The organism is Colwellia psychrerythraea, assembly GCF_000764225.1.
Classification (GTDB): domain Bacteria; phylum Pseudomonadota; class Gammaproteobacteria; order Enterobacterales; family Alteromonadaceae; genus Colwellia; species Colwellia psychrerythraea_D.
On the sequence record NZ_JQED01000053.1, the window covers coordinates 1 to 57,671 of the forward strand.

48 protein-coding genes and 1 pseudogene are annotated in these 57,671 nt (G+C 37.8%); 32 read left to right on the forward strand and 17 right to left on the reverse strand.

The genetic code is table 11. The annotated features are described in order from the left end of the window. Positions 1-97: 97 nt before the first annotated feature. Entirely contained in the window at positions 98-337 is a 240-nt protein-coding gene (locus tag ND2E_RS23645; RefSeq protein ID WP_081962097.1) for a LysR family transcriptional regulator, read from the reverse strand. 108 nt (positions 338-445) lie between these two features. On the opposite strand from ND2E_RS23645, the gene ND2E_RS04125 reads away from it, so the two are divergent. The 9 genes and pseudogenes from ND2E_RS04125 (at position 446) to ND2E_RS04095 (ending at position 7,972) form a co-directional block, all read left to right on the forward strand. Further along, positions 446-994: a cytochrome b gene (locus ND2E_RS04125; RefSeq protein WP_033095248.1), complete on the forward strand. Its 549-nt coding sequence runs from the start codon at positions 446-448 to the stop codon at positions 992-994. Positions 995-1,193: 199 nt separating this feature from the next. Next, positions 1,194-1,528 (forward strand): annotated as a pseudogene (locus tag ND2E_RS22805) (IS3 family transposase); the annotation flags it as partial. A gap of 126 nt (positions 1,529-1,654) precedes the next feature. Further along, positions 1,655-2,119, forward strand: a complete 465-nt coding sequence (locus ND2E_RS04120) for a GNAT family N-acetyltransferase (protein WP_033095249.1) — start codon at positions 1,655-1,657, stop codon at positions 2,117-2,119. A gap of 126 nt (positions 2,120-2,245) precedes the next feature. Beyond that, positions 2,246-2,695, forward strand: a complete 450-nt coding sequence (locus ND2E_RS04115) for a DUF6174 domain-containing protein (RefSeq protein WP_033095250.1) — start codon at positions 2,246-2,248, stop codon at positions 2,693-2,695. A gap of 105 nt (positions 2,696-2,800) precedes the next feature. Further along, a complete protein-coding gene (locus ND2E_RS04110) occupies positions 2,801-3,304 on the forward strand; it encodes a GNAT family N-acetyltransferase (RefSeq protein WP_033095251.1) in 504 nt (167 codons plus the stop codon). Positions 3,305-3,517: 213 nt separating this feature from the next. Next, on the forward strand, positions 3,518-5,041 hold the full coding sequence (locus tag ND2E_RS04105) for a DUF1214 domain-containing protein (protein WP_033095252.1): 1,524 nt from the start codon (positions 3,518-3,520) through the stop codon (positions 5,039-5,041). Between the two features lie 471 nt (positions 5,042-5,512). After that, complete coding sequence (locus tag ND2E_RS0121910; RefSeq protein WP_033095253.1) at positions 5,513-5,752, forward strand: hypothetical protein; 240 nt, start codon at positions 5,513-5,515, stop codon at positions 5,750-5,752. A 103-nt stretch (positions 5,753-5,855) separates the two neighbouring features. After that, positions 5,856-6,917 (forward strand): hypothetical protein, encoded by a 1,062-nt coding sequence (locus ND2E_RS04100; RefSeq protein WP_033095254.1) that lies wholly within the window; start codon positions 5,856-5,858, stop codon positions 6,915-6,917. A gap of 284 nt (positions 6,918-7,201) precedes the next feature. Continuing rightward, entirely contained in the window at positions 7,202-7,972 is a 771-nt protein-coding gene (locus ND2E_RS04095; RefSeq protein ID WP_033095255.1) for a hypothetical protein, read from the forward strand. Positions 7,973-8,178: 206 nt separating this feature from the next. Here ND2E_RS04095 and ND2E_RS04090 read toward each other — a convergent pair whose 3' ends face one another. The 3 genes from ND2E_RS04090 to ND2E_RS04080 form a co-directional block, all read right to left on the reverse strand. Continuing rightward, entirely contained in the window at positions 8,179-8,553 is a 375-nt protein-coding gene (locus tag ND2E_RS04090; RefSeq protein ID WP_033095256.1) for a hypothetical protein, read from the reverse strand. A 273-nt stretch (positions 8,554-8,826) separates the two neighbouring features. Further along, on the reverse strand, positions 8,827-9,237 hold the full coding sequence (cueR, locus tag ND2E_RS04085; protein WP_033095257.1) for a Cu(I)-responsive transcriptional regulator: 411 nt from the start codon (positions 9,235-9,237) through the stop codon (positions 8,827-8,829). 1 nt (position 9,238) lies between these two features. After that, positions 9,239-11,614, reverse strand: a complete 2,376-nt coding sequence (locus tag ND2E_RS04080) for a heavy metal translocating P-type ATPase (protein WP_081962098.1) — start codon at positions 11,612-11,614, stop codon at positions 9,239-9,241. A 337-nt stretch (positions 11,615-11,951) separates the two neighbouring features. Between ND2E_RS04080 and ND2E_RS04075 the strand changes: the two genes are divergently transcribed. From ND2E_RS04075 to ND2E_RS04030, 10 genes are all read left to right on the forward strand, one after another. Then, positions 11,952-12,653: a glutathione S-transferase family protein gene (locus ND2E_RS04075; RefSeq protein ID WP_033095259.1), complete on the forward strand. Its 702-nt coding sequence runs from the start codon at positions 11,952-11,954 to the stop codon at positions 12,651-12,653. Between the two features lie 77 nt (positions 12,654-12,730). Continuing rightward, positions 12,731-13,273 (forward strand): RNA polymerase sigma factor SigZ, encoded by a 543-nt coding sequence (gene sigZ, locus ND2E_RS04070; RefSeq protein ID WP_033095260.1) that lies wholly within the window; start codon positions 12,731-12,733, stop codon positions 13,271-13,273. Positions 13,274-13,556: 283 nt separating this feature from the next. After that, positions 13,557-15,896, forward strand: a complete 2,340-nt coding sequence (locus ND2E_RS04065) for a TonB-dependent receptor (RefSeq protein WP_033095261.1) — start codon at positions 13,557-13,559, stop codon at positions 15,894-15,896. Between the two features lie 209 nt (positions 15,897-16,105). Next, positions 16,106-18,181 (forward strand): TonB-dependent receptor, encoded by a 2,076-nt coding sequence (locus ND2E_RS04060; RefSeq protein ID WP_223303679.1) that lies wholly within the window; start codon positions 16,106-16,108, stop codon positions 18,179-18,181. Between the two features lie 59 nt (positions 18,182-18,240). Next, positions 18,241-19,239 carry an ABC transporter substrate-binding protein gene (locus tag ND2E_RS04055; protein WP_033095263.1) on the forward strand — a complete coding sequence of 333 codons (999 nt, stop codon included), beginning with the start codon at positions 18,241-18,243 and terminating at the stop codon, positions 19,237-19,239. Beyond that, positions 19,236-20,084 carry an ABC transporter permease gene (locus tag ND2E_RS04050; protein ID WP_033095264.1) on the forward strand — a complete coding sequence of 283 codons (849 nt, stop codon included), beginning with the start codon at positions 19,236-19,238 and terminating at the stop codon, positions 20,082-20,084. The genes ND2E_RS04055 and ND2E_RS04050 overlap by 4 nt, the downstream gene beginning before the upstream one ends. Continuing rightward, on the forward strand, positions 20,077-20,835 hold the full coding sequence (locus ND2E_RS04045) for an ABC transporter ATP-binding protein (RefSeq protein ID WP_033095265.1): 759 nt from the start codon (positions 20,077-20,079) through the stop codon (positions 20,833-20,835). Before ND2E_RS04050 ends, ND2E_RS04045 begins: the two co-directional genes overlap by 8 nt. 312 nt (positions 20,836-21,147) lie before the next feature. Further along, positions 21,148-22,329, forward strand: a complete 1,182-nt coding sequence (locus ND2E_RS04040; protein ID WP_033095342.1) for a porin — start codon at positions 21,148-21,150, stop codon at positions 22,327-22,329. 242 nt (positions 22,330-22,571) lie between these two features. After that, positions 22,572-23,231 carry a response regulator transcription factor gene (locus ND2E_RS04035; RefSeq protein ID WP_033095343.1) on the forward strand — a complete coding sequence of 220 codons (660 nt, stop codon included), beginning with the start codon at positions 22,572-22,574 and terminating at the stop codon, positions 23,229-23,231. 417 nt (positions 23,232-23,648) lie between these two features. Further along, complete coding sequence (locus ND2E_RS04030) at positions 23,649-25,727, forward strand: EAL domain-containing protein (RefSeq protein WP_033095266.1); 2,079 nt, start codon at positions 23,649-23,651, stop codon at positions 25,725-25,727. Positions 25,728-25,744: 17 nt separating this feature from the next. Here ND2E_RS04030 and ND2E_RS04025 read toward each other — a convergent pair whose 3' ends face one another. Together ND2E_RS04025 and ND2E_RS04020 are read right to left on the reverse strand one after the other, a co-directional pair. Next, positions 25,745-26,608, reverse strand: a complete 864-nt coding sequence (locus tag ND2E_RS04025; protein ID WP_033095267.1) for a mechanosensitive ion channel family protein — start codon at positions 26,606-26,608, stop codon at positions 25,745-25,747. A gap of 496 nt (positions 26,609-27,104) precedes the next feature. Beyond that, positions 27,105-29,093 carry a methyl-accepting chemotaxis protein gene (locus ND2E_RS04020; protein ID WP_033095268.1) on the reverse strand — a complete coding sequence of 663 codons (1,989 nt, stop codon included), beginning with the start codon at positions 29,091-29,093 and terminating at the stop codon, positions 27,105-27,107. 220 nt (positions 29,094-29,313) lie between these two features. Between ND2E_RS04020 and ND2E_RS04015 the strand changes: the two genes are divergently transcribed. The 4 genes from ND2E_RS04015 to ND2E_RS04005 all read left to right on the forward strand — a co-directional run bounded on the left by ND2E_RS04015 (position 29,314) and on the right by ND2E_RS04005 (position 35,173). Next, the gene (locus tag ND2E_RS04015; protein ID WP_052056895.1) at positions 29,314-29,886 is read left to right on the forward strand and encodes a response regulator; all 573 of its coding nucleotides are present in this window, start codon (positions 29,314-29,316) and stop codon (positions 29,884-29,886) included. A gap of 94 nt (positions 29,887-29,980) precedes the next feature. Beyond that, positions 29,981-30,433: a hypothetical protein gene (locus ND2E_RS04010; RefSeq protein ID WP_033095269.1), complete on the forward strand. Its 453-nt coding sequence runs from the start codon at positions 29,981-29,983 to the stop codon at positions 30,431-30,433. A gap of 104 nt (positions 30,434-30,537) precedes the next feature. After that, positions 30,538-33,990 (forward strand): PAS domain S-box protein, encoded by a 3,453-nt coding sequence (locus ND2E_RS22510; RefSeq protein ID WP_190277863.1) that lies wholly within the window; start codon positions 30,538-30,540, stop codon positions 33,988-33,990. Beyond that, a complete protein-coding gene (locus ND2E_RS04005) occupies positions 33,980-35,173 on the forward strand; it encodes an EAL domain-containing protein (RefSeq protein ID WP_033095270.1) in 1,194 nt (397 codons plus the stop codon). The genes ND2E_RS22510 and ND2E_RS04005 overlap by 11 nt, the downstream gene beginning before the upstream one ends. Positions 35,174-35,300: 127 nt before the next feature. Here ND2E_RS04005 and ND2E_RS04000 read toward each other — a convergent pair whose 3' ends face one another. From ND2E_RS04000 to ND2E_RS03985, 4 genes are read right to left on the reverse strand one after another with little or no spacing between them, the layout of a single operon-like run. Then, a complete protein-coding gene (locus tag ND2E_RS04000; protein WP_033095271.1) occupies positions 35,301-36,020 on the reverse strand; it encodes a cytochrome b/b6 domain-containing protein in 720 nt (239 codons plus the stop codon). Between the two features lie 26 nt (positions 36,021-36,046). Then, a complete protein-coding gene (locus tag ND2E_RS03995) occupies positions 36,047-36,349 on the reverse strand; it encodes a DUF3240 family protein (RefSeq protein WP_033095272.1) in 303 nt (100 codons plus the stop codon). Beyond that, positions 36,342-39,416 carry an efflux RND transporter permease subunit gene (locus ND2E_RS03990; RefSeq protein WP_033095273.1) on the reverse strand — a complete coding sequence of 1,025 codons (3,075 nt, stop codon included), beginning with the start codon at positions 39,414-39,416 and terminating at the stop codon, positions 36,342-36,344. The genes ND2E_RS03995 and ND2E_RS03990 overlap by 8 nt, the downstream gene beginning before the upstream one ends. After that, positions 39,417-40,493 (reverse strand): RND family efflux transporter, encoded by a 1,077-nt coding sequence (locus tag ND2E_RS03985; protein ID WP_033095274.1) that lies wholly within the window; start codon positions 40,491-40,493, stop codon positions 39,417-39,419. A gap of 160 nt (positions 40,494-40,653) precedes the next feature. Here ND2E_RS03985 and ND2E_RS03980 point away from each other — a divergent pair, with 160 nt between their 5' ends. The 3 genes from ND2E_RS03980 (at position 40,654) to ND2E_RS03970 (ending at position 42,523) form a co-directional block, all read left to right on the forward strand. Continuing rightward, the gene (locus ND2E_RS03980) at positions 40,654-41,145 is read left to right on the forward strand and encodes a helix-turn-helix transcriptional regulator (RefSeq protein ID WP_033095275.1); all 492 of its coding nucleotides are present in this window, start codon (positions 40,654-40,656) and stop codon (positions 41,143-41,145) included. Positions 41,146-41,244: 99 nt separating this feature from the next. Continuing rightward, positions 41,245-42,057: an enoyl-CoA hydratase gene (locus ND2E_RS03975; RefSeq protein WP_033095276.1), complete on the forward strand. Its 813-nt coding sequence runs from the start codon at positions 41,245-41,247 to the stop codon at positions 42,055-42,057. A 1-nt stretch (position 42,058) separates the two neighbouring features. Continuing rightward, positions 42,059-42,523: a CoA-binding protein gene (locus tag ND2E_RS03970; RefSeq protein ID WP_190277864.1), complete on the forward strand. Its 465-nt coding sequence runs from the start codon at positions 42,059-42,061 to the stop codon at positions 42,521-42,523. 95 nt (positions 42,524-42,618) lie between these two features. Here the strand turns inward: ND2E_RS03970 and ND2E_RS03965 are convergent, their stop codons facing one another. After that, the gene (locus ND2E_RS03965; protein WP_033095277.1) at positions 42,619-43,872 is read right to left on the reverse strand and encodes a hypothetical protein; all 1,254 of its coding nucleotides are present in this window, start codon (positions 43,870-43,872) and stop codon (positions 42,619-42,621) included. Positions 43,873-43,951: 79 nt separating this feature from the next. Between ND2E_RS03965 and ND2E_RS0121920 the strand changes: the two genes are divergently transcribed. Continuing rightward, the gene (locus tag ND2E_RS0121920) at positions 43,952-44,167 is read left to right on the forward strand and encodes a hypothetical protein (RefSeq protein ID WP_033095278.1); all 216 of its coding nucleotides are present in this window, start codon (positions 43,952-43,954) and stop codon (positions 44,165-44,167) included. A gap of 79 nt (positions 44,168-44,246) precedes the next feature. On the opposite strand, the gene ND2E_RS0121925 is transcribed toward ND2E_RS0121920, so the two are convergent. The 5 genes from ND2E_RS0121925 to ND2E_RS03945 all read right to left on the reverse strand — a co-directional run bounded on the left by ND2E_RS0121925 (position 44,247) and on the right by ND2E_RS03945 (position 49,172). Beyond that, entirely contained in the window at positions 44,247-46,289 is a 2,043-nt protein-coding gene (locus ND2E_RS0121925) for a sensor domain-containing protein (RefSeq protein ID WP_223303680.1), read from the reverse strand. A 532-nt stretch (positions 46,290-46,821) separates the two neighbouring features. Then, the gene (locus tag ND2E_RS03960) at positions 46,822-47,217 is read right to left on the reverse strand and encodes a CBS domain-containing protein (protein ID WP_033095279.1); all 396 of its coding nucleotides are present in this window, start codon (positions 47,215-47,217) and stop codon (positions 46,822-46,824) included. Further along, positions 47,214-47,564, reverse strand: coding sequence for a P-II family nitrogen regulator (locus ND2E_RS03955; protein WP_011042775.1), 351 nt, complete (start codon positions 47,562-47,564; stop codon positions 47,214-47,216). Before ND2E_RS03955 ends, ND2E_RS03960 begins: the two co-directional genes overlap by 4 nt. A 34-nt stretch (positions 47,565-47,598) precedes the next feature. Further along, positions 47,599-48,435, reverse strand: coding sequence for a DUF1538 domain-containing protein (locus tag ND2E_RS03950; protein ID WP_033095280.1), 837 nt, complete (start codon positions 48,433-48,435; stop codon positions 47,599-47,601). Beyond that, positions 48,435-49,172 carry a DUF1538 domain-containing protein gene (locus tag ND2E_RS03945; RefSeq protein WP_033095348.1) on the reverse strand — a complete coding sequence of 246 codons (738 nt, stop codon included), beginning with the start codon at positions 49,170-49,172 and terminating at the stop codon, positions 48,435-48,437. Before ND2E_RS03945 ends, ND2E_RS03950 begins: the two co-directional genes overlap by 1 nt. A gap of 463 nt (positions 49,173-49,635) precedes the next feature. Between ND2E_RS03945 and trpB the strand changes: the two genes are divergently transcribed. Continuing rightward, positions 49,636-50,838 carry a tryptophan synthase subunit beta gene (trpB, locus tag ND2E_RS03940; protein ID WP_033095281.1) on the forward strand — a complete coding sequence of 401 codons (1,203 nt, stop codon included), beginning with the start codon at positions 49,636-49,638 and terminating at the stop codon, positions 50,836-50,838. Between the two features lie 96 nt (positions 50,839-50,934). Here trpB and ND2E_RS03935 read toward each other — a convergent pair whose 3' ends face one another. Continuing rightward, positions 50,935-51,321: a Cd(II)/Pb(II)-responsive transcriptional regulator gene (locus ND2E_RS03935; RefSeq protein WP_033095282.1), complete on the reverse strand. Its 387-nt coding sequence runs from the start codon at positions 51,319-51,321 to the stop codon at positions 50,935-50,937. A gap of 215 nt (positions 51,322-51,536) precedes the next feature. Here ND2E_RS03935 and ND2E_RS03930 point away from each other — a divergent pair, with 215 nt between their 5' ends. From ND2E_RS03930 to ND2E_RS03915, 4 genes are all read left to right on the forward strand, one after another. Beyond that, complete coding sequence (locus tag ND2E_RS03930) at positions 51,537-51,908, forward strand: hypothetical protein (RefSeq protein ID WP_033095283.1); 372 nt, start codon at positions 51,537-51,539, stop codon at positions 51,906-51,908. Positions 51,909-52,026: 118 nt separating this feature from the next. Next, the gene (locus ND2E_RS03925) at positions 52,027-53,397 is read left to right on the forward strand and encodes a TolC family protein (RefSeq protein ID WP_223303681.1); all 1,371 of its coding nucleotides are present in this window, start codon (positions 52,027-52,029) and stop codon (positions 53,395-53,397) included. Between the two features lie 10 nt (positions 53,398-53,407). Next, a complete protein-coding gene (locus tag ND2E_RS03920) occupies positions 53,408-54,412 on the forward strand; it encodes an efflux RND transporter periplasmic adaptor subunit (protein WP_033095284.1) in 1,005 nt (334 codons plus the stop codon). Between the two features lie 10 nt (positions 54,413-54,422). Next, on the forward strand, positions 54,423-57,539 hold the full coding sequence (locus ND2E_RS03915) for an efflux RND transporter permease subunit (protein ID WP_033095285.1): 3,117 nt from the start codon (positions 54,423-54,425) through the stop codon (positions 57,537-57,539). The last annotated feature ends 132 nt before the right edge of the window (positions 57,540-57,671 follow it).

The following is a 57,671-nucleotide window of genomic DNA, read 5'->3' on the forward strand; positions in this document are numbered from 1 at the left end:
AGCCGATCACTCAATACCATTTTGACCGAAAAGTGATCGGCATCGATGGTATTGAGTGATCGCGATGGATGGTATTAGGTGATCGGCTTAGATGGTATTAGGTGATCGCGATGCATGAGAATATGCAGCAATGCTGTAAATACAATTTACCTGCCTCTGTCAGCCTAACTGAACGTGTGGTGCGCTCAAATAATCGAATACCTAAATGGGTTTCAAGCTGACTTATTTTGTTGCTCACCGTAGATTTCTCAATATTTAGCGCATTTGCGGCTTTTGTGAAACTTAAATAATGGGCAACGTGACTAAAAATTTGAATTTGATTGAGGTCATTGTTCATATATAAAAACAATAAATTGATAAATGGGTTAATTATTTATTATGAATGAACACTCATAATTAGCAACATACTTTTATCACTACCTTAGAATTTTATGGAGAATACACTATGTCAACCAATCGAAAGTCATTTGATTTGGGTTATAAAATTATTCATTGGCTTATGGCCACTCTAGTACTACTAATGTTTTTCGGCATTGTTGGTTTTGCTCAAGCCATTACCGATGAAGAACGTACGGTAATGTTGGTAGGGCATTCAAGTCTAGGAACGCTCATTAGTATTTTTGTCACCATACGAATTTATAAACGATTTATCAAAAAAGATGCAGTGCCTGAACAAAATATTAGCAATATACAGCGACGAGCTTCTTTCGCGGTGCAATACGCCATTTATATCTTGCTTGTTGTAATTCCTTTTAGCGGTTATTTAGCGGCAAATTTTCATGAACTTCCAGTATTGGTATTTGGCAATTTTAACATAAACGGTGGCCGAGAATTCAACCAAGCTTTATTTGAAAATTTAAGATCAATCCATCAATTAGGCATATATTCACTAATGGGGTTATTGGTCTTGCACATCGGTGCAGCATTACTTCACGGCATAGTTAGACGTGATGGTGTATTGGGGTCGATGACTAGGTTTAAGAAACCAATATAGCTTTCTAAATAGCAAGGTACATACCTAAATTGTTTAGATTGCCAACCATTGGTTAATTCGTATATTTGTGTTAAGTCAGTTTTATCAAGGAATGCTACTTAATGTAGAAATACCGGAGTTTTCACAGTTAAGATGGGGGAAAGCTCTTTGATTATAAATAAATCCGAGTTCAGTTCTGTTAGTGCATTTTTTATAATAACTACAGCTAGCAATAAAGAAGCGCAAACCTACCCAACCTGTGTTATTTCATACTGACAGAGGCGCTGAGTATCGAGCACATATAGTGCAAAAGTTCTTAGTTAAACATAACATGACGGCCAGTATGAAATGACCCGGTTGTTGTACTGATAATGCAGGAGTTGAACCATTTTTCATTCGCTTAAAGCTGACATATTCAGAGTCAATAAATTTGAATAGATGAATAAATTACTTTCAAAATTAAAAGGTTACTTGAATTACTTTTACAATAGACAACGACTACATTCGAGTTTAGGATATAAAACACCTGCAGAATATGAATTGGCAGTAAATTGAAGTGGAGAATGTCAATTTATCGAGGGAAAATCAACTAAAACAATGTGCCATGTTTCGTTCCTCAACAAGTTTGTCACACCATTTTAGTCCGCTTAATGTGGACGTTAGCAGAATTAGGAGGTATCAGTGCTTACAATCAGAAAGTTTCAAAGTGGTGATGAATCAGCTTTAAGGGATATCTTTTTCAATACAATCCGAAACGTGAATATTAAAGATTATTCTGAAGTGCAGGTTCAAGCTTGGGCTCCAGATGATTATGACCAATCTGACTGGCATGAACGAATTAGCTCTATTAATCCTCTTGTAGCTGTTTTAGATAGCGAAATTGTAGGTTATGCCGATATTCAAGATGATGGTTATATCGACCATTTTTTCTGTCATTGGAATCATCAAGGTAAAGGTATTGGTAAAGCCCTAATACAAGAACTGTTCGCTGTAGGGCAAAAGAAAGGTATGAATCGCTTATATTCTCATGCAAGTATTACTGCAAAACCATTTTTTGAGCATTTCGGTTTTAAAAAGGTTAAAAAGCAACAAGTAAAAATTCGCGGTCAAGTGCTTACTAATTATATAATGGAAAAAGTTGTGTAAATTCAGCTAACAAGCCAATTACGACAGGACTGTTAACCGTTTGCTCGGTTCAGCTACGCTTCACATTTTAGCAAACTATAAAAAGCCCATTAACTAGGGGGATATGTTTTCCAACAAGGATAGAGTATGAATTCAAAGTTTTTAATTTTCTTATGTTTATTTATGATTCAGGGATGCGATGATGATTCATCAGAAAAAGAGCTTCAAACTACGATTAATCTGATTAAAAAAAATAGAAGTATTTGGCTAGCTTCAGGCATTGAGTCTTATACTTTTACGTACTTTTCATCAATGAATGACTGCCCATCAGCCAATCCATTTCCTCCTGTTGAAATCACGGTAGTGAATGGTTCTATCTTATCGATCTATGTTCTTGAATTTGATCAATTTCAAGACGTTGAAAATACCCATTACTCAACTATTAGGCAAATGTTTGAAAATATGCTTGAAAATGTTGGAGATATAAAGGGAACGCCCAGTTTTGATGGCAGTTTTGGTTATCCTAAGAGCTATAATACTGATTTAAGTGATGCAGAATGTGATGGAAACTCTGTGGTCGTTAGCTCTTTCATATAAAAATAGAACAAGGCAATTAAACGGACAATGAAGTCCCGACGTTTTAGTGGACACCTTCTATAGTTAGATTATGTCTATATTTGTTATTGAAATGGAGAGTCTAGAGTGAGTTTTAGTTACCAAACTTCAAGATTACAGATTAACGAAATTCTTAATAGCAACCAAAATTCTGATTTTTTAGTTTCAGTTGTGCAAGTATTAACTCCTAGCGTCGTTGAAAATCTCCCTCCATATTTTCAGAACGTTAATTCGACTCCGTCAGCTCAAGAGTGGTTAAAACAAATAATGTCTGAGGGGCGTTTGTTTATTGTGCAGCTAACAGGCGAAAGTAAGACTCTTGGCTTTGTATTTCTATCAACTGAAAATAGAGGTGATACCCATATAGGCTACTTACTGGGCGAATCCTATTGGGGTCAAGGTTACGCAACTGAATTATTGAAAGGGTTAATTGATTTCATTGATTCTGAAAATGAAATAACTCGTTTAATTGCTGGTGTAGCGACAGACAATGTTGCTTCAATTAAATTACTTCACAAATTGGGTTTCATGCAAAGTTCAAGTGAAGATAAAGGCACAATATTTTTCGAGTATCAGCTTTCACAAACATAATAATACGTAATTGTTTTCATTAGATATTGCTGAGGCTCTCGGTAATATTCTCGCTAACACACTAATCAACTTGAACAACATGCTTAACGTATTGAATATAATTAACTTTACTGCTAGTTTAATTTATAGTCGACTTTGTCGGTGTTGAAAACCATGGCGCTTGTCTTTGCCGTTATTGCTCATTTTCTTTAAATAAATTGTGGGACAAAATCTATGAAAACAAAGCTTAGTTTAATTGCTATCGCTGCTACGTTAATGTCTGCTGCCTCTTTAGCTTTAACGCCTACAGGAAAAAATTTTAACGATACAGGGAATATCCTAGCTCGTTCCAAACAGCACACAAATATCGAGTATGACATTATGGTGCAACGTGCTACTCAGGCCGCTATCTACTACATGCCAGCTGTAGCTCAAGTTGACTTCATTAAAGCGACTAAACGTGCTGGGGGTGACTATGGCACAGTTAATTATGTGACGAAGCCATTTGGCTCAGATAAAGGCTTTTTAACAGCTAACGACACTACAGCATACGCTTGGGGTTCTATCTCTACTAACAAAGGTGCAATGGTTGTTGAAGTACCACCAATGACTTATAAAATTGACTATTTTGGTTCTTTCATTTCTGCTTGGCACGTACCTATGATTGATGTTGGCTCTAAAGGTGCTGACGAAGGTAAGGGCGGAAAATACCTGTTTCTACCACCAAAATATGACGGCAAATACGGTACAGCAACAGCCCTTGAAGCAAAAGGTTATATTATTGTACCCAATATGGATGGTCACGACGCCTCTTATTCTTTCCGTCCAACACTCTTGAACGGTGCAACTCATGTCGATGCGGGTAAACACGCTAAAGGTGTTAAAGTATACTCGCTAGCAGAAGCTATCGAAGGTGACATTGAACCGACCCAATACATGGATCTTACCAACGAGCCGTACGACTGTCTGCCCTATTACAACATGACATTTATCGAAGACATTAATGATGTTGTGCAGAATAACCCAGTACGTGAAAAAGACCGTGCTGTTTACTCTATGCTACAAAGCATAGGTATCAAAAAAGGAAAAGAATTTAATCCAACGCCAAGCCAGAAGAAAGCTGCACTTGAAGGGCTCGAACTTGCTTACTCATATATGCAGAAGAGGTTCACCACTGAGGGTCAAACTGTTGCTCCTTTATGGGTTAAGGATGGAAATAAACTATCAGAGTGGTCATTCTGGAACTTTGGTGAACAGGCTCAGATGGGTTTTCCATTTGAATATGGAGAAGAGGTTCTGGTAGACAAACGTGCAGCGTCATACTTCTACGTAACGTTTCTACCGAGTAAACTTGGTGGTGCTACTTTCTACCTAACAGGTCTACGTGACAGTGATGGTAATCTGCTTAACGGCAATGACACTTATAAATTAAATGTTCCTGCTGATGTACCGGCGAAAGATTTCTGGTCAGCTATCGTGTACAACATGGAAACGAAGAACTTCAATCGTGGTGTAGACCGTGTAGGTGCTTCTACTAAAGACCTAGATAAGATGGTGAAGAACGCAGATGACTCTGTAGATGTATATTATGCTCCTAATCTAGACGAAGTGCCCAAAGGCTTCGAAGCTAACTGGGTGACCACAAAGAGTGCTACAGACGCTAAAGATTGGTTCTTCCTGTTCCGCCTATACCGTCCTGAAACTAAAGAGTGGTTCAAGACTTGGATGCTGAACGACGTTGAGAATATCTCTAAATAGTCACAAATTGAGGTTACCGTTGAAAATAACACAGAAAAAATAAACAAACAGGGATAATGTAGTTCCCCAGTTTTAAAGGCATATCAAGTTTTTTAGATAAGGAGATTAACAATGTTTGGCCAGATATTTATTTTTTTATTGCTATCTTTAGCCTAATTATGGGCTTGCAAGAGGGCAACTATATTTGGGCTTTCTGTGGTCTAATCATGACCCTGTCAGGTGTGCATCATATATATAAATTGAAATCAGGTAAAAACATCTGGGATAAATCAAGCACAAAATAACCCGTTCAGGTGCGACTGCGGACTGAATACTCGGCTGTACTCCACATTTTAGTAAACCATTACTTGCTCCTTCTTGGGGCTGATATAAATGCAACATTCAGGATGAATATTTATGTTTCGAAGGATTATCTATATTGTTTTTTTAACGAGTTTGAGTGGCTGTGTTATTCCGATAGGCTCCAGTTGTATGGATTCACAAAAACATGTAAGCCTCGATGCTAATCATCCATCGAATAACAGTAAATGTGATGCTACCGATGCAGCAGTATATGTAATCGCTGCAACGCTTAAAACGATGGATGGTGAAGATAAAAATAGCTCAGAGAAAGCTAAAGAAGCCGTTAAATGCTCAGATATGGTGGGTAAATCTCAAAAAGAATGTGTTCGCAAGGAAAAAAGGCTATATGACCCTTTAGATGAATTGTGACACTCATTTATAAAATCAGTGCTTCAATTAGAGTAAAAACGGTTGGCTACGTTTTGCTCTTTATTTTAGCAAAAAATTAGTATGTTTTTGTGAGTTAACTATCGTGAAAATAAAGTATACGCTGCCAATACTTTTTCTATTCTGGTGTGCAATAATTATTGCAGCGCCAACTTCAGACTGGAAACAAGTTATTCGCGATACGCCTTATTCTTTTAGTAAAGGGGCGTCTAAAAAATTGGCCGAGTTACGCCGCTGGGTACTACTGTCGAATGGTTATTGTGAACTCCCTAATCGGCATGTGTTTTTTGACCAGCGAGGTCAATTCTTAACCTGGATGGATAATGAAGATACCAGTGAAGCGACACAAGAAAAGTTAAATAAAATTCGTTTGCAATTACACCGAAATAATAAGGTTAATCGCTGGATTGAAGGTAGTGATTCTACCATGGGGTATCCCTTTGCACTAAGTTGTGATCAGCCGTGGGTTGATATTGATGCGTCGATTAATCGAGTAAAAGGTAAAGCGCCAAAGTCGAAAGTATGGGGCACTTGGGATGGTGTTAAGGCCGGAACAGAGTCAAAGCCAATTAGTTTGGAAGCATTGGTTGGTTTAATGTTTCAACACCGACATTCGCAGTTATCGGTGTCTTTAAATACCTTATCATTGAGGTTGTTTGTCGCCCAATTAATTATTGAAAGCGGTGCCAAAAAATATGCCCGTTCAAGTGACAATGCTTTGGGCATGTTGCAGTTAAAACCAGAGGTGCTTAATGATTGTGGTATTGATAAGCGTTTCTATCAACATCGTATGGCGCAAGTAGATTGCGCTGTGCGGTTATACGTGATGCTCAGTAGAAACCTTCAACCGGTATTTACCACAGTCTTTGGCCATCTTGAGAAAACAAAAAAACAAACACTCTTTGATATACTTTTAGTCCAATCTTATCACTCAGGCATTGGCGCTATGACCACATTACTTACTGATGCTGATATGGGCAAAGCTGCCCGTTATTTTGCTGAGCATGAGCAACAGTTCTCTGCAGAAGATATTGCTACAGGCATGATATTTCACAATTTGGGTCGCCAACCTTGGGGTTGGGAGTCACTTTATTATGTTTTGGATATTATGATTGTCTCTAAGTCTTTATCCGCACACGATAGTTAATGCTTGGTTTATGTTAATTCTGCTATTCGCTATTGTATCTTCTGAGATAATTAATTACTCCTATATCACAATAGCTTAACAGCCGTTGCAAGGCATTCATTAGAAATCGTCACCTTTCCTAGCTATTACAATTGCCTGCTTATCGGCACTTTACATGGCTTTTGTTTCATTAATTTACTACGCTTTTTAGACGTTGAGACAATACTATCACTTCGTAATCCTATCCATATTCCATAAAGTTGTTGGCAGTTGTCATGGATAAATAACCAACAAAGGAAGCCCCCATGACTAAAAATATAAAAGTTATATCATTTTATTTTTCGCTGTTCATCTTCCTGATGACTTGTGTATCTGTGCCGGTATATGCAGAAGAAGAAAAGTTAGACAAAATCATCACCACTATGTGGGTGTTTTTTCCTAAAGCGGGGAAAACTGCTGATTTTGAAAAAGCGTTCAAAGAACATGTTGCCTACCGTAAATCAATGGATGACCCTCGTAAATGGTCAGTGTATCAGGCTGATATGGGCCCCAAAATGAATGCCTATTTAGTGCGTGCATGTTGTGATTCTTGGTCAGACCTTGACGATTATCGTCAATGGAATATCAAGTCAAAAGCCTCAGAAAACTGGCAGGAAAATGTCAGTAAATATGTTGCGCACTATGAACGAAGTCGCTCTGAAGCTGATTTTAAAAATAGTCATTGGCCGGCCGATGTGAAATACAAATATGTTGGTGTTAATACTTACCGACTTAAATTAGGCCATAGCGCGGCGCTAGCAAAAGATAAAAAAGCCCTCAGTGATGCGGCTAAAAGTGAAAATTGGCCATATAACTGGTTTTGGGATGAGAGTATTAACGGAAAGATGGAAATGAATTTGGCTATTCCTTATATGAATTATGGAGCTATGGCACCACCAGAAGTTAAATTTAGTCAAATGTTAGCTAAACATTTAGGTGACAAAGAAAAGGCTAAAGAATTACTAAGCAGGTGGTCATCGCACTTCAAATCAGTTTCTTATAATGTTTACGTAAAACGTGAAGATTTGTCGATGTAAATTATTCAGCAAGTATCAGCTCTCATTAAAATGGCAACCATAGGTTGCCATTTTAAATTTTAAGGAGTAATGGTACTGTGTTTTGTTCTATATATTATCTGTACAAGATGAGCGTGAGCGTAAAACTATGATGCGGAAAACTCTATCAAATGCTTTTGCTGTTTAGCTGAGCTAGAATCTTCCCAGTAAAAAATGATTACTTCAAACTACCTTAATTGTAATCCAGACCAAGAACGTGTCAGCGCCCAAACGGCTATGACAATAAATATGGTATGGACAAAGGTAAAATAGGTAATGACATAAACCCATGTCCAAGCAGAATGAAAGCCCCCTAAGACTACCATCAAGGCTGAAACAATACCGAGTGCAATAAAAGCAATAATATTAAGTTTTATGCCTAATTTTGCGTGATAATAACCGATGCCGTTGGCAGGCATATTCTTGATAGTGAGTATCAACCAAATAAAGGCAATACCAGGCAAAAAAGTAAGGTTTAACAGTGAAGCTAGTGCGGCATTAGATGCTTGTTTAGTTTGCTGTTTATCAACTGATATTTTCGTATCCGTTTGTGTTAATACCATAAGTAATCCCTTTACGTTTATTTGTATAATTAGCAATAACAAAAACTTAGAATAAAACCAAGAGTAAAATAATTACTTTGATTGAAAGTTGTTTAAGAACAATAAATATTCTAGTTTTTAGTTAGGCCTTTTTTAGTGTCTATATTTGATTATAGTTTATATCCGAATGGCTAGAGCTAGGCGACTTAACCTCAACCCCGTTATTTTCATCATTACACGCTTAACGTTAGTTTGAAGTGGCAATATCCGGTTTATTCCTCTAATTTTCCGGCTTTATTCAGATGAAAATTGAGCTAATCCTTCTAAGATAGGGCAGTCAGGGCTATCGTCACCATCACATTTATCAGCGAGTTTTTGTAATACTTCTCTCATTTGCTCTAGCTCCACTATTTTTTCATTTATCTCGTGTAAATGACTCAGTGCTAATTGCTTTACGTCGCGACTTTCTCTATCAGTGTCGAGCCAGAAATTGAGCAGTGACTGAATTTCTGTCATGGAAAAGCCTAAATTTCGCGCACGACGGATAAAGCCCAGTTGTTGCAACTGCCCTTGATTATAAAGTCGATAACCTGAGGCAGTGCGATTAGCTTCTTTCAACACGCCAATTTCTTCATAGTAGCGGATCATTTTGGCTGATACCCCTGTTAAACTAGCGGCTTTGCCAATGGTGACAAGTTTATCCATGTTATTTCTCCTTAAGTGTCCAGCGCTGTAATAACAATGCGTTACTGACTACAAATAAACTACTAAATGCCATCGCTGCACCTGCAATAATAGGGTCAAGATAACCAAAGGCCGCAAGTGGAATTCCCACCGTATTAAAGATAAAGGCCCAAAAAAGGTTTTGCTGTATTTTTCGATAAGTCTGTTTTGCAATGAGCAATGCTGTGGGTACTAAGCTTGGCTTACTACGCATTAGCGTGAAAGAAGCTGCGCTAACTGCAACATCAGTTCCCGATGCCATTGCCATGCCCAAATCTGCTTGTGCTAACGCTGGAGCATCATTAATGCCATCACCAACCATAGCTACCTGATAACCTTGCTCTTGATATTGCAGAATATATTTAGCTTTATCTGCCGGCAGTACCTCAGCCTTAAAATCATCTAACTGCAAAGCTGTCGCTACCGATGTTGCACTAGCTTGGTTGTCACCGGTAAGCATAGCAACCTTGATACCTTGTTGTTGCAATACCCTAACCGCAGGTAGCGCGTCAGGCTTGAGTTTATCGCTAAAACAAAATAGGCCAAGTATTGTTAGCTGATCATTTCGTTGACTTGCTAACCAAGAAACAGAAGCGCCCACTATTTTTATTTGATCGCTTGGTAGTTTTACGCCTAACGTTTGCATCCAATGACTACTGCCCATCAAGAGCAAATTGTCATCGGTCTTACCTTTGACACCATAACCCGCAACAACCTGAAACTCCTCGACAGCGATTGGTAATGTCCCTTTGGCTAATGCTTTTTCAGCCACGGCTTTCCCTAATGGGTGTTCACTGTTTATTTGTAGGGAATAGGCGAACTGTAATACTGCTTCTTCATTGCCATTAATGACCATCATCTCATTTACAACAGGTTTACCTTGGGTCAACGTGCCTGTTTTATCAAAGACCACTAAGTCGATTTGTTTTGCCTGCTCTAAGGCCACAGCGTCTTTAACTAATACGCCTAACCTGGCAGCGGTTCCTGTGCCAGCCATGATGGCTGCAGGGGTTGCCAAGCCAAGTGCGCAAGGGCAGGCAATAACTAACACGGCTACCGCATTAAGAATGCCATTGGTCCAGTCATTAAATACTAAGCCAGTTACTAATAAGGTACTAAGTGCGACGACTAACACCACAGGAATGAAGATATTACTGACTTTATCTACTATGGCTTGTACGGGGGCTTTTGCGCCTTGGGCTTGTTCTACGAGTTCAATGATCTTAAATAAGGTCGATTCGGTGCCAACGCTCGTGGCACGGATCTCCAAAATGCCGTCTAAGTTCAGTGAGCCACCCGTGACCATATCACCTGCTTTTTTACTTACCGGAATTGATTCACCACTGATCAATGCTTCATCCAGATGACTATTTCCTTGCAAAATTTCACCATCAACAGAGACTCTTTCACCTGGCATTATTTTGACTTTTTCACCTGATTGTACTGAAGAAGCAGGTACTTGTTGCCAGTCCCCTAGGCGTTGTACGGTTGCTTCAACAGGTTTTAAATTTTCCAACGCTCTAAGTGCAGCCGTTGTTCGACGTTTAGCTTTGTGCTCTAAATACTTACCTAGCAGCACTAGGGTTATTACTGCGCTACTACTTTCAAAATACAGGTGCGGCATGCCATGAGGGCTATCAAAACTCCACCACAAATATAACGAGAGGCCGTAAGCTGCACTAGTACCGATGGAGACTAGAAGATCCATGTTGCCAATGCCAGCTTTTAATGCCCCCCAGCCGGCACGATAAAAACGAGCGCCAAAATAGAATTGAACAGGTGTAGCAAGCAGCCATTGCCACACAGGTGGTAACATCCATTGTTGAGAAATTAACATGCCTAACATAGGTAACACTAAGGGCAGAGTAAATAGAGCGGCGCCTAATACGGGCCACCAAGCTTTTTCATAAAAAACTTGGTGCTGACTGACTTGCGTTGTCACCTTGTCACTTTTCAAAGTGATAAAGTGGTAACCCGCTTGCGTTACGGCTTGCTCTAGTTGTTCTTCGGAGACAAATAATAAAGTCTTTACTTGTACGTGTTCGGTGGCTAAATTGACAGACGCACTAACCACGCCAGTGATTTTTAGTAATGCCTGTTCGACTCTCTTCACACAAGATGCACAGCTCATTTTTCCAATACCAAATTGCCTTACTTTTACAGGCACTTGATAACCAGTCTCGATAACAGCCTCAATTAATTCATTCTGGCTTGCCGTCCCTTGAATAATTGCGGTATCCGTTGCGAGGTTGACCGATACCTCAGTCACGCCAATAACTTTGTTTAGCGCTTTTTCAACACGACCTACACATGAAGCACAGGTTAAACCGTCAATTTTAAGTTGTGTAGTCGTATTCATAGCCATCTCATTTTAGTTGGTTAGTAGAACTAATCTGAGGTTAAAGCTTACCACGATAGGAAGGTCAATGTTTTTAAGATAAATGGTGTTGAAAGTGAAAATTAATTGTTTGATTGACGTTATTTTATTGGGAGGAGAACAAAACCAAGTAATAAGGGGAGTTAACAATGACACCTATAAATACGGCTAATATACTCGTTAGCTTTGTTTACCTGCTCAATATTAGTAAAGTAAGTCCTTCAATTTTGGTATTTCTCAGTATATTTTTTAAAAATTTTCGTCTTTTTAAGCACTATTGCGTCTTATAGGTAATTCCATTAAAAAAGAAGTCAATAAAATGCTTAAAATAGTTAGTTTTAAAATATGTCCATTTGTTCAACGTGTGACTGCTGCACTGGAAGCAAAAAAAATTCCTTATGAGATTGAGTACATCAACCTTAATGACAAACCACAATGGTTTTTAGATATTTCACCTAACGGCCAAGTACCCATTTTAGTCACTGAAAATGGCAGCACGTTATTTGAGTCAGACGCAATCATAGAATACATAGATGATGAGTTTGGTGATTTAGAGTCCAATTTATCAAATGAAGATAAGGCAATAGACCGAGCCTGGAGTTATCTGGCAGCAAAACACTACTTAACTCAATGTGGAACAATGGGCAGCAAAAGCAAAAGCAAAAGCACTTTTGAAGAGCGTACAGCTAACTTTATAAAATCGTTTGAAAAGGTTGAGCAAAAATTGACGGGTGACACAACTTTTTTCAAATCCGATGAATTAAGTAAAGTTGATATTGCTTGGTTGCCTTTGTTACATCGCGCTGCAATTATTAAAGAGCATAGTGGTTTTGACTTTTTGTGTGGTTTACCTAAAGTACAAGCTTGGCAAAAAGCACTATTGGCAACCGGTCTTGCTGAAAGCTCAGTGGCTAATGACTTTGTTGAACGTTTCAGTGATTTTTATTTGACTAATACCTATCTGGCTGAGAATAAAGATATTGTCGCTAATGCTTGCATTTCAACAAGTTGTTGCGATTAATTACTCGATATAAAATTACCAATTTATCATTGATTATGGATAGGTTGGTTTTTGTTTAATCACCTGGGGGCAATACATTGAATATACAGAATATATGGACAGAGTATCAATCTAGCCTGAAATCTTTTTTGCACAGTAAAGTAGGAAACCCTGATGATGTCGATGATTTGTTACAGGATATTTTAATTAAAACTCACAAAAGTCTTCATTCAATTAAGGACAATGAAAAAATCAAATCCTGGATTTTTCAAATCGCTAATAACACCATAATTGATTTTTATCGTCAAAATAATAAAAGACAAGCGTTAACTGCTGAGGACTTATGGTATCAGCAAGAAGAGCCTCAAATCATCAAGGAGTTGTCCTTATGTGTTTTACCTTTTATTAAAGGTTTACCTAAAGAAGATGCTGATCTTCTTATGGCAATTGAGATAGAAGGACTATCTCAAAAGGATTATGCAGCACGCAATAACATTAACTATTCAACGCTAAAGTCGCGCGTTAAAAAAAGTCGAAATAAACTTTATAGCTTGTTCAGCAACTGTTGTGATTTTTCCATTGATAGTAAAGGAAACCTTAGCCAATTCAAACAAAGAAGTACGAGTTGCAGCCGTTGTTAAAAGAGCTATTCTGACAAGATAGCATGCGTTTTAGTATCATTCGCGACGCTGCGTCTATGTATGACTGGGCATTATTTATCTAGATATTCTTTGGATAAGGGGATAAACATAGGGGAGTAAATTCCTCATACTTTAGCATGATGATGATTAAGTTGTAATTTTTTATCTTGTTGTAATGTATAGTTTTATTTTTATTTTATCGCTTTGTAACGAGTTTCGCTCTGATTGATTTTTAACGAAGACTACACCATTATCAGCGTTAATAATCATCTCAGGAATATTTATGAAACGCGTCCCAGCCTCTATATGTTTTTTTATTACTTTGCCTGTTTTAGGGCAAGATTTACCAGATATTGAAAAAATCAATGTTTACGGTCAAACGCCACTGTCTACCTCTATGGTAAGTGATTACAGTGCCTTTGGTAGTGTACAAACAATCGATTCGCAAGCATTGGTGAAATCACAAGCCATCTCTCTGGCTGAACATATGAAAAACCAGCTGACCAGTTTGCATATAAATGACGTGCAAAATAATCCTTTTCAACCTGATGTTCAATACCGAGGGTTTACCGCTTCACCATTATTGGGCTTACCTCAGGGGATTTCTGTTTATCTAAATGGCGTTCGATTTAATGAACCCTTCGGTGATACCGTTAACTGGGATTTAATTCCTCTTGCCGCGCTAGAAACTGTCGCTTTATACTCTGGTTCAAACCCAGCGTTTGGTCAAAACACCTTAGGTGGCGCACTGGCGCTACAGACAAAAAATGGTTTTAGCTATACACAAAATGAAGTTGAAGCTCGTTTTGGTAGTTTCGGACAACAACAATATACCCTGCAATCTGGCGGTAATAAGGGCCATTGGGGTTATTATGTTATTGCTAATAAGTATCAAGAAGATGGTTGGCGAGATCATTCTGAAAGTGAATTACAGCAGATGCTTGCAACCCTGACTTATGCCAGTGAAGCTCGCACCATAGACTTAATTTTTTCTGCCAATAATAACGAGATGCTTGGTAATGGCGCTGTACCAGAAAAGCTCGCTGGATTAGCGGGTAGGAGTGCCATTTATACCCAACCGGATAAAACAGATACCAGTTTTCAGCAGTTTATTATTAAAGCCGACAATGTGATTAACGAGCAAATGTCATGGCAGGCAAATGCTTATTATCGTCAAAACGAAATCAACAGCTTAAATGGTGATGACAGTGATTATGAAGAGTGTGAGTCAGGTTCGCTTTATAGTTTGTGTGAAGAGGAAGAAGATGACTCTTTAGAACGCGTTCATTTTGTCGGTTATGATGAAGATGTTTGGTTAAGTGAACTAACTGATATTGATGCAGATGATATCGATGGTACCTTAAATACTGGCTTCACGGATAATGAAAGTTATGGTGCTGCGTTGCAATGGGTTGCATTAAGTCACTTTGACGCTTCTGACTCTTTCTACGCTATTGATAATGAATTTATTTTTGGTTTGGGCGTAGATCAAGCGCAAATTAGTTTTAACAGCGATACCCAATTTGGCATACTTCATAATGAAACCGTCGATGATGACAGATCGGTAACCGGCATCGGTTTGTATGATAGTGAATCTCGTGTCTATTTAAAGGTGAGAACGCAACAGCAACACCTTTACTTTTTAAATGCGACGACCTTTGGGGAAAATTTTACCTTTAACCTAGCTGGGCGATACAACTACACTGATGTGAGCATGAGAGATCAAATAGAGACAGGCAAAGGTTCACTTAACGGTGAGCATGTTTTTCATCGTTTTAATCCCGCTATTTCTGTTAACTACCAGCTGAATCAAGAATACACAGTTAAGTTGAGTTACAGTGAATCTTCACGTACACCAAGCCCTGCTGAATTGAGTTGTGCTGATGAAGAAGATCCGTGCAAACTACCCAATGCTTTTGTGGCCGATCCTCCACTTGAGCAAGTTGTTGCCAAAACAACAGAAGCATCTTTACATTACGATAATGAAAGATTTTCAGCGTTAGCCACAGTGTTTTCAACCTTGAGTTTTCAAGACATTATCTTTCAGCAAGCGGGTGAAAGATCAAACGAAGGATATTTTGTCAATATTGATAAAACGCAACGACAAGGAGTAGAGCTTGCTTTTTCTACTCGAGTTGGTGATGTTGATTTTAGTGGGAGTTACAATTATTTAAAAGCGACATTTGAATCACCTTTTGTCTCTTTTAGTCCAGTGAATCCTTTAGGGCCAAACAGACAAGTTAACCCGGGTGATGAAATTCCAGGGCAGCCTCAAAACCAATTTAAATTTCATATAAATTGGTTGGTCAACGAGCAGGTTAATGTCGGCACTGAATTTTTATATGCTTCTTCATCGTATTATCGTGGTGATGAATCAAATGAAAATAAACAAATACCGGGTTATTCGGTTACCAATATTTATTTTAATTATCAAATTAATGAGCAATTGCGTTTATCTGCCAAAGTGGATAATTTATTTGACCGCGAATTTGATACCTTTGGTACCTACGGTGAAGCCGATGAAGTGTTAGGTGAATTATACCCAGATACGGAATTTGATGAATATTTTGTCGGCCCATCAAGACCACGCGCTATCAGCGTAAGTCTAAACTATCAATTTTAACTTATTTGAATTGCTAAAGAACTGCTGCAACGGCACTCACTAAAAGACGAGGGTTGTCATACTAAAGGAGGAAAGCATTGTTGCAGCAGTCAGAATAGGATTAGGGTATGTATTTTATCTCTTGTAAGATTAAATCGATGTATAAACAACCTTATTCTGCCTGCCTTTGTTTCTGCGCTTTGTCACTAACCAGTTATAGTGGAATAACAATGGCAGATGATCAGCAACAAATTGAGCACAGCAATTCATCCCATAATGAAGTTATTGTCATTACTGGCAGTCGACAAGCCTCAGACTTGTTGAGTTTTGCTGGTAATGTTGATCGCATCTCTACAGAAGATATCAATAGCGTTAGCGCTGCTCAGCCAGGTGACATACTCAATCGCGCCACAGGTGTTCATATTCAAAGCAATAATGGTATGGAATCACTGCCTTCGGTGCGATCTCCTGTGTTAACAGGACCAGGTGCTGCAGGTGCTTTTTTATTTCTCGAAGATGGTATTGCCACGCGTTCTGCAGGTTTTGCCAATAATAATGCGCTATCAGAGCTAAACCTTGCTCAAGCAAGTGAAATAGAAGTGATTAGAGGGCCCGCTAGTGCTGTTTATGGCTCTAATGCCGTGCATGGCGTCATTAATGTTTTAACCAAAGCACCTAGTGATGAGGGTGATGTTTCATTATTATTTGGCCCAAATGAGCGCATACAACTGCAAGGCACGCTGGGTCGGGAAATGGATCAGCATGCTGTCAGTGGTAACTTCCAAGCTATTGAAGAAGAGGGCTATCGAGATGATAGTGGTTTTACCTCATTTAAAGTTAATGGCAGACATGACTATGAGCAAGGAGCTGATAAAATTAGCACGCTTATATCAGGCTTTGTACTTGACCAAGATACTGCTGGTTTTATATCTTCACGAGACAACGGTAGCGATTGTTTTAGCTCTGACTATGCAGATGAAAACCTCTATAAAGACCGTGATGCCATGGAAAAAAATTGTGATGATGACGCCTATCGTAAGTGGTCATCGTTGCGAATTGCCACTAACTGGCAACGTTTATTAACCGCTAAAACACACTTTAGTATTACCCCGTACTTTCGGGTAAATCAAATGGAATTTCGCCAGCATTACCTACCATCAAAAGCGATAGAAGAAAATGGCCACTATAGTCTTGGCGTCACCAGTAACTATTATTGGCAAATAGAAGCAAACCTAGCATTCGTTATGGGGATTGATGCTGAATGGACTGAAGGAGAGCTAACCCAAACACAACAAAAGCCCGATAGCTTTAGTTTTGGCAAAGCACGACAACAGGGCATACATTATGATTATGAGGTTGAGGCTTCAACGATAGCGCCTTATATTCAAGGTGATTGGCAAGCGAACGATGTTTTAAAGTTAACCGCGAGCATCCGTTTTGATGCCACTGAGTATCGTTACAATAATTTAATTGCTGACGGCACGAGTAAAGCGGATGGCAGCAGTTGTGTTAATAACTCAGGTGAAGCGGTCCCTTGTTTGTATCTTAGACCGAGTGACAGCGATGATCACTTTGATAATACGAGTACTAAGTTTGGCTTTAATTATCAGTTCGCTGCTGATACCGCATTGTTTGGCACTTGGTCGCAAGGCTTTAGAGCGCCGCAAACGACAGATTTATATCGTTTACAAAATCAGCAAGTGGTCGGGGAAATAGACTCAGAAGAAATTAATAGTACTGAGATTGGTTTACGCGGCATAACTGACAAACTTCAGTATGAAGCTGTTATTTATACTATGACAAAAAATAATTTTTTCTTTCGCGATGCAAACGGCCTTAATGTTACTGACGGTAAAACCTCACACCAAGGGCTTGAGCTAGGTGTTAACTACGATATCACCGATAATGTAAATCTGGCGGTTAATTACAGCTATGGCGATCATGAGTATGAATTTGACCGTCCCAGTAGTGGCGTTGTAAAAGGTAATGAGATTGATACCGCACCTAAACATTTAGCTAATACACGTTTGCGCTGGCTACCAACGACGAGTACAAGCCTTGAACTAGAATGGCTACATATGGGGGATTATTACTTAGACCCAGCAAATGAGCATAAGTATGAGGGGCACGACTTGTGGCAACTACGCGCAGCAATGCAATTAACTAGTCATGTTAACTTGTTTGCCCGCATTGAGAACCTAACCGATGAGAAATATGCTAGTCGTGCTGATTATGCGTTTGGTTCTTATCGCTTCTTTGGTGGCCAACCGCGCGCGATTCATTTTGGGGTAAGCGCCAACTTTTAGCGAAGGTTTAGTTTGCGCGGGACTTGAAATTAAACAGAATAAGTAGAATAGGAAAAAGTATGAGTAAATGGTTTATCGGCTTGTTAGTTTGTATTTTCTTATCTTCTAAAGTTGTTGCGCAACCTGAAGTGCGTGTTGGCGTTTTAAAGTACGGCACGGTTAATTGGGAGATTGATGTCATTAAACATCATCAACTCGACAAAAAGTTTCAGTTCGACTTAAGGGTAACGGCATTAGCCAGCAAAAATGCTTCTGCGGTTGCCCTACAAAGTAAGGCAGTAGATATCATCCTCAGTGATTGGCTTTGGGTGAATCGTCAACGGTTTGAGCAGAGAATGTATACCATGTACCCAACCTCAATGGCGACTGGCGGGCTTTATGTTTCGGCTACTTCTACCGTTAAGTCTTTAGCCGATCTGAAAGGGAAAAAAGTGGGGATTGCCGGCGGAGCAGTTGATAAAAGTTGGTTGTTATTGCAAGCCTATAGTCAACAAAAATTTGGACTTGATTTAAATAAGCAATCTAAGCCTACTTATGCCGTTCCGCCATTATTAAATAGGTTAATGCTGCGTGGAGATTTAGATGCGGCAATTAATTTTTGGCACTATGGTGCTAGACTTAAAGCTGCAGGTTATGAAACCTTAGTGACTGTGCCTGAAATGCTTGCCGAATTTGGTATTGATACTCAAATACCCTTGTTAGGCTGGGTCTTTGAGCAAGCATGGGCTAATGAACATCCCGAGGCGATAACACGGTTTTTGCAAGCGTCACTTGAAGCCAAGCAAATATTATTGTCGTCTGATGACGAATGGCAGCGTATTCGTTCCTTGATCAAAGCTGAAAATACAGAAGTATTTAACAGTTTGAAAAAAGATTATCGTGCAGGGGTGTTACGTGAATTTGGAGACAAGGAGCTAGCCGCTAGTCAGCAGGTTTTTGATATTCTCGCTGAGCAAGGGGGAAGTGCTTTGGTGGGTAAAGCGACGGCGTTAAGCGATGGAACTTTCTGGCGAAACGATAGGCTGGGTAATTCTAGTTCTAGCAAGGGTCTTCAATGAAGCCACTTCCTTGCGATAAGCTTGCGACATCTAAAAGCTATTTAAACAAAATTCCTTTATACAAAGGCGCTTGCACCATGATATTTTCAAGGGAATTGTTTGCATTTCTATTGTTACGGCTCGGCGTTATTATCGCAATCGCTGCATTGTGGCAGGGCTTGGCATGGATTATTGCTAGCCCTGATTTTCCTTCATTATTTGCTGTGATTAACAGCGTACAGTTTCATTTCTACGAAGGTGAGATGGTAACTAATATTGTGCTCACGCTTAGGCGCGTATTACTGAGCTTTATCATAGCGATGCTGCTGGGTGGCATTATTGGCATAATGATGGGGGTTAATGCATGGATTAATAAACTGAGTGATACACTGCTTATTATCATGCTTAATATTCCGGCTTTAGTGACTATCTTACTTTGTTATATTTGGTTCGGTTTAGTTGAGTCTGCAGCCATTGCCGCTGTTGTCATTAATAAGATACCTACGGTCGTTGTGATGATACGAGAAGGAGCTAGAGCGGTCGATAAAGATTTATTAGCAGTTGCAATAATTTACCAATTATCTCCTAGTAAAACCTTTTTTAGAGTATTTTTACCGCAACTATACCCTTTCATCATTGCTGCGGCCCGCTCGGGCTTATCTTTGATTTGGAAAATTGTGCTAGTAGTTGAATTGTTAGGGCGAAGTGATGGTGTTGGCTTTGCATTAAATACTTTATTTCAATTCTTTGATATTGCCGGAATTCTTGCTTATACCTTAGTTTTTGTTGTGATTATTCTACTCATCGAAGCGTTGATTTTTAAACCCTTTGATAAACTTGTTGCCAGAGGAATCCGCTTTGATTGAACTAAGTGTGGCAATTAAAAATAAAGCTTACGCCAATAGTAAACAGACAGTATTGGCGCAGTTGGATTTTACGGTGAAATCAGGAGAGTTTGTTGCCATCATTGGCCCGTCTGGCTGCGGCAAGTCAACTTTACTCAATATGATTAGTGGTCTTGAAACTTGTTCGGGACAACATATTTCTTATAACGAAAGCGCTAATACAGAGGGCAATACAAATAAAGATGCGCTGCAACAACTTGGTTATATTTTTCAGCAGCCAAGGTTAATGCCTTGGCTTACGGTTCGAGAGAATATTGAGCTGATATTGCAAGCTGATCAGTTTGATAAAATAGATGATTTGTTAGCGCAAGTTGGCTTAGCAAATGAAGGGGATTATTTCCCTAGCCAACTCTCTGGTGGCATGCAACGCCGGGTAAGTATTGCGCGGGCTTTTGCTATTAATCCACAGCTGTTGTTATTAGATGAACCCTTTAACTCCCTCGATGCGCCAACTGCAGCTCGACTGCGACAGCTATTAATGGATTTGTGCAAACAAAGGAGCACTACCGTTGTGTTTGTTACTCATGACTTACAAGAAGCTGTTTATTTAGCTGACCGCATTATCTTTTTGAGTGACTCTCCAAGTCGCATAATTCATCAGAGTGTTATAGACCTACCTAGGCCACGCAAAGAGTCAGGCGTGTCTGAATTAGCATGGCAAGCAAAGCTATTGCTTAAATTCCCTGGTTTACTGGCGGGGCGTATTGATTAATAGACGAGTGGATGACATTTATCTACGTCCATTGCTAAACAGTGCAATGAACAAAGTCTAAATAATAAGTCTCGTAAATTCTGTCAACCTTGTTATTACCGCTTATATCTTGTTGAAATATCAATTATTCCTTAGGTTTACCTTTCTAGAATGAGTAACCATTCATTTGTCATCCTTGCTCACACTAAAGTAGTAAGCCTTTTGTATGCGACTAAATAACAAGCTATTTGGGTAAGTTGACTCATTCTATTTATGTTGGATGGTTTTATCATGAATGTACTAAATAATAACGATAAAACAGGAAGCATGAAAATGACTAAACTATTTAAATTAAGCTTAATTACAGCAACATTGACTATGGCAACATTTAACGCAAATGCAGCAGTTGAAATTTACGAAAAAGATGGCATGTCATTTAGCACAGACGGCTTAGTTAATGTCTTCTATTCTAATAGCTCAATTGATTCAACCAATGCTGCTGGCATGGAAGAAGACCGTACTCAATCTCGTGTTCGCACTGGCTTCCTACCAAGTAATATTGGTTTCAATTTTTCCAAGCAATTATCAGATGTGAAAATTGGCATGCGTTCTTCTTTTTGGGTTTCTCTTAGTGATAGCGATAACAATCGTGATGCCTCACCAGCAGATTTGGGCACTGGTTCATTAATCGATGTACGTCAATTCTATGCCACAGTAAGTGGTAGCTGGGGTGAAGTCTTGCTTGGTAAAGATTTCGGTCTTTATAACCGCGCGAATATCTTAGGTGATGAGCTATTACTAGGTTTTGGTCAAACATCTGATTTCTTTGGCTTAGTTGATGGTGGCAATGTATCTTTTGGTAATATCGCTACCGGTTATACTTACCCGATGCCAAAAGCACAAATGACATACCGAACGCCGGATATGAATGGCTTTAAATTAGCGGTTGGTATTATGGATCCTAATAAAACTGCGGGTGACTCATCTGAAGAGTTACCGCGCTTTGAAGCAGAATTAATGTACAACACAAGTTTTAATGAAAATAGTTCAATGAAAGCTTGGGTTAGTGGTGTAGCGCAAACGAGTGAAATAAATGATGTTGAACAGAACCAATCGGGTATTGGTTATGGTGTTAACGTAATGTTTTCAGGGTTATCATTAACCGCTTCTGGTTATAGCTCTAAAGGTTTAGGTCATGTTGCAGGTTTAGATCATATTGTTGGTGTCGATACTATTGAGTCGGATGGTTACTTAGTTCAAGCGGCATATACAATGGGTGATAACCGTGTTGTTTTAACTTATGGTGAATCAGAAACAACGGATGCTGGAAATGTTGAAGTGGTTGGCATAGTTGGAGATGCTGTGCATAGTAATACGGGTATCGCCTACTTTAGAACGATAGTACCTGGTGTTACTGCGGTAGTTGAATACAACAATACCGAAGTTGATGCGACTGACTCCTTAATTGCAGAAGATAATAATACTTTCTCAATTGGCGCAGTGGTAACTTTCTAATACGTTGTCCATCATTCTTCCTCGTTAGTTAAAGGGGAAGATGGTGGAGATTAATTTATACCCAAGCGCTATGATTAAGCTAGATTTATCAACTGACATTTTATCCCTTGGGTGTTTATTGATCTAATATTGGGTAAGTGTTGCACTAAAAGATGAGTTACCTACAACTAACGTAGGGTTAACTAAATATTTGTAACATGTTAAGTTTATATAGTTTACTTAATCGCATGGTAGTTAGCCTTATGTATAAAATTTTAGTCGCAGACGATCATCCGCTGTTTAGAGATGCCATTGTAAATATAATCGGCATAAAATACCCCGGTTCAACCACTTATGAAACTGAAGATGTCGAATCGACTCTTGCTTTCGTCAAAGATAATGATGAAGTTGATCTAATTTTGTTAGACTTGAATATGCCAGGTATGTCAAACCTAAATGGTTTGTTAGATCTTCGTAATCAATGCCCGACAACGCCAGTTGTGATTGTTTCAGCAGAGCAAGAGAAACAAAAAATTCTACAAACGCTTTCTTATGGTGCTGTTGGTTTTATTGCCAAATCGTCGTCGAAAGATGTGATTGGTGAAGCACTAGATAGTATTTTTCAGGGCAATGTCTATTTACCCTCGGATATAATGCGCTCGCAAAATGAAGCAACAGTCACGAGTAATGAGTTTCAAGCGTTACCCGAAAATATTTCTTTGCTAACTCGACGTGAATTGATTGTGTTACAGCATTTAACTAAAGGTGAAGCAAATAAACAGATTGCCTTTAATCTACATATTTCAGAAACAACCGTTAAGTCACATGTTTCTTCTATTCTTAAGAAGTTAGGCGCATCTAATCGAGTGAAAGTCGTTCTTGGATGTAGTGATATTGACTTCAATCAATATTTAAAACGTTAGCCATATGTTTTTATACTCCAATTACTAATCCTTTCAATAAACAGTGCTTTGGTAACTCTACATCGCACTGCTAGCCCAGTACTTAATCTTCAATTAAATTAATCCATTTTTACCACTTTATATGAGCAATGTCGTGAGGTCATTAAGCGGCGACTTTCCTCCCATTTCTATCCGTCTATTATCAAAATAAAGCTATGTTAGAGAGCTTTGAAAAGCACTTTTCTTGACACTGTATAAGGGCTGAACAAAAGTTATTTTAACAGGATTAAGCTTGTTGTAATTTTTTCTTAGAAGAGTGTTTTATTGACTTTGCAGACGACTAATTTAAACAAGGTTAAAAAATAGTCAATATATTTGTGCCAAATTGATTAGGTAAGTCTATTATAAAAGTAAAGGAATTCTTGGATTTAGCTTAATATGAAATCAAGCAATGTTGAAAAAGCACAGACCCACCAATATGTTCTCAATGATTCACTCCATCAATTATTCGATGCCGTTAATATTGTTTCTGTACAGGGGTATGATGAACAACGACGTGTGATTTATTGGAATGTAGGCAGTGAATTGCTTTATGGTTATAGCCCAAAAGAAGCGTTAGGGCAAAAACTGGAAGATTTGATTATTCCTCAAGCTATGCGTGAAATAGTCATTAGTGCGCATAGTGATTGGCTAAACAAGGGAATTGAAATCCCTGCCTCTGAAATTACCTTATGTCATAAAAATGGTAATGATGTAAATGTCTTTTCAAGTCATGCATTGTTTACTAATCAATATAATAAAAAACAAATGTATTGTATTGATGTTAATTTAGCAGATGTTAAACATGCACAATCCGAAGTCCTTTTTAAAGAGCATATGCTCGAGACAATATTTGATGCAATACCCGATTTATTTTTCTTGATAGAGTTAGATGGTACGATTGTTGATTATCACACGGGTGATGAGAAGAATCTTTACGTTTCACCTCACCAGTTTATCGGTCAACGTATGACGGACATATTACCGCCAGAGGTCATCAGTAAGTTTCAATCCCATGTGGATAAAATATCACAGCAAGAGGGGATGAAAACCTTTGAATATGAGGTCATGATGCCGCATGGGTTGGTGCATTTTGAAGCAAGAATGAGTTATTTACCTGAGTATAATCAAATAGTACTCATTATTCGTGATATAAGTGAACAATATAAATCTGCCGAAATAATAAGGCATCAGGCCTATTATGATACGTTAACCTCATTGCCAAATCGTTTCTTATCACTAGACCGTTTATCTCAGTTGCTTACTGAAGCAGAAAGAACAAATGATAAAACGGCGGTTCTTTTTCTTGATTTAGATGACTTTAAGAAAATTAATGATTCTTTAGGACATGAAATAGGCGATAAAGTGCTCATTCAATCGGCTTATAGGTTAAAGCAAGTATTAAGAGAAGGGGATACCGTTGGTCGCTTAGGCGGAGATGAATTTATTGTGCTATTGCGAGGGATTACAGAACATCAGGATGCGATAGTGATCACTGAAAATTTGCTTAATAGTTTTAAAGAACCTTTTTTAATAGATGGGAGAGAATTAATGCTGACCTTAAGTATCGGTGTTGCTATCTCCCCTGAAAATGGTCGTTGTGCTTCTGATTTGTTGCGAAATGCCGATACTGCTATGTATCAAGCAAAAGATTTAGGACGAAATACCTATTCATTTTTCTCTAAAGAAATGAATACTATGATGCTGCGGCGTTTTGAACTTGAAGAGCAGATGCATGGAGCTTTGGAACGTAATGAATTTGAATTATATTACCAACCTCAATTTGATGTTAAAAAACAGAAGATTATGGGGGTGGAGGCTTTATTACGATGGCATAATTCAGCGTTAGGTAATGTAACGCCGGATGAGTTTATTCCAATTGCAGAGCACACAGGGCTGATTATTCCTATCGGTCGATTCGTCATTAAACAGGCACTCATGTTTTTAAATGAATGGCAAAATACTCACCATAGAAAGGTGACAATGGCAGTAAATTTATCCCCTTGTCAATTTAGAGATTCAGAGTTACTGAGTTTTATCAAGAGTTCACTTAAAGAGACCAATGTTAGTGCTGATAATTTGGAGCTAGAGATAACAGAAGGGGTGTTAATGAGTGGTCAATCTCATATTCATGACGCTTTAATTGAAATTAGCGCACTAGGAATAAAATTATCAATGGATGACTTTGGTACAGGGTATTCATCCTTAAGTTATTTAAGGCAATATGCTTTTGATGTATTAAAAATAGATCAGAGTTTTATCAGTGGTATACCGCTAAATAAAGCAGATAGTGAATTAGTAAATACCATCATAGCAATGGCTCATAGTCTAGGTTTGACTGTCGTTGCCGAAGGTGTTGAAACGAAAGAGCAACTCAAGTTATTAGAAGAGTTGGGCTGTGACTTGGTACAAGGATACTATTTTAGTAAACCAATTAAGGCAAGGCACCTAATTGATTTTTCAGTAAATTATATGTGAAACTTCAAAAATTAAGATTAATCTTTATTTTTTATCGTAATCGATCCGTCAAGGTGTACATCTCTTTGTGGGAAGGCAACAACAATATTATGTTGTTCGAATAATTCATCTAATCTGAAACGAATGTTACTTCTCATCACTCTTAAGCCTCCCTCAACACTGGACTTCATCCAAAAATTTACTTCAAATATTAACGCGTTATCGCCAAAATCTTCAAAGGTAACTAGGGGTTTTGGATCGGTTAAAATCTTTGATTGCTCTGTTGTTGCTTGTAAAATAAGCGCTGATACTTTTTTAGCTGATGTGCCATAAGCCACGCCAACTCTTACTGTTGCTCTCATTAAACTATTAACGAGTGTCCAATTAATCACTGTATTTTCAAGTAATTTGCTATTGGGTATTAATAAATGTACGCCATCCACACGCTTTATACGTGTTGATCGCGTGTTAATTTGCTCAACAATACCCTTTGCATCTTCAACTTCAAGGAAATCACCTATGCGAATAGGACGTTCCCACATAAGTATCCAACCACTAATGAAGTTATTAATAATGTTTTGGGCGCCGAAACCAAAACCAATGGCAATGGCCCCTGATAAGAACGCAAATGCAGTAATGGGGACATTGATAACGTCCAGCGTGGTGATGACTATGATCGTTATTGCAACAACATAGAATACGCGTTGCAGTAAATGAATAATATTCGGATCTGTGTTTTTATTGGTTAAGCGGTTAGTAATTACTTTGACCAACCATTTCGTCAATAAGAAACCAATAATTAAAAAAGTTGGCACCAATAAAATGTCGCCAATAGTAATTGGTTGATCTGCAATTGAAGCGACAGAAATGTTTAAAAAGTCGACCAGTTGTTCATATGACATTGATGTTTCCTATAAATAATAAATCAATTGGCTAAATAAAAATTTCAGAGTCTAAACTTACTATGGTTGGTTTCGCACTCAAATCGCAACAAATACTTAAACTACGTCAAACTACAATAAGCAGTTAGGAAATTATTAATTAAAGTCAATATGTAGATATTGAGGGCTCACAGTGCTTGATTCAAAGCTAATAATACTAACGAGTAATAATAGAGTAAGCGTAGCGTTAAATAAGTAAATATTCCAGAAAAACACATGACTAACAATAGCTTAAATATTATATTTATACCTTAGAAGACTTCAATGATATCTTTTAAAGATAACCAAGCATAGCGCAAAGGAATTCTGTCTATAGCAAGATTGGCTAATGAGATTAGCCTAGGTGTTAATCGACAAGTAATTAAATGAGAGATTAAGGCTTGAGTGTTTCAAGCCTTAAACAAAAAGTGCAATATCAATTAATTTACCCAAAAATTTAACTACAAGCTGCAACTTATTAAGATATTTTAAAAATTGTTGATATATCTTGTAAGGTTACTGCTAACATCGCTTGTTCTTTTGCCGTTGTGGTAATTTGCGTTGAGCCTGTTGCTGACTCCATTGATTTATGCTCAATATTGATGACATTTTTAGCAACATCTTGAGTAACCATAGCTTGCTCTTCTACTGCAACAGCAACCTGTTCGGTCATCGCAAAAATGTTACTGACAGACTGGGTGATGCCTGCCAAGGTTTGTTCAACATTTTTTGAATTTTCCACGGCATTTTCTGCCATTTTCTGACTTTTTTCTATCACACTATATGCCGTGTTAGCATCTGATTGCAGTGCTGAAATGAAGCTTTCGATTTCACTGGTCGATTGTTGAGTTCTTTGCGCTAAGGTTCTCACTTCATCTGCCACTACTGCAAAACCACGACCTTGTTCACCCGCTCTAGCGGCTTCAATTGCGGCATTTAAGGCGAGTAAGTTAGTTTGTTCGGCGACGGACTTAATTACATCAACCACACTGGTAATGTTTGTACTACTTTCGTGAAGACTCGTTATTCTTAGTGCAAGATTATTTATTTCCTCAGCGAGGCGTTCAATAGAGTGATAAGAATCTTGCACAACGCTGGCGCCACCTTGTGCTTGATCGTCTGCTTCTTTGGCTGAGTCAGCAGCTAACTGAGTATTGCTTGCTACTTCTTTCACGGTTGCTGACAATTCTTCTATTGCAGCAGCAATAAGGGTGATTTCATCTTGTTGCTCAACTAATGACTGTGAATTATGTTCACATGTTTGTGAAGTCTCTTCTGCAGCGGCGGCAAGCATTGTACTGGACGTTGAAATCTCATTCATCGCGCCTGAAAATTTCTCAAGGGTGGCATTTAATGCAGTAGAAATTCGGCCTAATTCACTCTTACCGGTAAACTTGGCTCTAATGGTTAAATCATTTTCATCACTGACTTTTGACATTACACAAGTTAGATCTACCACTTGGCTATGTAGCTCTTTCAAAATATAAAAGCTAAAAATAGCCACTAAGAATAAGATAACTAATGAAGAAATTAAGTAATAGAGTAAAGAATTAAATGCATTATCTTGGGTGTCCTTGGTGAGCAATAATAATGAACTTGTTAATTCATCTTCAATATTTTTTAATACACCAATTCTTTTAGTGGCCTGTTCAAACCAATGAGTCGCATCTACATTAATATTTTGTGAATTTGCATTTTCAATCGCTATTTTTCTGAGTTGTTCCACTTCTTTGATTGATGGCTCGCTTTGTTTTTGACTATAGAAGCGTTTATTTTCATCACTCGCGAAAGCATTAAAACTATAGAAATAGGTATTTTGTTCAGAAAGAAAACGAATAAATTTTTGATAGACACCTTGATCAAACCTTCCCAAAGCAAAAGTGCCAGTTAATACTGCTCTCTCGATACCCGCTCTTTCTTTACCTTGAAGAAAATTATAATAAGCAACGGTTTCTTTTGTTACTGCGGCATTAGTGGAAATCGTTGAAATAATACTTGATACACTCAATAATAATTCATTGGTTTGGGTATAAAAAGCTATCGCTTCTGACAGGGGGATTGATAAGTTATCAACATTACGTCTAATTTGAACAAGCATTTTTATGCGTTGATTTATATTGTCATGTAATCGTTGAATTTTTTCGTTATCAAATTGATTTTTTTGCCAGTAATCTAAACGTTTCTTCTCAATATTAGAGGTTTTCTCTCTTTGGTTTGGTAACTTATAAGCGAACTTTACGCCTTTAGAGCCTAAGAAGCCTGCTGTCATTCCTCTTTCTTTTTGCAGCTCATGCACAAGTTCGCTATAGACAGAAGAAAGTTTGGTATATCGGTTTAATTGTTCCATTTCATTATTGATTGAAAGGGAACTGACTATAGCGTTTACTCCAATTCCTAAAAAACCTAATAGAGGAAAAAATAATAAAATAAAAATTTTCTTATTGAAGGAAATGTCGATAAGTCTCATTTGAGCCTGCTGTGATTATTTCATGTTATATATGAAGGTAAAGTTTACGTGTTAGAATCATAAAAACAATAAAAATCGCAAAAAACGCAAAAAATAATTGGTGCGTTTGATATGGATCACGTTTAATCAAATAAGCAATAAAAAATGATATAAATGATTAATGGCTTCTTATATGTTAGCGAATAATTATTACGCACCAACTATCATTTAAGTCATCTACATGCCATTGAAAAACTCTGTAAAAAGCTACTTAACACCCAAAGAGGTTGCTGAATTACTTATGGTTTCTACTGCTGCAGTTCGTTTGTGGGCAGAGCAAGGAAACTTAAAAGCAAGAGTCACTGCAGGGGGGCATCGTCGATTTAAACTTGATGATATAAAAGAATTTGCGACTAAAAAGAATATACAACTTAATATTACCGCGAGTGAAAACCCTAAGGTATTGATCGTAGATGATGATATTCATTTTGCTGAATTTTTAAAAGCGTTACTCAAAATCGAGATTAATAATATTGAAGTTGAAATTAGTTTAGATGGTTTTGATGCAGCAAACAAATTGCATGATTTCACCCCTGATATTCTATTATTGGACCTTAAAATGCCAGGTCTCGATGGCTTTCAAGTATGCCAAGTTGTCAAAGAAAACCCTATTCAGAATCACATTAGAGTGATTACAATTTCTGGAAGTACTAGCCAAAGCGATATTGATAAGCTAAAAGGGATCGGCGCAGAAGCGTGTTTGAATAAACCAATAGATGTTGCGGCTTTACTAAAACAATTGGCGTTAAATTAGTCAGCATTAACGTGTAATAGCTTCGAAGTTATAGGATATATACCAGATAAATCAGTACAAGTTTGATGTTTTGAGCAACAGTAAAGGATTACAAGTGAAACAAAAATTAAACATAATTATGTTTGCAAGTATATTTGGCCTTGCTGTGCTTGGTGGAATTTCATACTTACCCTTGTTTGAATTTTTTTTAAGTATTGATGAAGGCTTTATTCCGATGGCCCCGTCAACTTCTGCGCTATTTTTAATAACCTTTTTAGTTTTGTTTGTTTGGGTGAACTGTGCTCGCAAATTCTATCGTTATAAAAAAGCTATCGGCTTAATGTTACTCCTAATCTCTTTGTTTGGTCTGTTTGAAATTGTTGAATATTTTACCGGTGTTGAGCTTAACTTTGAGAGTTCTCTTGTTCCGACTTATGGCGATTTGCAAGGTATTCCTCTTGCGAGAATGTCTCCGGTAACTGGCTTTTGCTTTTTCCTCATAAGTTGCGTTTTATTCATACTATTAAATCATCATAAAAAAAGTGAATGTGGTCATTTTTTGGTCTAATCAAAAATGTTTTTACAACACTTCTCTCTTTTACGTCCTTATTATTTATTGTTACTTATCTTTATCGCTCACCTATTTTTTATAATACACAAGATGTAATACCCATGGCTTTATCTACTAGCTTAGGTTTTTTATGTGTGTCTGGAGTACTCATAGTTAATGATAAAAAAAACTACTTTATGAAAACATTTACCCACTTGTCTCCCTCGACCGCTTTGATTCGATTTATTACCCCTTTTACAGTCTTTAGTATCTTTATAACCGGGCTCGTTCAGCATTATATGTTTGCAGTTAGCTCGGTAAATAACTCTATTTTTTTATCGACTACCATTCTTATATTATTTGCGATTATTTGTGGTTTTATTGCCATGTTGGTTACTCAAAAATTAATGTCATTTCAGGATGAGAGTAATAAATATCTTCACCAATATAAATCGATGGTGACTTTATCTTCAGGCATGCAAGCGTTACTTAATGATAAGTTTGAGTATTTAGCGGTAAATCAAGCCTATGTAGAAAAGCTTAATTTAACTATTGAAGAAGTGGTGGGCAAACATCTCAGTGATATTTTTGGTAAAAAATATTTTGAATCAAAGATTAAAAACCATTGCGAGCGTTGTTTAGCTGGTGAAGTTATTAAACTCGAAAGATGGATGAAGCTTACCGCCGAACATCAGTTATTTATGGAGATTGAACTATCACCATATTACCAAAACGACGGTAAAATCTATGGCATTATGGTGAATGCGCGTGATATTACCCAATTAAAGCAGTATCAAGATAACTTAGAAAAATCAAAGCTCGTTATTGAGAATAGCAGAGTTATTGCTTTTCGCTGGAAACCTGACTGCTCAGTAGAACATGTTTCAAGCAATGTCGATTTATTGGGGATACAGGCTAATGAGCTACTCTCAGGTAAAATTAAATATACCGACTTGGTGCACCCTCAAGATTCAGCACGGGTGATGCAAGAGGTTAGGGGATTTACTGAAAAAGGTGTAAAGCAATTTATCCATGAATACCGTATTGTTTCTCATTCAGGAAAGATGTGCTGGGTTGAAGACAGAACAAACATTGAACGAGATGAAGAGGGTAATGTTGTTTTTTACCAAGGTATTGTTATTGATATTACTGAAAAGAAACAAGTAGAACTCAAACTAAAGCAATCAAATACAATCATACAAAATGTTATTAACTCGACACCTGATTTGATTTTTGCAAAGAATAAAGAACATCAATATATTTTAGCTAATAATGCTTTCGCCCAATCTTTAAAGCAGTCACCGCAGTCATTAATCGGAAAAATGGATCGAGAGTTTGATTATACCGATGAGCAAATAGGTAACTTTAGAGAGCAAGATGAGAAAGTCTTAAATGGCAGGTGTGTTATTACGCCAAGCCGTCGACCCCTTGATGGCAACAAAGTGCTTGAAACTTCAAAGTTTCCTTTAAGAAATGAGGACGGTGAAATTGGTGGCGTGATTGGGATTGGCCACGATGTGACTGAACACATTGCCAACCTTGCCAAAATATCTAAACAGCAAATGGAATTATCTCAAACACTTGATGCTATATTTGATGCCGTTATTACTATTGACGATTCAGGTTTAATACAAAGTTGTAATAGGGCGACAGAGCTCATGTTTGGTTATCACGTTGATGATTTAATTGGCAAAAATGTATGTTTACTGATGCCTGACATGTTGGCCGAAAATCACGATGTTTCCATGAATAGCTTTTTATTATCAAGTGAGATTCAATTAACAGGAAGAGGCCGAGAACTTGTTGGTAAACATAAAGATCAAAAACAATTTCCCTTACATTTAGCTATTGCCGAGCTCCCTAAAAATCAAGATGAACGAAAACGATTCGTCTCGGTTTGTCATGACTTATCAAAAACAAAACAGCATGAAAAATTATTAAATAGAACGCAAAAGATGGAAGCACTAGGGCAACTCACCGGTGGTATTGCTCATGATTATAATAATATGCTGGGTGTTATTATTGGTTATAGTGATATTTTAAAAGCTCAATTAAAAGATCAACCTGGCTTGCTTAATTTTGTTGAACAAATTCATCAAGCGGGTGATAGGGGAGCTCAACTCACCCGTAAATTACTTTCTTTCTCTCGTCAAACGCCAAATGCTAGTCAAGAGTCAGACATTAATCGACTTATTAAAAACAATAAGGATGTACTTCGCAAAACTTTGTTATCGATTGAATTAAGGCTCAACCTTGATGTAACTATTCAGCAAGTTAATATTGATCGAAGTTCTTTTGAGGATGCACTGTTAAATATGGCAATTAATGCGATGCATGCTATGCCCTTTGGCGGTGTTTTGAGCTTATCCACTCGTGAAGTGGAATTATCAAAGGAACAAGCAGTTAACTATAATATTGAGCAAGGGGAATACGTACAATTATCGATTGAAGATAATGGCGAAGGCATGAGTAAAGAGATACAAGATAAAATTTTTGAACCGTTTTTTTCTACAAAAGGAGAGCAAGGATCAGGACTCGGACTAGCCCAAGTGTATGGTTTTATTAAATCCTCCATGGGCGCTATTAATGTGTATTCAGAGTTAGGGTCTGGAACAAGGTTCTCACTTTACCTACCTATACCTAAGGTTGAAAATAAAGTAGAAAATAAAGTGAATAATACTGAAGAACAATGGCGTGTTTTTGGCAGTGAAACAATCCTTGTTGTTGATGATGAGCCGCAACTTCGTGCTTTAGCTCAAACAATTTTAACGACAAAAGGTTATCGAGTTTTAACAGCTTCAAATGGTATCGAGGCATTAGCTGCTTTAGAAGAAAGCCCCATAGACTTAATGTTTTCAGACATTATTATGCCAAAAATGAACGGCTACCTTTTAGTTGAAAAAGCTCAAAAACTGTATCCAGAGTTGAAAATAATACTAGCAAGTGGCTTTCAAGGTAACTTAAGTGACCGTAATATTATGCTGGATGAAGATATCATTGCTAAACCATATGAGAATAATTACTTACTTCGCAGGATCAGGGCTTGTCTAGATAAACAAGATATTAAGACTATTAAAGATAGTCATCAAAAGAATAACCTAAGCACATCAAAAAGCTCAGCAATGAAAAGTATAGTATGGACGAATGACATGAGCATTGATGGCGGCGGAGAGCTCGATGAAGATCATAAATTGATGTTTACTTTACTTAACCGCTGTCAAGAGTCGTTAGAGGAGCAAGGTAACCACCAATCGACTCAAGCCATTATTACTGACCTAGTGCAATACATTCATGAACATTTTGCTAGCGAAGAATTATTAATGAACAATATTAATTATCCTTACACTAAAAATCACTGTGATGTACACCGTATGATCATTGAACAACTAAACCAAAAGTCTCTAGTTTGTTCAGATAAAGAAGTTCTAAAGTGGCTTATTACCGATATGAGTTCTTGGTTAGTTGAGCATATTATGGAAATGGACAAACCTTTGCAAAAGTATATTTTGAAACATAATAAACAAGTTGGTAGTGGTTTAAAAGAAAACACCGAGGACGAAATTCATGATGAATAGAGTGTTTATAGTTGATGATGATACCCTAACGTGCAATTTACTTAACACACTTGTTAAGCCTATTTTTGGCAGTGTTGAAGTATTTCAAAATCCGAGTGACTTTTTATCGTTAAGCTTGAATGAGCAAGACTTTATTATATTAGATTTAATGATGCCCGATATGGATGGTATTGAAGTTATCCGTCACTTAGCAGAGCATAAATGTCCGGCAAGTCTGATTTTAATCAGTGGCTACGATAGCGGTGTATTGCACTCAGCTGAAACATTAGCACTAAGCTGTGGACTGAATGTTATTAATACTTTTACCAAACCTATTAACACAGAAATTTTAACTTGTTTTTTGACCTCTCTGTCGGCTAAGCAGGCACAAAGAGAACTTGTTAAGTGCAGTAACGATAAAGAAAAACAAGGGAGCTTTGATTTCATTCCAACAAAACAAGACTTACAGTATGCTATTGAAAATAAGCAACTAATTTTATATTACCAGCCTCAAATTAATATGAAAACCGGATGTGTTCATGGTGCTGAAGTACTAGTGCGTTGGTTACACCCAGAGTTTGGGTTAATTTTTCCTGATAAATTTATCGCCCTTGCAGAGCAGACGGGCTTGATTGAGCAGCTCTCTGAAGAGGTTATTCATCTAGCAATAATGCAAAGTGTCTATTGGCAAAAACGGAATAAAGCGACTCGATTATCGATAAATATTTCAGCACAAAATATTACTAGCTTGAAGCTCCCTGAGCAACTAAGGATGTTGGTAAAGGAATATGAAATTGACCCTTCCATGATTGTTTTGGAGTTAACAGAGAGTGCATTAATGGATAGTGAGGTAACATCATTAGATATTTTTACACGCTTTAGATTAAAGGGCTTTCAACTATCCATTGATGATTTTGGAACTGGATACTCATCGTTATCACAGTTACATAAAATACCCTTTACTGAATTAAAAATTGACCAATCCTTTGTGACGAATATGAAACAAGAAAAGGAAAGTGCCGCGATTGTTGAAACCTGCATTATGTTAGCGCATAAGCTTAATATGGAAGTGGTTGCTGAAGGTATTGAAGATAAAGCAACATGGGACTTATTATCATCCGAAGATTGCGATATAGCACAAGGTTATTATATCGCAAGGCCTATGCCTGCGGAGCAATTTGATAAGTGGCAATTTAAAGGATAACGCTAACGCTTCAATTTTAATAAGTAGTTATTAATATTGCTTTATTAGTGAATATTTTTTTTGATATGTTTACTACTATAATGCTTTTATTTTGCTAGTGAGCATTGCCAGTCTTTACCTACCATGTCTAGTGAGCATTGGTCTCATCTGTTGGGAGATACTTATAGCCATTGACCATCGCAGATACAATAGCGCTTCGCTCTCGTCTTTCAGCAACAATAACTCCGATAACATGCAAAGGGATCAGTAATAAAAGACAATAAAATGAATACACATGTGCGGTTATAAAGGGTTTTCTAAAAGATCGCATTGCCTGATAAGATAGTTCATCGACATTTTCTTTTGAATAGGGCTTTATCACGTCTAAATTGTCTTTATCTATAGCGATACTTTGGCTGAAATAGTGACCAAATGGGGGGTAATAAATATCAGTACCAGCTATTACAAGCCCTGAAATCATTTGAACACTCATTAATGATAGAAGCGCTAACACCATAAGTTTACCCGCCGGGTTATGTCCTTTATATCTCACTTTTTTGTCTTGGCTGAACTCAATGAGTTCTCTGGTGAAACCTTTGTAAAAAGGTAGTATTTTACCCCACCTTTCATATGTTTTACCGATAAAAGCAATAATTAAACGGAAAATTAAATTTGCTGCAAAAACATAACCAACGATTACGTGTATTGTTTTTAATAGCACTTTTCCATCAGTACTCACGCCAAAAATCTTAGCATTCAAAATGACAACACCTACAACGATCAGTAATAAGATGGTGGTAACATTTAACCAATGAAAGAGTCTAATTTTACCACTCCATACAAAAACCGGTTCTCTTTTGCTATTCATAGTAACCTCTTCTCTTATTTGCAGTGCTAAAAGTGTGCACTCTCTATAACGGGTGTAAGCCAATACTTTAACTTGGCTGGTTGGCAAATAGGATTGAGGCTTGCCTTAAGGTGTTGAACCTCTTTTAAAGCGATGAGTACTTCTATTTGATAAATAGCTCTATATCCCGCAACTTGTTCTGCAATATCAAATTGACTATGTTCTTTGCTGTAACCATTTATCTTTTTTAAATTAAACCCAGTGATACTTGTAAAGGTGATCAAGTTATCAATGACATCATCTTTTAGTTCCGTTGGTACATTTAAGGTAAATATTACTTGTTCAGGCATTTTGCTTCTCCAACCAGCTGTAAAATAGTGGTAATAGATATAGAGTCGTGATGGTGGATGTTATTAAGCCGCCAATAACAACAATAGCTAACGGTTTTTGAATTTCCGCGCCAGGACCCGTTGCAAATACTAAAGGTAATAAACCAAACATAGCTGTGCTAGCTGTCATTAAAATGGGTCTAAGTCGGCGCTTTGCACCGTCAATAATTTGCATGTGCAAACTCTGCGATAGTTGTTTGGTTTGCTCAAAATAACTTATCATCACAATACCGTTTAAAACTGCGATACCAAGCAATGCGATGAATCCAACGCAAGCTGGTACGGATAAATACTCATTGCTGACATATAGCGCAATAACTCCTCCCATTAAGGCAAACGGAATATTGGCAATAATCAGGCATGATTTATAAAGAGAATTAAAGCTGGCAAACAATATGATAAAAATCAAACTAAGCGCAATAGGAATTAATAACAATAGATTTTTGGTCGCACGCTGCTGACTCTCAAACTCTCCACCAAAGGTTAAAGTATAGCCACTAGGAAGTGCTAATTCATTCTGTATTCTTAAATTTAGTTCATCGACAAAACTGACAACGTCTCTGTTTACAACATTGGCACTTACCGAGGAAAATCGGTTGCCTTTTTCTCTTTCAATTAATAGTGGACCATTTTTTATTCTGATATTGGCAACTTTTTCAAGCGGGAGTAAAACGTTATTAGGCATTAAAATTAGTTTTTGTTTGAGTGCATGTATAGATGATATTTCATCCGCAGGAGACATCATGTCTTTTACGTCATTGAAGAGGATAGGAATAGCATGATTCCCATCTAATAAGGATGAAATTTTCAAGCCTTCTAATTGATACTTCAGATAATTGCTTAAGGTTTGAGTGGATAAACCAAATTGGCTTGCTATTTCAGGGATAAGTTTAATATTCACGTATTTCCCTCCTTCAATTAATGCCATTTGTACATCTGAAGCGCCTTGTATTTTGTTAGCTAAGGTGGAAATTTTTTCAGCAAGCGAGGTCAGCGTGGCAATGTCATTACCAAATATTTTAATAGAAATATCCCCAGTTCCACCCGTTAGCATTTCTGATACCCGCATTTGAATTGGCTGAGTGAAACCTATATTCATGCCTGGATAGTTGGCAAGTGTGCTGCGAATATCCTCAATAAGCTCGACTTTAGTGTCAAAGCGCCATGTTGACTTTGGTGCTAACTCCATAAATACATCCGTTTCGTTTAACCCCATTGGGTCGAGGCCAAGTTCATCTGAACCTGTTCGAGCCACAATCTGAATTATTTCAGGCGTATTTTTAAGAAGTGCTTTCTCGATTTGTTCATCAATCTCGACCGATGATACCAAAGAGATACTAGGAGATTTTTCGAGTTGTACTATGATGTCACCTTCATCAAGTACTGGCATAAAGCTCTTGCCGATCCCTTGAAAAAGTATCACGCTAACGATAAAAACACTGAGCAATAACACGACCATGGCTACTGGTTTGTTAATGGTTTTACTAAGTGTTTTTGTATAATAGTGTTGCAAAAAAGTGACTAGTTTAGGTTGTTTAACTTGTTCATTTTTTAAGACGAATGAGGCTAATATGGGAATAACAGTTAAAGATAGAAGTAATGCGCTTAACATCGCAAATACAATGGTCAGGGCGACTGGGGTAAATAACTTACCCTCTAAGCCAGAGAGTATAAGTAAGGGGGAAAAAACAATAATGATAATTATTGTGCCTGAAAATACTGGCGTAGCGACTTCTTTGCAAGCACGATATATGACATGTAATCTAGGTAAGTGTTGATTAGTTGAGAGTCTATTTACAATATTTTCCACTATGACTACAGAAGAGTCGACTAACATGCCTATTGCGATTACTAATCCTCCTAAGCTCATTAAATTAGCAGATAAATCAAACTCTTTCATCAGTATAAAGGTCAGTAACGCTGACATTGGTAAAGACAGTGCAACGACTAACGATGATCTGATATCACCAAGAAAAATAGCTAGTAAGATGATGACCAAAACAACTGCTTGGCTCAATGCCTTGGTGATGGTATTGATTGCTGTATTGATAAGATTAGATCTGTCATAAAAAACGTTGATTTCTGTACCTGTAGGTAAAGATGCTTCAATAGTTTTCAGTTTGCTTTTTACACTATCAACTACCCTAGCGGTGTTACTATTTTTTAACGCAATAATTAAACCTTGGACCGCTTCTTGACCATTTTTAGATACTGCACCGTAGCGAGTTAAACTACCTATTGATATCGTTGCTATATGGTGTAATTTAATGACTTTATTTTCAGTTGTTTTTATCACTGTATTTTTCAATGAATCAAGATTTTCAAATTTACCTTCAGTTCTTAGAATTAAAGTATCATTGCCTTTAACGAGTCGGCCAATACCTCCATTTTGGTTGGTCGTTGTTATAGCCGTTTCTATTTCGTTAAATGAAATCTTGTATTGTTGCATTAACAGTATATCAGGCGTTATTTCATAGGCTTTAACATAACCACCTAAACTATTGACATCTGCTACCCCCGGAATTGTTCGCAATAGTGGACGAATGTGCCAATCTAATAATTCTCTTTTTTGTGTTAGTGATAGGGCTGGGTTTTCTACAGTAAACATAAACACTTCACTTAATGGTGTGCTCATTGGCGCCATACCGCCACTGATCGTTGAAGGTAGAGAAGGGAGTATGTTTACTAAACGTTCATTTACCTGTTGTCTTGCCCAATAAATATCAGTTCCTTCTTCAAAGTCTATTGTGATGTCCGTGATTGCATACTTAGTTGTAGAACGAAGCATTTTTTGTGATGGTATGCCGAGTAACTCTGTTTCAATCACGCGTGTTACTTGCGATTCAATCTCTAAGGCATTCATTCCTGGTAATTTAAGTACAATTTTAACTTGGGTAGGTGATATCTCAGGAAATGCATCAATAGGTATACTTAACCAAGACTTAACACCGGCAAATAGCGTGAGTACAACAAAAATACTTACAAATAAGCGTTGCGTAAGCGAAAATTTAATAAGGAAGTTCAGCATCTACTCAAGCCCCAACGCTAGTAACTTTCCTTGAAGAATACTTACAGAGCGAACAAGTACTTTCGTTTTACTGATATCTTCACTCGCAGAAACGTAATATTCCTTTTGAGTTGCTCCAACAATGAAGACAGGAATTAAAGACAATTTATCTTCGAATTTTATGGCGATATAGTCTTTATCATTAAGCTCAAAAATTGAAGATTTAGGGACTTTATAACCGTCAAACTTGAGTATGGGGCTAAGTTTTATTGATTGACCAAGTGTTAACTGACATTGGTCAGACGTCGGTGAGGCCCATATTGTTTGGTGATACTTATCGACAATACTTTCAACACTGTTAACTTCAAGCTGACAAGTTGATGACACTACAAAATGGGATAGCTTGGCAGCGTAGGAAAGCGGCGTGCGGATCTTTACTTTCACCGAGTCGGTATTAATAACATCAAAAGCAATATCCCCTTTTGACTTTAAACTCTGATAACTAGGTATTTTTACTATGCCATTATGAGGGCTAATAAGCGTAAATTTTTCGTTTTCATCAATATGTAAAAAAGACATTTGATGTTGGAAATGTTCAAAATTTAACTTCGCTTCTAAGTAGCTTTTGGTAATCTCAAGCCATTGGCTGCTTTGTATGGTTTTATTCTCAAAATAAACTTTATTCATTTGAAAGTGATTTTCTGATGCTTCCAATATTATTTTGGCTGATTGATATTCATCGATAAAATGATGGGCATCGTACCCTTCAACAGTAGCAATAGTGTCACCGAGCTCGACATAATTGCCATTTTTTATCCGATAGGTAATTTTTTGAATATCAAACGGAAGTAAAACAGAGTAGTTTTCACCTACCTTGTAGGTGACTTCTCCAATTAAATTTTGACCGACTATTAAGCTTTCTTTTTCTATTTTTGAAAACTTAATTTCAAAATCGCCCAGTGCTGATAGAGCAATATTTTCTTTTATCTCAATAGCGAATACTGTTGGTATTTTACATAGTGCAATAAAAAACAAGGTTAATATTGCAAAGTTAATAGAGAAATCATTGAGTGTTTTTTTTCGCGGTAATAACGGCATATAATAAGTTCAACAGAAATTAAATATTGTCGTGAAATTATTACTAAACTTACCTGTTAGGTCATTGGGCAAAGGTCGTAACCTGATGAAATTAAACTTGTTTAGGTGTATGGTACATATGTCCGTTGATTTTTCAATATTCTGATTTTAAAGGGGTTTTATGAAGGATAAAGTTATACTGTTGGTGTTGATAATAATCATGTTATTAAATCTTTTTGATGTGATCACTGATATATCTTTAGGCGTTCCAACTTGGCATGTTGTCTCAGAAAGCCTCATTGTAATTGTTTCAGGTTTTGGTGCTCTGTTTTTAATTAGGGAGATTCGAGTTAGAACTTTGCATACTATCCAGTTAAAGCAAGAGTTAGCATTTTCAGATAATAAGTTAAGAGACATCTCTGAGGAGATGAAAAATGCTCGCCATGAATATAGTAATGTTATTCATGCACAATTTGAACAATGGGCCTTAACCCCTAGCGAGCAAGATGTTGCCATGTTATTACTAAAAGGACTCAGCTTTAAAGAAATAAGTGGCGTTAGAAATACCAAAGAAAAAACGGTTAGGCAACAAGCTTCTGTTATCTATAGCAAAGCAAATGTAGAAGGGCGACATGAATTTGCCGCTTGGTTTTTAGAAGACTTTATGGGTTAGGTTAAAATTTATATTCTTGGCTTGGTTATACCTTTTAAGTAGTATTAAGGCTGCAGTGTTAAGTAATCAAACGGAATAATTTGCATAAATAGGAATGTTATGACTTTAACTAATGAAAATCAGCCATATGTTTTAGCAAACACTAATAACCATGTTCTTTGGTTATCTATGAATCGTCCACAAGAAAGAAACCCATTATCTTCAGCTATGTTACGCGCTTTATATGCCCATATAAGTGAGGCGAGTGAGAATGATGACATTCGAGTCATTGTGATAACAGGCGAAGGTGGTGTTTTTTCCGCGGGTCATGATTTGAAAGAAATGTCAGGCAGAAAAGAGAATTGTGAGCCTGATAATGCAAAGCGCGTTAAAGGCGTGTTAGATGATTGCAGGCAATTAATGATGTCATTAGTTAAGTCTCCAAAAGCAATTATTGCCTGTGTACAAGGCACCGCAAGTGCTGCAGGCTGTCAGTTAGTGTCTATGTGTGATTTAGCGGTTACTCAAGAGCAGGCTAAATTTTGTGCGCCAGGGGTAAATATAGGCACATTCTGTACTACTCCTCTGGTTGGTATAGGCCGTAATATGCATCGCAAACATGCCATGGAAATAGCCTTAACAGGGGATATGTTCAGCGCAGAAGATGCATTGCGTTTTGGCTTGGTCAATAAAGTCGTTACCATTGAAGACTTAAAAGACGAAACTGAAAAGTTAGCGAACAAGATAGCGCAAAAATCAGCGGTTGGCATTCATTCCGGTAAACTTGCCTTCTATCAGCAAATTGAAGAGACTTTAGAAAGTGCTTATATTTCAGCAAGTCATGCTATGTTGCATGCTATGTTGTCTGATGAATGTGAAGAAGGGGTTAGTGCTTTTTTTGATAAAAGAGCACCACAATGGCAAGGACTTTAATGTGAGTATTGAACTGAATAATGATAGCTATGCTCTTGAAGATCGTAAGATTATTGACACATTAAATAGGGTCAAAACGATTGCCTTAATTGGCGCCAGTGCAAGACCAGATCGAGATAGCTTTAAGGTGATGGCCTTTTTAATCAATGAAGGTTATCAAGTTATTCCTATCAATCCACTGCTCGCGGGAACAACAATTTTGGAACAACAGGTCTTTGCTTCAATAAGCGATATACCATCATCCATTGATATGCTTGATGTATTCCGCCAATCTAAGTATCTGTACGATATAGTTGTTGAAGCTAAAAAAGCTAATATCACCACGATATGGACTCAGCTAGGTGTTACTGATCTAAAGACTGAGCTCTTCGCGCAAGAAAGTGGTATCACCATGATTGTGAACCGTTGCCCTGCGATAGAAATACCTCGATTAGGGCTTAAAAACAATAGTGCACAAATGCTTTGAAAAATCGTCGTAGCTATAGCGCAAGCTATTTCAATCAAGCTGGATATAGCTATGCCTAACATTTTTTATTTTTGTATTTGCCGTTATTTTAGAGGCTAATCGCTAGGTGAATCCATTATTACATCACTAAATTTCAATTTTTCAATCGCTATTAACACATTCAGCCCATCACGGTTATCTTGTAAGTCTTGTACCGTAACTTGACCATTTTCCACCGTAACTTGATACTCAGATGAAGGACCTGAAAATATAGCGGTGTTGATGGCTGAGTTACCAGTAATGTTATTGTCAAATTGGTTGATAACAACATTACTTGCATTTTTACCAGTAAGTGTGATGTCTTTTAAATACTGAGCATGGTTGGTGTATCTCAAGCTGGCGTTATATTTCAAACTGAAATCTCCTGTAAAACTACTGTCAATCCGCGCGTTATAGGTTAGGTAGGGATGGAAAAATTTATTATTCATTATCGCGGCACCTTCAGGATCTTTAGTCGCTAAATCAGCACGAGTTTTTGCAATGTACAAGCCCCACATACCGTATTGGCTATCAAAAGCGCCCCAGAGGCCATAATATGTATCAATTACCGACGCTAAATACTCTTGCGATAAGCTATTCTCAGCAGTCAGTTCCGCTATCCAATCAGCCTGATCTGCTGACCATGCCCACAGGTTACCTGATAGAGCAGTGACTTGTGCAGCACGGATTTCTGTTTGGTATGCAGGGAGTACGCCATTAAAAGTTTCATTTTGATCTACGCCAATACCGTAATCATGAACAAAATGTAAAATTTCTTCGTAAGAAGCATCTCGATGTTGGTAATTTTGATTAATGTACCAATTGCCACCTTCTACTTGCATTTCACCATAATATAAAGGTTGCCCATCAAGCTGTGCAGCAGCATTCGTTCCATCATCTACCCCATTTAATAATAAAAGTACTGCACCGCTAGCGGCTATTTTATTGGCAACAGCGCTTTTATCAGCGCCATATACTGAACCAGGGTAGTTTGTTAAATAGTGTTGTAATATATTTCGGGCTCGAACTATTTGATTATCAGTAACTTCATCTTGAGCCAAAATGTTAATGACACCACCATTCGGTGTATCTATCGAGGTTAAACGATCAAATTTTAACGCCGTGGTATATGTGGCTTTTAAAGAATCAGGAATGGCTGAAATGCCTAATTCATTCACTGAAGCTATCGCTGACGTTGATGTTGAAGTCGTGGTGGTAGCAGCTGTCTCTGTGGGGGTGCTCGAAGATGCTGGCGTTGTGTTAGAGTCACTACCACAAGCTGAAAGAGCGCTTGCTAGCAAGATAACGGTAAAAACATTGTTTAAGTTCATTGAAAAGCCTTAATGATCAAAATAAGTAAAAAACAGTCTATATCAGCACTAGCTTTATGTTTGTAAGGCAAAGTAAGCGGTGTTTGATTTTACCTTGTTTAAATATTTAAATGGCCTGAGAAGAGGTGACGTTGTTGCTGTTTATGTTTTAGGTTGGCTTACAAATGCTTACATAGACTTATTTCCAAGATTTTGTGACGAGTTTAGTTTTAGGCATGGTGTGCATTGGGCACATCCTAGTTTGGCAATGTTAAAAATAAAAAATACCAGTATTTTTAGTCATGTCGCAAACTAAGCCAATATAAAGTTAACTTTATATTGGCGAGAATCAAGTGAATAAATAACCTTGTAGCTAGGAACAAGTAATCTTGTAGCTAGGAACAAGTAACCTTGTCGATATCTTTGTTACTCTGTTTTGTATAGGGTATATCGACGTTATAGAATTGTATATTATTACGGCCTGCTATTTTTGCCTGATATAAAGCAAGATCCGCAGCTTTTAATAATTGAGTTGAAATACAGCCATTTTGTGGTGCCAGACATACTCCTATGCTGCTAGTGATTGAAAAAGTATGTTCTCCTGTGTTAATTGGTTCTGATAGGGTTTGCAGAATATTTTCTGCCACTCGTTGGGCATCAGAATTTTTGCTAACATCTTGCAATAGTATAATAAATTCGTCCCCACCAAATCGAGAGACGGTATCTTCTTTACGAGTTGATATGAGTAATTTACGGGCGACTTCTTTTAAGATTAAATCACCGACGTCATGACCATAGGTATCATTAATATCTTTGAAATGGTCTAGATCTAGCATGATGATCCCAATACCATGTCTCTTTTGGTAGTTGATAATTTGAATCGCTTGGTTCAGGCGGTCATCAAATAAGCGTCGGTTAGCCAAACCGGTTAAGGGGTCTCTTAGGGCTAATTCTTCCATCTTTAAATGTTTAGATTTATGTTCAGTGATATCCTGACTGACACTAACAAACTGACTTATTTCGCCATTTTCATTCATAATTGGGGAGATTGACATCATTGACCAATAAAACTCACCGCTTTTGGTGCAATTATAGGTTTCGCCGTGCCAATCATCACCTGCAAGAATGGTTTGCCACAATTCGGCATGAAGTTCTTTTCGTGTGTTTTTTGTACTGATTAAGCTTGGAGTCTGACCTATCACTTCTTGCGCACTATAACCAGTCACCACACAAAATCGTGGGTTTACGTATTCAATAATGCCATTTTTGTCCGTGATGATTATGGAGCTGGCGCTATGTTTAACGGCACTGGTTAGTGTTTTTAGCTCTACTTCTTTTAACTTACGTTCGGTTATATCAGTGATATAGGTAAAAAATCCGCTACCATCTGTCATTACCGTTGCTTTGTATCTGATAAAAATAGTATGACCACTTTTATGCTTTAAAGTTAACTCTGCGGCGAGGTGTGAGAGTGAATTGGCCATGCTCAGCTGCTGATGCAATTGAATGCGTGACTCAGAGGTAAGAAAGCCTAATACGGACTTCTCTTTTAATTCTGAAAGCGAATAACCTGATAGTTGGCAAATCGCTGTATTAGCGAAGTTAATTTGTAATTTCGACGTAAGGATTAAAAATCCTTCAGAGGTAGTTTCAATAAATGAACGGAATTTTTGTTCGCTTTGTAACAGTGCTCTTTCTGCCTGACGTTGGTCGGTAATATCATGGATGACTGAATAAAGCACTTTGCGCCCAGCCATAAGTAAAGGACCAGAGTAGACACAAACATCCCTAACTTCTCCATTTTTAAGCTGGTGCCTAAACTTAAAATAATCACGTTTTTCGTCTAGCGCTAGCTCAATTTCAGCTTCGATAATATCAACGGGCAGCACATTGATATCACTAATAGCTAAGTGATTAAATTCTTGTTTGTTATAACCGTAGAATTTTTCAGCTGCGCTATTTGCTTTAATGATTTTTTGCGTATTCGGATCTATAAGTAACTCAATTGCCTTATTTTTATCAAATAATTGGAAGTATTTTTCTGGGTTCTCGCGTAATTCTTGCTCTGCTAGTTTACGCTCGGTTATATCAAGCAGGTAACCTTTTACGATAGTTGCTAATCCCGCAGTATCAACCTTTAAGATTGATTTTTCATAGACCCATCTAATATTGCCACTTTTGGTTATGATGCGATAATCTTGTTCAAAGTAAACGATTTCATTCTCTAAGAAAATCATCATTTCATTGATAATTCGTTCCAAGTCGTCAGGGTGGATAATGTCACTATAGAGCAATTCTTTTGACAAAAACTCAACCGGATCATAACCAAATTGTTGAACGTTATTTGTTACTTTTAGTACGGGCCAACCCGGCGTAAGTTGCCAGGTAAATAAAATTACCGGTCCTTGTTCAAATAGATCCTCATCAGAAAATTCCAAAGTATTTCTCCCCTTTAGATACAACAATACTGAACATTATTAGTATGAGATAAGTTCTCTGCTGTCACATTGACCTTGATCAATGGGAAGTTATCAAATTTCATAACTTGCTTACTCTTGGCATTATTTCACTATAGGTATCTCTTCTCTCATCAACAGAATTGTTGGAATAGCGCAGGTAATTAAAGCGGAACGCTTGTGATTAAAAACAGTAAAACCAGCTTAATAAGACGATGACATTTTATAGAGTCATCTACCATTAGAATTTATGGCGAAGGTGAATTGCTTTGTGTGGAGACGATTTTATATATGTGCTTTATCTATAAATAACATTTGAATTGGATTGAACCGCAGCGATGACAACCAAATTTTGACTTTTGATTGCTAATGCTACGTTTCAATTTGCTAAAATACTACATGACTGTGCTGACTACAACAGCGCTAAAATTGCGACAAAATATACTGTTTAGCCCATTCCTTTAGTCAAAGTAAATCGGCATTATAGTCAGGAATAATTCATACTGCGGCGGTATTATTCAGCTTGGCTAAATACCATGTTGGTATAATCAACCATGCCAATAATGTTTTTATTGTCAATAACAGGTGCAAGATGGATACTTAACCGTTCAAATAATCGTGCGCAATATCTTACGTCCATGTCAGGCAATACTATGACCAAGGGTTTTGTCATTATTTCATACAAGTTCACGCGATCTGGAGAACGATCTTTTGCGAGAACTTCTTTAGCAATATCAGCAAGCATGACTAAACCGTACTCATCTTGCTCATTACGCTTATTGATGATTAAGGCACTAACGTTATGCTCTTTGGCTAATTTAATACCTTCAGCAACAGTCATCATACCATCGGCAAACTGATAATTGTTGGTGGTCATTACCTCTTTAACTTGTACTAATTTATGGCTCATAGCTCTTCCTCTATTTTACCTTTTAAGCGCTCTACTTGATGCGCTACGCCTACTGCATCTTCGACATTTAATTGAATAGCAATTCCTTTACCTGGATCTTCGTCAAAACCAGCAATGTTACTAATTCGTTCAAGGATTTTTCTTGCTAAATGTTGTTCAACAACAAAAAGTAATACATCTCTTTGTGTCTCAAGTTGCATGCCAAAAAATGTGCGCTGGCGTTTTACACCTTCGCCTCGGGCATTATTTATTATGGTCGCGCCAGTGGCGCCTGCCATTCTTGCACCTTTCATGACGTCGTCTGTGACAGCGTCGTCAACAAAGGCAACAATTAGTTTGAATTGCATATGATCACCTGTTTATATGTCTTTTTAGTCCCTGTTAAGGAGCCTCATTATTTCTGTTTAAATTACGTTTTTCTTCTTTAATTCTTTTTCTTTTTTCTAACTTTTTAGTTGTGCGATGTGTTCTGGCTTCCGTGAGTTGGGCATAAGCCATTACTGCAATGATTGGACATAAACTAGCAAAAGCAATTAAGCCAAAGCCGTCAATTAATGGGCTACGCCCTGGAATAGTACTAGCTAAGCCTAAACCTAAAGCAGCCACTAAAGGCACTGTTACCGTTGATGTAGTGACACCGCCAGAGTCATACGCCAAAGGCACAATCAGTTTAGGACAAAAAAACGTTTGAACGACCACAACAATGTAACCCGCAATAATATAGTAATGAATCGGGTGACCAACGACGATGCGGTAGCTTCCAAGCGCAATACCAAAAGCAACGCCAATGGCGACTGAAATTCTCAAGCTATTGGCATTAATAGCACCACCAGAAACTTCTTCAGCTTTAAGGGCGACGGCAATCAATGAAGGCTCGGCAATAGTCGTGCTAAAACCTATGGCTGCGGCGAATATAAAAACCCATTTATAATCTGTCCAATGAATACTGGTTAATACTTGTTCACCAGTTTGAATGAATTCTGGCGCGGTTAATTGCTCCGCCATCATTTTTCCAAGGGGAAATAAGGCTTTCTCTAATCCTAGCAAAAACAGGGCTAAACCAATTAGTACATAAATAAAACCGAAGCCAACTTGTTTGATATGAGGAATGGGTTTGCGAATAACTAATAGTTGAAAGCCCAAAATAATTGATAAAATAGGTAAAACATCAACAACGGTTTCTTTTAAGGTCGTTAAAAATTCAAAAAATAATTCCATTAACTGATCACCATGCCGTAAATCATCACAAAAATCATTGGTGTTAGAGATGCAAAAGCAATTAAACCAAAACCGTCAATCATCGGGTTTCGACCTTTTATTGCGGAGGCTAAACCAACACCAAGTGCTGTTACTAAAGGCACTGTTATTGTTGAGGTGGTAACGCCACCAGAGTCATAGGCAATACCAATAATCCAACTAGGTGCAACAATAGTCATCAGAACAACAACGACATAACCACCTAAAATTAAATATTGTATTGGCCAACCACGTATGATGCGTAATACACCAATAACAATGGCCAAGCCAACAGCAAAGGCAACAGTAAAACGCAGACCATCAGCATACGCTAGTTGTGACTCTATTGTATTACTGATTATTCCGCCTGCCGCTGCAACGGTTGCAGCTTCTTCAGCAACAGCAATCAAGGAAGGCTCTGCTACTGTGGTACCAAAGCCTAGGCAAAAAGCAAAAGTCAGTAGCCAACTAATACTGCCTTTTTTGGCGAAAGCTTGCGCCATTGACTCACCAATAGGGAATAAGCCCATTTCTAAGCCGTATATAAAGAAGGTTAATCCGAGAACGACTAATGCGAGTCCAACTAAGATATCGCCAATATTAGGCATAGCCTGTTGCAGCACGGCAAATTGAAAAAATGCAATAACGAGAATAATGGGTAGCAAGTCTTTGCAGCTACCTAACAAGGCTTTGAGAAAAACGATTAACTGATGATTCATAAATACAAAATTAATGGGGATTAACAATATTATAAAATTAATTAAAACAATTACTTTGATTCAACACAAGGTAATTGTTTTAATTAAAATTAAATATAAATTCTTTTGAGTTTTCGGCCTTTCACTGAGTTATTTCACAGGAACTTTTCAGAACTCAGTAATTACCTTCTATTTTGCCGTTGGGAAGGGGACATGGGAAAAATAATTATGGAGGCTAGTTATAAACCCTTCAAAATGACCAACAAAAGTTGACAGAAGGAGTTAGCAAAAATTTGAGCGTGAAAGAAAAATAGTGCTGAGACAGGATTATTTTAACTTGTAAAGGTTACATTTTTTCTTTTTAACCTTAGATACTCATTTCCATTTATTTGATTTAGATTGGCAATATCGACAGAATTACCCTTGCGGTATCTTATATCGCTGGTTATTATTTTTACTCTTCCCATAATCATAAAGGAATAAAATGAAAGAGAATTATTTTAAAAAGTATCCGAACCAAGATGGATTTTTTAATGAGTATGGCGGCGCCTTTATTCCCCCTAATTTAGAAGAAGAAATGAAAAAAATTAATGATGCTTATTTTGCTATCAGTAAGTCTCATAAATTTATTTCAGAACTTCGAGATATCAGAAAACATTATCAAGGACGTCCTACACCTGTTTATCATTGCCAGCGCTTATCAGAAAAATATGGCGGTCAAATTTATTTAAAAAGAGAAGATTTAAACCATACAGGTGCGCACAAACTAAACCACTGTATGGGTGAGGCTTTGCTTGCTAAACATTTAGGTAAAAAGAAGTTAATAGCTGAAACAGGAGCTGGACAACATGGTGTTGCATTGGCTACGGCAGCGGCTTATTTTGGTTTAGAATGTGAAATTCATATGGGTGAAGTTGATATTCAAAAAGAATACCCTAATGTACTGCGCATGAAAGTATTAGGTGCAACGGTTATCCCTGCAACTCATGGATTAAAAACACTCAAAGAAGCCGTAGACAGTGCTTTTGAATCATACCTTAAAGACCCAGTTTCAACTATTTATTGTATTGGCTCTGTCGTGGGCCCACACCCATTTCCAATGATAGTACGTGATTTTCAACGTGTTATTGGTATTGAAGCCAGAGAGCAATTTTTTGATATGACAGGTGAACTTCCTGATAGTGTTGTTGCCTGTATTGGTGGTGGCAGTAATGCTATGGGGATTTTCTCTTCCTTTTTAGAAGATGATGAAACCCAACTGTTTGGCATTGAGCCTGCTGGTAAATCTTTTAAAACAGGAGAACATGCGGCTACAATGACGTTAGGTAAACCTGGCGTTATTCATGGTTTTAAATGTTACACCTTACAAGATGAGAATGGCGAGCCTGCACCGGTACATTCGATTGCCAGTGGTCTTGATTACCCTGGCGTAGGCCCAGAACATAGTATGTTGAAAGACATGAATAAAGTGACTTATGACAGTATTACTGATAAAGAGTGTATTGAAGCCTTTTATGAATTGAGTCGATTAGAAGGCATAATACCCGCTTTAGAAAGCTCTCATGCGGTTGCTTATGCGATGAAACTCGCGCAAAAATTTCCAGAAAAATCAGTACTTGTTAATCTAAGTGGTCGAGGCGATAAAGATCTCGATTATGTCGTTGATACCTTTGGGTTACCTGAATAACGGTATAATTTTTTTCAAATCAGAAAACAGGTAATAATTTTTTATTGCCTGTTTATTTACATAAATTTGTCAATTTATTGATGAGAAGTAGTTAGTTTACTGTTTTAAATTCTTTAAAATTTCACACTCCCCAACAATATCATTAGTACAAGATTTTGCTAAGGTATTTAAGGTTTTCTCTAGTAAAGACAATTCGGTTATCGTATTACGCACATTTTCTAACTGTTGCTCAATAAGCAGATCAACCTCACTGCACGATGAACTGCTGTCTGCCTGGACTTGAATTAATATTTTTATCTTACCTAGGGGAATTTGAAGTTCTCGACATCGACGAATAAAAATCAAGTTATCAACATCGCTCGAGCTATACTCCCGATAACCATTGCTATTTCGTGCTGCTTTAGGCAGTAAACCAACGTCCTCATAATATCGAATAGTTTTACTGAGTACATTGGTTAATTTAGAGAGTTGATTTATTTTCATAATGCTTGACCTTACTCTTACAGTAAGGTTTATCATGGCGTAATTAAATACCTAATTCAAGAATAAAGGCACTTGTTATGTCATGTTGTTGTGCGATAGAAACAAATCATGTTAGTGAAAGAAAGCTGCTATTTACAGGTGATAGTGTAAATAATGATGTTAATTGCTGTACTTATTCGGCCTAAATCCTTTCTATTTAAAAAATTTGGATACCTTTGAAAACGATCAGCCAGATTGCGCTTACCTGTATTATCTTACTCTCTGTTTTATTAATAACGTCGAGTGTTGGGTCCAGTGAAATTATCGAGCAAGATAATGAAAGTGTCTTACCATTTAAATCAATTGTTTTGCCATACTCTTATGAAAAAACAGTGGATATAGTAAAAACAGCCATTCAAGAAGACTGCCGCGATTGTAATACGAAAACATGTCAGTGTTGTTCACCTACTCTGTTTATCTATACGACATTGATGATTTCTGTAAATGCCTTTGCATTATCTTTTCATCATTATCAAACTAGTCAAACCGATATGTTTTATGACCTAGTACTCCGCCCGCCAATAGCATCAGTTTTCTATTCTTCTTAGACTTCTTTGGTAGTTGAAAAACTACTCTCAATACATACCTAAGCCTTGCTCAACGTGTGCTATGAAACATGCATGTTGATAAGTAACGGGTATGTTTTTCAAACAATAGGAAAAACAGATGCATTATTTTAGTAATGTGCCTTTACAGATAACAAACATATCTTGGTTAAATGCAACGAGGGGGTTCTACCTGCAATCATTCATTTTACTTTGCTGGATATTTAGTTCATTAGTGCACAGTAAAAATGAAATAATAAGACCTAATCAACAGCCCTTAACATTGTCTTCGGCGATCAAACGAACGCTCAAAGATAACCCTTCCCTAAAAGTCTTTAAATTTCGTCAAAATGCTCTTGAAGGGCAGTTGCAGTCTCAGGGCTTACGTCCAGCTTATGAAGTCGGCTTTGAAATGGAGAATTTTGCCGGTACTGGAAATATAGGTGTCTTCGATAGTACAGAATTCACCCTATCACTGTCATCAGTTTTAGAGTTAGGTAATAAAAAAGCAGCCCGTGCCGATGTGATTAGTAACCGTAGCACCCAGGTTGCAGCGATGCGTAAAATTGAGGCATTGAACTTATTGAGTGACGTTAATCGTCGCTATATCGATATCCTTGCAGCCCAAGAGCGTTTGAGCCTAGCTAAAGAGGCGGTATTCCTCGCTGAGGAAACATTAACTGAGGTAGAGAAACGTTTTCAAGCGGGAGTTGCACCTAAAGCTGAAATCAAACGAGCACTGGCTGCGGTAGGCAATGCAAGGCTGACAATGTCATCTGAACAACAACAACTAGATTACACAAAAGCTGCGCTCGCTATGATGTGGAATGAGATGACACCCTCATTTACCCGTGTTGAGGGAAGTTTGTATCAGTTTTCAACGGATATAGAATTTAAAACCTTACTGGAAAAAGTGAAACAGAATCCTGAAATTTTAATATATGCCACTCAAGAGCGATTAACAGAAGCACAATTAAGGCTAGCCCGCACGGAGTCTAGTGCAGATATAAAATGGTCGGTGGGTATTAAGCAAATCCAAATGGTAAATGATACCGCTCTTACTGCTGGTTTTAGCATGCCGTTATTTTCCTCAAAACGCAATGTCGGTGCGATTAGCTCAGCACAAGCAGCGCGAGACGAAGTAAGCGTTAAAAGAGAAGCCACCATGATGGCTCTACATAATCAGCTATATCGCGCTTATTCAAATAGGAAGCAAGCTATTTTTACTGCGAACAATCTGCAAGATAGCATCATACCAACATTGACAGAAGCGTTGAATGAGACTCAGACAGCATACCAAAGAGGTCGCTATAGCTATTTGGATTATTTAAGTGCGAGGCAAGAATTACTCTTTGCTCGTCGTGCCATGATTGACTCTGCAGCAGCTTTACGTTATGGCATTCAAATAGAACAACTTATCGCTGAGCCATTGTCTGCCTCGCAGAGCAGCGGTGCGCAACCAAGTAGTTTCGGCAAACAAAGAGCATTTTAAGGTATTTTTCATGACAATTTCCCAAAGAGAAACCAGTAACAAACTAATGAATGACAATAAACTGATTTACCGAGCAATTAGATCCAGCGTTTTATTTTTATTCACAATAGCGTTAGGCACCTTAGCCATAACCAATAAAGCGGTAGCGACAGATGATCATGGTCATAACAATGTGCATCAAGATGCAGATAAAAATGAACATAATGAAGAAGAAGGGCATGTTGAAATTACCAAAGCAAATGCGAAAAAAGCAGGAATCATCAATGTCACAGCAGGTGGAGGGCAAATAAAAAAAGTGACCACTGTTTACGGCCGAATTGTGATTGACTCAAGCGCAATAAGTGAGGTGCGTGCACGATATCCAGGACTGATCATTAAATTAACCGCTAATGTTGGTGATATTGTTACGGCGGGTGAAAATATTGCTCAAGTAGAATCAAGCGATAGTTTAACGCGTTATAACATTAACGCGCCTATATCAGGAATAATAACAGAGCGACATGCTAACGCCGGCGAATTAGCCAATCAACAACCGTTATTAACAGTAGAAAATTATCAAGAGCTATGGGGTGAATACAAGATATTTCCAAGTCAACAACAAGCAATTAAAACGGGTCAACTAGTCACTATTTCATCAACATTTGCGACAACTCAATCGCGTATTATGCATTTGATGGCCAATAAAAATCAGCCATTTATAACGGCAAGAGTGCCTTTGGATAATCGCAAAGGCTTATGGTTACCGGGACAACTATTAACGGGCAATGTAGTAACTCAGCAAGTGGAGGTGAACTTAGTTATTGATAATCAAGCCTTGCAAAAAGTTGAAGGAAAAAACATCATTTTTGTGACAAATAAAGGCGGCTATGAAACGCGGGATATAATACTTGGTCAAACGGATGGACAATTTAGTCAAGTTATCTCTGGGCTAAAAGTAGGTGAAGAATATGCGTTGACCAATAGCTATTTGCTAAAAGCTGATTTAGGCAAAGCTGGCGCAGCGCACGCTCACTAAGGAGATAAACATGATTGAATCTATACTACGTTTTTCCATCGCACGCCGTTGGCTGATGATGACCATGATATTTGCCCTCATTGGCCTTGGTTATTGGAGTTATCACAAACTACCCATAGACGCAGTGCCTGACATTACCAATATTCAAGTGCAAATTAATACCCGTGCACCAGGTTACTCACCACTTGAAACAGAGCAGCGCATTACTTTTCCCGTAGAAACAGCACTTACGGGCATTCCAAATTTGTCATATACGCGATCTATCTCACGTTATGGTTTATCACAGGTGACAGTGGTTTTTAGTGAAGATACCGATTTATATTTTGCTCGAAATCTGATCAATGAAAAACTAAGCGCTATTAAAAATAAAATACCAACTGGTTTAGAGCCTGAAATGGGGCCTATATCAACGGGGTTGGGAGAAATATTTATGTATAGCGTGGTGGCATCACCACAAGCATTAACAGCAACTGGCTTACCGTACGATGCAACAGCGTTGCGGGAAATTCAAGACTGGATTATTAAACCTCAATTAGCATTAGTGGCCGGTGTTACTGAAATTAACACAATAGGTGGTTATGACAAGCAATATCATATCACGCCATTACCTGAGAAAATGCTTGAATTTTCAATATCATTTAAGGATATCAATGTTGCCTTGAATAATAATAACAGCAATCGTGGAGCGGGTTACATAGAACAAAATGGTCAGCAACTTACGGTTAGAGCGACAGGGCAGCTGGAAAATATTATCGATATAGAGCAAGTTATTGTCAAAGTCATCGATGATATTCCGGTGACAATAGCGGATATTGCACAGGTTGCTATTGGCAAATCACTGCGCACTGGTGCTGCAACTTCTGCGGGTAAAGAAATCGTGCTCGGTAGTGCCATGATGCTGGTGGGAGAGAATTCTCGGGTGGTTGCCTTAGCTGTCGCTAATAAGTTAGAACAAATTAAATTGTCATTGCCTGAAGGCATTCTCGTTGAGTCAGTCTATGACAGAACGACGCTTGTTGATAAAGCCATGTACTCAGTGCAAAAAAATTTAGTAGAAGGTGCTTTATTAGTCATTGCTGTTTTATTTTTGTTACTTGGCAATATTCGAGCAGCATTGATCACTGCTGCTGTAATTCCCTTAGCGATGTTAGCGACTATCACAGGCATGGTGAAAGCAGGTGTTTCAGCCAATTTGATGAGTTTAGGCGCACTTGATTTTGGTCTAATTGTTGATGGCGCAGTCATCATTGTTGAAAACTCAATTAGACGTTTAAGTTATGCTCAAACTAGACAAAACGGTGTGCTTTCTCGAAAAGAGCGGTTACATGTGGTTTATTCCGCCACCAATGAAGTGATCAGACCAAGCTTATTTGGCGTCTTCATAATAACCATTGTTTATATCCCGTTATTTAGTTTAACCGGTGTTGAAGGAAAAATGTTCCACCCGATGGCAGCAACGGTTGTAATGGCGTTAATGGCAGCACTTGTTTTGTCATTAACCCTTGTACCTGCTGCTGTTGCTTTATTTATGAAGGGGAAAATAAGTGAAAAAGAAAGCCCTGTGATCAGTGCTGCTAAATCTGTGTATAAACCACTACTCATTGCAGCAATGAATCTACGTTGGATAATTTTATTCGCGTGTGTTGCTTTGGTTGCTTTTTCAATGTGGTTAGCCACCACACTAGGCTCTGAATTCATTCCGCAGCTCAATGAAGAAGACATACTTTTGCAAGCTATTCGTATTCCGGGTACAAGTCTAAGCCAGTCAATTGAAATGCAAAAAGCACTGGAATTAAAAATAAAACAATTTCCTCAAGTTAAAAATGTTTTTTCTAGAATTGGTACCCCTGAAGTGGCCAATGATCCTATGCCCCCTAACATCGCTGATACCTATGTGATGTTAAACCCACGCAGTCAGTGGTCAAATCCAAGGTTAAGTCATGGTGAACTGGCAGCACAAATTGTGGCGTCTGTGGCTGGGCAACCAGGCAATAATTTTGAGCTCACCCAGCCTATTGAAATGCGCTTTAATGAACTTATTTCTGGTGTGAGAGCTGATTTAGGAATTAAGGTTATTGGTGATGATCTAACGCAGCTACTCAAATCAGCGAACGCGATTCGAGCAGTGATTGAAAAAATTGACGGGGCTAGCGATATTCAAGTTGAACAAGTGACAGGATTACCTATGTTATCAATACATCCTAAACGGGTTGAATTAGCACGGTATGGCCTGAATGTCGCACAATTGCAATATGCTTTATCTACGGCCATTGGTGGCGATAATGCTGGTGTGATTTATGAAGGCGATCGCCGTTTTAATATTGTAGTGAGACTGCCAGAGCAGGTTAGGCAAGATGTCAGCCGATTGAGCGACTTGCCTATTGTTTTGCCAAATGGGAGCTATGTGCCATTATCAGAAATTGCTGTCTTGACGTTAGCGCCAGCACCGAATCAAATCAGTCGAGAAAATGGTAAACGCCGAATTGTGGTCACTGCAAATATACGTGGCACTGATTTAGGCTCATTTGTCAAAAAGGCTAAACAACAAATTCAAGATAATATTGATTTACCTGCGGGATACTGGCTCGAGTATGGTGGTGCCTTCGAGCAATTGGAATCGGCTAGTAAACGTTTAATGATTGTCATTCCATTGACCTTGCTGTTAATTTTAGGGGTGTTAGTTATGGCATTTGGCAACCTTAAAGATGCCTTAATTATATTCACAGGGATACCGTTAGCGCTAACGGGTGGTGTTTTTGCGTTGTGGTTTCGTGACATGCCTTTATCTATTTCTGCGGGGGTCGGGTTTATTGCCTTGTCAGGTGTCGCAGTACTCAATGGTTTGGTGATGCTTTCCTTTATTCGTGACTTATGTAAAGAGCGGGGAGAGTTACTTTTGGGCATTATTGACGGTGCAATGATCCGATTACGACCTGTCTTGATGACTGCTTTAGTGGCGGGACTTGGTTTTGTCCCTATGGCGCTTAATATAGGTACGGGTGCAGAAGTGCAACGACCGCTAGCTACCGTAGTGATTGGCGGAATTATCTCCTCTACCTTGCTAACGTTATTGGTACTACCCATACTTTATCGTATAGCGCATAAAAGCAACTTTAAGGGGAGTTAGTAACATGAGCAGTAACTGTATGATAACAGCTTAACGCTCCTTATTTTACTAAACATGAAGCCATATTATGTATTAGGGGGATGAATCCTGTGTATTAGAAAACATGAAAGGGATTACACATTTTAGTGTGAA

Bases quoted from the DNA above. Each gene is read 5' to 3' on its own strand.
- ND2E_RS04055 (WP_033095263.1), top strand. From the start codon at position 18,241: ATGAGTAAATGGTTTATCGGCTTGTTAGTTTGTATTTTCTTATCTTCT.
- ND2E_RS03935 (WP_033095282.1), bottom strand. From the start codon at position 51,321: ATGAAAATAAATCAACTCTCTAAATTAACCAATGTACTCAGTAAAACT.
- trpB (WP_033095281.1), top strand. From the start codon at position 49,636: ATGAAAGAGAATTATTTTAAAAAGTATCCGAACCAAGATGGATTTTTT.
- ND2E_RS04080 (WP_081962098.1), bottom strand. From the start codon at position 11,614: ATGAATACGACTACACAACTTAAAATTGACGGTTTAACCTGTGCTTCA.
- ND2E_RS03965 (WP_033095277.1), bottom strand. From the start codon at position 43,872: ATGAACTTAAACAATGTTTTTACCGTTATCTTGCTAGCAAGCGCTCTT.
- cueR (WP_033095257.1), bottom strand. From the start codon at position 9,237: ATGGATAAACTTGTCACCATTGGCAAAGCCGCTAGTTTAACAGGGGTA.
- ND2E_RS04105 (WP_033095252.1), top strand. From the start codon at position 3,518: ATGAAAACAAAGCTTAGTTTAATTGCTATCGCTGCTACGTTAATGTCT.
- ND2E_RS04030 (WP_033095266.1), top strand. From the start codon at position 23,649: ATGAAATCAAGCAATGTTGAAAAAGCACAGACCCACCAATATGTTCTC.
- ND2E_RS0121910 (WP_033095253.1), top strand. From the start codon at position 5,513: ATGGATTCACAAAAACATGTAAGCCTCGATGCTAATCATCCATCGAAT.
- ND2E_RS03960 (WP_033095279.1), bottom strand. From the start codon at position 47,217: ATGAGCCATAAATTAGTACAAGTTAAAGAGGTAATGACCACCAACAAT.
- ND2E_RS03955 (WP_011042775.1), bottom strand. From the start codon at position 47,564: ATGCAATTCAAACTAATTGTTGCCTTTGTTGACGACGCTGTCACAGAC.
- ND2E_RS04015 (WP_052056895.1), top strand. From the start codon at position 29,314: ATGCCATTGAAAAACTCTGTAAAAAGCTACTTAACACCCAAAGAGGTT.
- ND2E_RS03990 (WP_033095273.1), bottom strand. From the start codon at position 39,416: ATGCTGAACTTCCTTATTAAATTTTCGCTTACGCAACGCTTATTTGTA.
- ND2E_RS04000 (WP_033095271.1), bottom strand. From the start codon at position 36,020: ATGAATAGCAAAAGAGAACCGGTTTTTGTATGGAGTGGTAAAATTAGA.
- ND2E_RS04035 (WP_033095343.1), top strand. From the start codon at position 22,572: ATGTATAAAATTTTAGTCGCAGACGATCATCCGCTGTTTAGAGATGCC.
- ND2E_RS04115 (WP_033095250.1), top strand. From the start codon at position 2,246: ATGAATTCAAAGTTTTTAATTTTCTTATGTTTATTTATGATTCAGGGA.
- ND2E_RS04040 (WP_033095342.1), top strand. From the start codon at position 21,148: ATGACTAAACTATTTAAATTAAGCTTAATTACAGCAACATTGACTATG.
- ND2E_RS04005 (WP_033095270.1), top strand. From the start codon at position 33,980: ATGATGAATAGAGTGTTTATAGTTGATGATGATACCCTAACGTGCAAT.
- ND2E_RS03950 (WP_033095280.1), bottom strand. From the start codon at position 48,435: ATGGAATTATTTTTTGAATTTTTAACGACCTTAAAAGAAACCGTTGTT.
- ND2E_RS04060 (WP_223303679.1), top strand. From the start codon at position 16,106: ATGGCAGATGATCAGCAACAAATTGAGCACAGCAATTCATCCCATAAT.
- ND2E_RS04065 (WP_033095261.1), top strand. From the start codon at position 13,557: ATGAAACGCGTCCCAGCCTCTATATGTTTTTTTATTACTTTGCCTGTT.
- ND2E_RS03915 (WP_033095285.1), top strand. From the start codon at position 54,423: ATGATTGAATCTATACTACGTTTTTCCATCGCACGCCGTTGGCTGATG.
- ND2E_RS03975 (WP_033095276.1), top strand. From the start codon at position 41,245: ATGACTTTAACTAATGAAAATCAGCCATATGTTTTAGCAAACACTAAT.
- ND2E_RS03920 (WP_033095284.1), top strand. From the start codon at position 53,408: ATGACAATTTCCCAAAGAGAAACCAGTAACAAACTAATGAATGACAAT.
- ND2E_RS03980 (WP_033095275.1), top strand. From the start codon at position 40,654: ATGAAGGATAAAGTTATACTGTTGGTGTTGATAATAATCATGTTATTA.
- ND2E_RS03945 (WP_033095348.1), bottom strand. From the start codon at position 49,172: ATGAATCATCAGTTAATCGTTTTTCTCAAAGCCTTGTTAGGTAGCTGC.
- ND2E_RS22510 (WP_190277863.1), top strand. From the start codon at position 30,538: ATGGCTTTATCTACTAGCTTAGGTTTTTTATGTGTGTCTGGAGTACTC.
- ND2E_RS03925 (WP_223303681.1), top strand. From the start codon at position 52,027: ATGCATTATTTTAGTAATGTGCCTTTACAGATAACAAACATATCTTGG.
- ND2E_RS03995 (WP_033095272.1), bottom strand. From the start codon at position 36,349: ATGCCTGAACAAGTAATATTTACCTTAAATGTACCAACGGAACTAAAA.
- ND2E_RS04125 (WP_033095248.1), top strand. From the start codon at position 446: ATGTCAACCAATCGAAAGTCATTTGATTTGGGTTATAAAATTATTCAT.
- ND2E_RS04025 (WP_033095267.1), bottom strand. From the start codon at position 26,608: ATGTCATATGAACAACTGGTCGACTTTTTAAACATTTCTGTCGCTTCA.
- ND2E_RS04050 (WP_033095264.1), top strand. From the start codon at position 19,236: ATGAAGCCACTTCCTTGCGATAAGCTTGCGACATCTAAAAGCTATTTA.
- ND2E_RS04090 (WP_033095256.1), bottom strand. From the start codon at position 8,553: ATGGTATTAACACAAACGGATACGAAAATATCAGTTGATAAACAGCAA.
- ND2E_RS03985 (WP_033095274.1), bottom strand. From the start codon at position 40,493: ATGCCGTTATTACCGCGAAAAAAAACACTCAATGATTTCTCTATTAAC.
- ND2E_RS04095 (WP_033095255.1), top strand. From the start codon at position 7,202: ATGACTAAAAATATAAAAGTTATATCATTTTATTTTTCGCTGTTCATC.
- ND2E_RS23645 (WP_081962097.1), bottom strand. From the start codon at position 337: ATGAACAATGACCTCAATCAAATTCAAATTTTTAGTCACGTTGCCCAT.
- ND2E_RS04075 (WP_033095259.1), top strand. From the start codon at position 11,952: ATGCTTAAAATAGTTAGTTTTAAAATATGTCCATTTGTTCAACGTGTG.
- ND2E_RS04020 (WP_033095268.1), bottom strand. From the start codon at position 29,093: ATGAGACTTATCGACATTTCCTTCAATAAGAAAATTTTTATTTTATTA.